Origin of the sequence: Paenibacillus sp. P46E (assembly GCF_001909095.1) — a bacterium.
Lineage (GTDB): Bacteria > Bacillota > Bacilli > Paenibacillales > Paenibacillaceae > Paenibacillus_AQ > Paenibacillus_AQ helianthi.
In genome coordinates this window covers 57,672-115,342 of the sequence record NZ_LVYZ01000003.1, presented here as the reverse complement: position 1 = coordinate 115,342, position 57,671 = coordinate 57,672, and the positions used below count along the sequence as shown (strand labels likewise).

Below are 57,671 nucleotides of genomic sequence, written 5' to 3'. Positions count from 1 at the left end.
CCTGTACGCCGTAATGGCACGTTCACAGGGACTTCAGGTGCGTGTAGTCACGGGACAGGGTTACGATGGCCAAGGCGGATATGGCGCCCATGCCTGGAATGAAGTATACCTGCCGGACAGGCAGGCCTGGATACCGCTCGATTCCACGTGGGCGCGCAGCGGGGACTGGTTCAACAGCAAGGATTTTGATAAAACCCATATTAAAGAAAGTGTGCTCTGAGAAGGAAGCGGCAGCCTTGAGATGTATGGTACAATAACAGGGCATATCGAGTAGCCTTTCAGACTCTGGTATGATCAGGTTCTGTATCTGCAACCTATAAGGAGAGGACACACTGTGAAATGGTTTGGCCGCCCGGGGATACGTCCGGATGAAGCTCATGGCCGAAGTGCACCCAGTCTCCGCATAAATCTGTTTTTCTTCGGCACGTTTTTTGTTTTTTGTGTCATTATTATTCGTCTTGCATCCCTGCAGTTCGTCGAAGCTGCGGCTTTGACCGAAGTAGAAGAGAGTCAAGAGACTAAGGCTGTTCCTCTTTCCGCGATCCGGGGGATTATTCATGCTGCCGGTGGGGAAGAGATTGCGTACAATACATCCGTCCAATCCTTGTACATCACTTTAACCAAAGACTATACAGAGACCTATAAGAACAAGGAAACCAAAGAATATGAGTTTACGGAGAGTGCCCAAGCGAATACAGCTTCGCTGGCAGTGAGACTGGAATCCGTCTTCAGTCAATATGGTGACCCATCCGGCAAAAAGCTCACGCAAGCAGATATTACAGCTCTGCTCGATCTCCATTTCAAAAAAGCGCTGGGCTACTATCCGCGTAAAATCAAGACAGGTCTTACACCCAGGGAAGTGGCCCATTTTCTGGAGCACAAGGAGCAATATCCCGGCCTGTCCATTGTGGAAGAAGCTGCCCGCCATTATGACAAAGACACCGTAGCTGTACAGGCGGTGGGTTATATTAAGCCTTTTAAATCCTCCGATAAAGAGGATAGCTATAAGAATATCCGCAGTGCGATGAAAAAAAATAATGCCGATCCGGGCTTAGCGTATAAAGAGGATGAATTTGTCGGATTTTACGGCCTTGAGCTGCAATATCAGCGGGAGCTGCGCGGAAAAAATGGCTACCAGACAATTTCCGTCAATCCGCAGAATATGGCGGAGGAAGTCACCCAATCAGTCCCGCCCGTCAAAGGGAACGATCTCTGGATGACGATCAATAAGAACATCCAGCTTAAAACCGAACAGGCGATTATGGATCAGATCCGCTGGCTGCATACCCATCCGGTACTGGGGAAACTCCATCCGGATGCCCTGACCGGGTATGCCGTGGCTATGGAAGTGGATAGCGGCAATGTGGTTGCGATGGCCAGCATGCCGGATTATGATACAAATGTCTGGACATCGGAAAAGGTTGCGCCTGAGGAATACGATAAGATTAGGGATAACAACCTGAACGGTACGATTACAGATACTACCTCCGGTATATCCGGGAATGGCCTGAAGTCCATTCTATATCTGGGGTCCACCATCAAACCGTTAAGTGTGTTAATCGGATTGAATGAAGGCTTATTCTCTGCCAGCGATACTTATAACGACAAAGGGATCGCCTATTTCGGCAAGGATGACAATGCTTCCGTAAGTAATTCCTCCGGTCATGTACTCGGACTGTTGCACCCTGCTGAGGCTATTCAGGAATCCTCCAATGCTTTTATGGTCGATAAGGTCGGAAATCCGCTGTACAAGAAATATCAGGACAAGGCGACAGGGGTTTGGGATAAATATTTAAAGGCTTTTGGCCTGGGTGTATCCACTGGGAGCGGGCTGCCGCATGAAAGTGCCGGAGCTAATGATTATATGGATATCAAGGCGGCCGGAAGTACCCAGGCAGCCATGGTCTACGCATCCTTCGGCCAGAAAGGTAAATATACAGCACTGCAGCTTGCCCAGTACACAGCAACCCTCGCCAATGAGGGCGAACGGATCAAGCCCCAGTTGGTCAGCAAGATCACGGATGCGGACGGCAACACCGTTAAGGAGTATCACCGTGAAGTGCTGGATAAAATCACATTCGATCCTTCCTACTGGAAGGAGATCAAAAAAGGAATGAACACTGCCGTCAAGGCCTTTGACGGGTTTCCTTATGATTTTGCCCGCAAAACAGGCACCTCTGAGATGGATGCGTACGGAGTAGTCCGGGACAACGGCGTATTTATCGCATATGCCCCGCGTGAGAACCCCAAGCTGGCGGTAGCGGTAGTGATTCCTGAAGGCGGATTTGGTTCCAACAGTGCTGCACCGGTTGCGCGTGCAATTTTTGACGCGTATGACTGGGAATACGGGCTGACTGGAGTACCTAAGAAGAACGTACCACCTGTAGCGGTGTCAACGCCGGAATGAAGGTTTATTTTAAGATGTAGAGGAGTGAAAAACTGTGAGTGTTTTCCGTAAGCAGGCCTCTCCCCAAGACGAGAAGGACAGCAAGAGCTCGCTTGGCCTGCGGCTCAACGTGTTTTTCTTCAGCACGTTTATTATTTTCTGTGTCATTATCATCCGTCTTGCCGTTGTTCAATTCGTGGAAGGCCCTACCTTAACGGAGGTAGAAACCAGCCGTGATACCAAAAATGTGCCGCTCGCAGCCATAAGGGGATCGATCCGTGCCTCCGGTGGAGAGGAAATCGCTTATTCTACGTCTGTCCAGTCGCTCTATATTACGCTAACGAAAGAGTATACAGCTAAATTTACGGACAAGGAAACAGGAGTTACTTCGTTCACCCCGGAGGCCCGGGCGAATGCTTATGCGCTGGCTAACAAGCTGGTAGAGTCTTTTAATAAGTATGGCGACCCTAAAGGGGAAAAACTGACGGTTAACGATGTCATCAATTCCCTCGATCTCAATTTCAAGAAATATTCCGGCTTCATGGCACGGCGGATTAAGGCGGGCCTTACCTCCGAGGAGGTAGCTTATTTCATGGAGCATAAGGCAGAGTATCCGGGCCTGGAAGTAGTCGAAGAGAGCAACCGCCACTATGATAAGGATACGGTCGCGGTACAGACTATCGGCTACATCAAGCCTTTCAAGTCCTCAAGCAGCCTGGATATTTACAAAAATATTCAAAATGCGATGAAACAGTTGGATGCCGATCCGGGTCTGACCTACAAGGATGATGAATTTGTCGGATTCGATGGGCTGGAGCTGCAGTATCAAAGAGAGCTGCGCGGGAAGAACGGTTATCAGGTCATCTCAGTCAATCCGCAGAATATGGCCGAAAAGGTCGAAAAGGTCGTTCCGCCAGTGAAAGGGAATGACCTGTGGACGACCATCAACAAGAATATTCAGTTGAAGACCCAAGAAGCCATTACCGAGCAGATTAGCTGGCTGCATTCCCATGCCGTGCAGGGCAAAACACATCCTAATGCGATCACCGGTTATGCGGTAGCCATGGAAGTGGATACTGGTAATATTGTCGCTATGGCTAGCATGCCCGACTATGATACCAATGTATGGACTTCGGGATCATTGCCTACCGATGTCTGGAACCGCATCATCGATAATTATCAGAACGGAACCATCAATCCGATTTCTTCGGGCGTTTCAGGTAACGGACTCCGTTCGGTACTGCTGATGGGTTCAACCATCAAGCCGCTAAGCGTACTCATAGGCCTGAATGAAGGGTTTTTCAGTACCAGCTCTACCTACATCGATACAGGCAGTACCTCTTTCGGTAAGGAAGGGCATGAAACCAAGGTTAGAAACGCTTCCGGCCACGTATACGGTCCCATGGACCCGGCCAAAGCGATCACGAAATCCTCTAACGTATTCATGGTCGATATGGTCGGCAAGAAGCTGTGGGATAAGTATGGTGGAACCAAGGGCATTGAGGTTTGGGACAAGTATATGAAGGAATTCGGCCTCGGCGTATCCACACAAAGCGGCCTTCCCAGAGAGTTTCTGGGACAAATCAACTATACGAATACCGAGGCGGCGGGAAGTGCCCAGGCGGCTCTGGTCTATGCCTCCTTCGGACAGCAGGGAAGCTACACTACGCTGCAGCTTGCGCAGTACGCTTCCACCCTTGCCAATGAAGGCATCCGGATCAAACCGCAGCTGGTCAGCAAAATCACGGATTCCAACGGCAAGGTGATCAAGACCTTTGGCCGGGAGGAGCTGGATAAAGTCACCACGTTTGACGATTCCTTTTGGAGAGAAATCAAAAAAGGGATGAGCAGTGAAGTGACTGCCTTTAATGATTTCCCGTATGACTTTGCCCGCAAGACAGGGACATCCCAGCAGCAGGCCAAGGGAGAATTGCGCGATAACGGTGTCTTCATTGCCTTTGCTCCGCGGGATAAGCCCAAGCTGGCTGTAGCAGTGGTCATTCCTGAAGGCGGATTTGGCTCCAACAGCGCCGCACCGGTCGCCCGTAAAATTTTCGATGCTTATGATTGGGAATATGGCCTTGATGGCGTGCCTAAGAAAAGCTTAAAAACTGAAAATGCTGCGGCTAGTGGCGTTCCGAATACGTCAGGCGAAAATACTCCGGCAACAAACAACTGATACTATAAACTGAACAACAGAATGCAACGACGGAATGGCTAGATCCAAAAATATACAGCTCTCTGACACCAGAGAGCATACAAGAATGGAGGGGTGGCAAATGATTGCCAAATACCGCCTGCTGGCATTGGATATGGATGGAACCCTGCTGAATGATGAACAACAGATTACCCCGAAAACGGTGGAATGGATTAAAAAAGCAATGGATGCAGGTGTTCATGTCTGCTTGTCCACCGGACGCTCGTCACGGAGCGCAATGCCTTACGCAGAGCAGCTTGGACTTGATACTCCGATGATTATGGTGAACGGCAGTGAAGTGTGGCGTGCACCTCATGAGCTGTACCGCCGTTCCCTGATGGACATGATGCTGGTCAAAAAAATGCATGAAATCGCCGAAGAATACGGAATCTGGTTCTGGGCATATTCGGTGGACGAGGTCTACAACCGCGACAATTGGGATGGAGATATTGAAGGCCGGGAATGGCTCAAGTTCGGTTATTCTACGGAAGACGACGAGATCCGCCATAAGCTGCTGATGCAGCTTCAGGATTTGGGCGGCCTCGAAATTACGAATTCCACCCCGCACAATCTGGAGATTAATCCGCTTGGCGTGAACAAGGCTTCCGGCATTCGGGAGGTCTGCAAGCTGCTGGGCATAGAGATGTCCCAGGTGGTCGCAGTAGGAGACAGTCTGAACGATCTGGCAGCCATCCAGCAGTCCGGCTTTGGTGTAGCGATGGGCAACGCGCAAGAAGTAGTGAAACAGGAGGCGGACGCCGTGGTCGCCACGAATAACAACGACGGGATTGCAGAAGTGATTGAGAAGTATATTTTGATTTGAATCAAACATTTTAGGAGTTGAAGGAATTGGCGATTCTGGGATGGGTTTTGATTATTGCTTTATTCGCCGTAGGCCTGGCCGGAGCGGTGTATCCGATACTGCCTGGCGCGCTGGCGATTTATCTGGCCTTTTTCGTATACGGCTGGTTCTTTTCCTTCGATCCGTTTGGTGCGGGGTCCTGGATTATTCAGACGCTGATCGTGGTAGTGTTGTTTGTAGCGGATTATGTGGTCGGGGCCTGGGGAGTCAAAAAATTCGGCGGCTCCCGCGCCTCGGTCATCGGCAGCACGATCGGCCTCATCCTGGGTCCGTTCCTTATTCCGGCGTTTGGCCTGCTGATCGGTCCGTTTGTCGGCGCATTTGCCGGTGAACTGATTGCCGGTTCAAATCCGGGCAAGGCCGTGAAGGTCAGCTTCGGTTCATTGCTTGGCCTGTTCAGCAGCACAGTAGTCAAAATCATACTGCAAATTGCCATGGTCGTCCTCTTCTTTATCTGGATTGGCCGGTATTAATTTTAACAGCGAAGAAGGCGAAACAGTTTGTCCACCAAGAAAGAGTCATTTGTCAAAGGCACGCTTATTCTGGCCGCGGCTGCGCTCGTGGCCCGCGTGCTGGGTCTGGCCCAGCGGGTGCCGCTGGAGCATTTATTCAATGATATCGGGAATGCATCATTTACTCAGGCGAACAATGTGTACCTGATGCTTCTGCCGCTGGCAACAGCCGGCATTCCAAGTACGCTCAGCAAAATGGTGTCTGAGCGTTATGCGCTAAACAGGCCGCATGAGGCGCAGCAGGTATACCGTGCGGCGCTTATTTTTGCCGCAGTTGTCGGTGTGCTGATGAGTACAGTCCTGTACATAGCGGCTCCGTATTATGCGGAGTATACCAAGGTTCCCGAGAGTACGCTTGCGATCCGGGCGATAGCACCGGCGCTGCTGCTCTTTCCGATGATTGCGATGATGCGCGGTTATTTCCAGGGGCGCAATAATATGATGGCCGGGGGCATCTCGCAGATTATTGAGCAGGTTGCCCGGGTATCGACGGCAATTCTGCTTGCGTTTATTCTGCTGCGTCAGGGCTACAGCAATACATGGATGGCCGCGGGCGCTTCATTCGGCAGTGTGCTTGGCAGCATCGGGGCGTTTGGCGTGATGCTGTATTATGCAAGGAAGCTCCGCCATAGCGAGGAGCAAAAGGCTTTGTATGATTCAAGCGAAGCCCGGATTCCGCTGCTGAAGATTTACAAGGACATTTTCAAGCTGTCTATACCGATTGTGCTCTCTTCCGTTACAGTTCCGGTTGTGAACTTTATGGATACCTCGCTCATCGTTCCGCTGCTTAGCGGTCAAATCGGGTTGAAGGAGGCTACTCAGGCCTTGGGGATCTATGGAAGCCGTGCACAGAGTGTAGCCGGAATTCCGCCAGTATTGTCGATTGCGCTCAGCACTTCGCTGATTCCAATCATTTCCGCCGCCTATGCAAGGCGCGACGAAGTGCATTTGAAGCGGCAAGTGACGCTGGCGCTGCGGATTTCAATTCTGACAGGAACACCGATTGTCCTCTCGCTCGTGGTAGCTGCATATTCTGTGAATGGATTGCTGTTCAGCAGCCTGGACGGCAGTGGCATTGTGGCGATGCTGACACTGGGGACGATTTTCCAGATTACCATGATGACGACCAACTCCATTCTGCTCGGAATGGGAAAAGCGCGGATCTCCATGTACTATGTGCTGGCCGGCCTGCTCGTCAAGTTTGGCTCAAACTTTATTCTCAGCCGCTTTTTTGGCATTTACGGCATTATTGCAGCAACGGCTCTGTGCTTCATTGTGATTACGCTGCTTAACCTGAGAATGCTCAAGTCCATCATACCTTTTGAGATCCTTGGCAAACGCTGGGGCGGGTTCGCGGTTGCTGTGTTGGCCTCAGGCGGGATCGGTTACGGACTGAATGAAGCAGGTCTAATTCTTACCCATATGATGCCTGCCCGGGTGGCTTTCTTGATTACCTGTCTTGTTGTAGGTGTAGCTGTAGTTGTCATCTATCTGGTACTGCTTATTGTTCTGGGGGTGCTGAGCCGTCAGGAAATCGCCGGTTATCCGCGGCCGCTGCAGAAGGTGCTGGGTCCGCTCATGAAGCTGCAGCCCGAACGTATCCGTTCTGAACAATAATTCTATGATAATTGTCTTATTCTGTCTTTTTTATTTGACTTATTCCGTACAATTTGCTTCACTTAAAGAACATATAACAGACGCTTACTCTTAACTTAAGAAGGGACTGTTCAGTTCATGGATAAAATTACTTCCCCTGCGGAATTTCAGGTGTCGATTCAATCGCCCCGTCTGACCGTAGCTGTCTTCAAAGCCGATTGGTGCTCGGACTGCAAGTTCATTGACCCGTTCATGCCCGAAGTGGAACAGAAATACACGGATCGTCTCACGCTGGTTGAAGTGGATGTTGACGCTGTAGGCGATGTCAGCCAAGAACAAAATATTCTCGGGATCCCCAGCTTTGTTGCATATACGGATGGACGCGAGCTAGTGAGGTTTGTCAACAAGCTGCGTAAGTCCCGTGAAGAGATTGAGAGCTTTCTGGACAGGGCGCTTGAAGTTTATCTGACTATACACAAGTAATAACGATGCACCGCTTTCGCCCTACCCGAGCAGAAGCGGTGTTTTTTCTAAAAATATAAGGATTTATAGGTTTCACGCTATAAATCATCCTTCTATTTCTCGCTGAAACGGATTCCGTCCCTTAAAAGGACGGCGAAGCCTTTTCCACTTGATTAAATCGCTACATAGCTGTTCAACAGGCACTTATCCCAATCATTCCTATAAAATTGCGGGTGATCTCATTGACGATGAATCAACTGAAATGGCTCAGCTACATCACTTGTCTAATCATGTTTTTGGCGCTTCTTGGTGGTGCGGTAGTTACCAAAACCGGTTCTGGACTGGAATGCGGCAATGAATGGCCGCTTTGTCACGGAAAGCTGATTCCTGCCTATACGCTAGGTTCTCTGATCGAATACACCCATCGTTTATTCAGCGGGCTGGCTGGCCTGATGTCCCTTGTCTCAATGCTGGCCTTTTGGCGTTATGCGCGTAAACGGAGAGATCTCCTGGTATACGCGCTGCTGACGCTTGTATTTGTGGTGGTGCAGGGAGGAATGGGAGCGCTTGCGGTGATTAAATCGCAGTCGGCTGCGGTGATGGCACTGCATATGGGCTTCTCCCTGATCGCTTTTGCCAGCTCGCTGATGCTTGCGCTCGGGTCGAAAAGGCGGCATGCGCTGGGGGATAATCCGCCTCCTCCGGGACCGCGTGTCAGCAAAGGCTTCCGCAACTTAACATGGGCGGCTGCGTTATATTCTTATATAGTGGTTTATATTGGGGCCTATGTCAGCCATACGGATTCCCAGGGAGGCTGCTCCGGGTGGCCGCTCTGTAACGGGGAATGGATACCGGAGCTGTCTGGTGGTGTGGGCATTGTGTTCACGCATAGGGTTGCTGCAGCATTGCTGTTTCTCCTGATCGCTTGCCTGGGACATTTAGCCTTCTGGAAACATAAAACACTGCCTGAGCTGAGGGCACTTGGTAGTGCTGCTGTTGTGCTGTGTCTGCTTCAGGTATTCAGCGGTGCTGCTGTTGTCCATACCCTATATAATGAACGGCTGTACATTTTTGCCGCACTGGCGCATATTCTCCTCATTGCCGGACTCTTCGGTGTTCTGTGCTACATGAGTGTGCGTGTATGGCAGCTGGAAAGAGCGAATAAATAGTCTACGCTCATCAAACTTTTACGGGATAGCGCCTTGTTTGAGGAGGAACGATATAGTGGGATACGGGAATTTGCGTCAATGGATTGAACAGCTCCGCCGGGACAAGGATATTGCCGTGATTGATGCTCCGGTGGATCCTTATTTGGAGCTTGCAGAGATACATCGGCGTGTCGTACAAGAGGAAGGGCCGGCTTTGCTCTTTACGAATGTAACCGGAACACCGTTTCCGGTGGCAACCAATCTCTTCGGAACGGTCCGCCGGGCCAATCAGGCATTCGGAACGCGTCCGGAGCAGCTGATGAAGACGATGGTGAGAGCCGCCGAAACACTGCTGCCGCCAACAGCGTCCGGGATATGGAAGGAAAAAAAGCTGCTCATGGACCTGCTTAAGGTAGGAACCCGGAATGTACCGCAGGGAGAAGCCCCGGTGCTTGGCGTTTGCCGTAGTACGGATCCCCTTAAGGAGCTGCCCCGTATCACAAGCTGGCAGAAGGAAGGAGGTCCATCAATCCTTCTGCCCATTGTTTATACGGAGAGCATCACTCAGCCGAATGACCATAACCTTGGGATATACCGGATTCAAATGTATGATGACAGCAAGGCGGGAGTGCATTGGCAAAAGCATAAAGGGGGCAGCTTCCATCACCGGGAGGCGGAACTGCTCGGAGAGACCCTTCCGGTTTCCGTTTTTTTAGGCGGGCCTCCGGCATTGATTGCCGCAGCAGCGGCTCCAGTACAGGAACGGATACCCGAACTGATGCTAGCCTCTCTGGTACTGGGCGGAAAGCTGCAGATGGTCAAAGACCCGATGGGCGGACACCGGATTCCCGCTGAAGCGGAATTTGCCATTCGCGGACTGGTTACGCCGCAGGAGCGTCATATGGACGGGCCATTCGGTGATCGTTATGGTTATTACTCCAACCCCCGCGATTTCCCGGTCATGCACGTTCAGCGGATTTGGCACCGGAAGGATGCCATCTACCCGGCAACTATCGTAGGCAAGCCGCGCCAGGAAGATTACTACCTCAGGGAGTATATTCAGCGGCTGCTGGCTCCGGTGTATCCTCTGCTCATGCCTTCTGTCAAAGCACTGTGGGAGTACTCGGAATGCGGTCCGCATTCCCTGGTGTCTGCTGTCGTGAGAGAGAGCTACCCTAACGAAGCGATGGCATCAGCCTACCGAATTCTGGGAGAAGGCCAGCTGTCCCTGACCAAATTTCTGCTGCTGACTGATGAACCGGTCGAGCTGACCGATTTCCAGGGACTGCTGGAGAACGTACTGGAGCGCTTCAATCCAGCCTCGGACCTCATGGTATACGGCAATGTCTCCCAGGATGAGCAAGGGCCTCCGGTGAATCCATTGAACAATAGCAGCAAGGCTATAATGGTAGGAGTGGGAAGTCCGGTGCGTGAGCTTCCTTATGCATACACAGAAGGACTAATTCCAGGTGTCACACAGGCAATTCCTTACTGCCGGGGATGTTTAGCCGTTTCCGGTGCATCCTATGAAGAAGATCCTGAACTTGCGTCCCGGCTAGCCGGTGTCCTGCGAGCCCGGGAAACGGACTGGCCGCTCGTGATAGTGGTGGATAGCGCCGAAGATACAGTACGGACTCAAACCTCTTTTCTGTGGACAGTGTTCACAAGGTTCGATCCGGCCAGTGATATATACGCCGAATGTGAGATCAAACGCCATCATATCGGCTATAAGCTTCCCCTTGTGATCGATGCCAGAATGAAACGGGAGTATCCGGAGGAGCTAATTCCACGCGAGGATATTGTTCAGCGGGTTGACCGCAACTGGAAAAGCTATTTCCCACACTGAGGAGGGTACAGGATGCTGCGGATATTACTCGGAGAGCCGCCCCGCGAGAACAGCGGTATGCTGGCTGAAGCCATGGACAATATGGCCAGGCTCGCATCCATGCTGCGCAAGGACATGAATCTGCATGAAGACCGTAACCACGAATACCGCAAGCTTGAAATCTGGACGCGCGGCCTAATCTCTTCGCTGGATGAGCTGGAGCAAAGCTGGTTCGCGGCTGCCTTTTTCCGCAAATCCGTTGTAGCGGGTTACATGGATGATATGTCCCCTATGGAGCAAGGCGAATATGCGAGATATGTTTATTTTTACAAAGATGGCTTCATTCGTGTATTTTCACTGCTCGACAAGCTGGGTACGGTGCTCAACAGTCTGTATGATCTGAACACCAGCAAGGTCAAAGCCCATTTCTCCTATTTTACGGTGCTCCGCCAGTTTCAGTTACTTAAGCAACACACAGAACTTTCTAATGAACTGGAGGAAATTAAGCATTCCTACCGGGAGCCGCTGGAGAATCTGCGCAAGCGCCGTAACGCAGAGATCCATTACATGAATGCTGAAATGCAGGATGACCTATGGCAACGGCATCAGGGACTTCATGACAAAATTCATCTGGAGGATCTGGACAGCCATTTGGAGGATTTGAAGCAGGGCCTTGAAATGGTATGTAAGACTTTGGCAGCAGCATTCAGGTACAGCAATGAGCAGTGGCATAAGAGCAAAATCGCCGCCAATATAAAGCCCTGGCCTTCTTCCTCAGTAAAAAGTTCCCTTTGACAAAGAAACTTAAACTTACTATACTTGAGCTTACATTAGCAGCTTACATGTTGCGGGAACTAATTTCATAATAAACTCTTATCGAGAGCGGCGGAGGGATAGGCCCGATGAAGCCCGGCAACCGATTTGTAGGTGAAGCGATACTTGTCGCTCTCTTCAAATGTCATGGTGCTAATTCCTACAATGCCGCGTGGTTTGCGGTCGTTGGCAGATGAGAAGGCATGGTTAATACAATCACAGGGCCTCTTGCGATCTGCAATCGATCGTAAGAGGTCTTTTTGGTTTTCATATGGGTTACTTGGGGAGGACAACGGGTTTGATAGAGCTAAAAGGTTTGACCAAGGTATACGGAAAAGGCAGCAAAGCTGCGACGGCGCTCTCCGGACTGAACCTGTCGATTCAAAAAGGGGAGATTTTTGGTGTCATCGGCCACTCGGGTGCCGGTAAAAGTACACTGATCCGCTGCATCAACCTGCTGGAGCGCCCGACGGAAGGCGAAGTATGGGTGGACGGAGTGGAACTGACCTCACTCAGTCAAGGACAGCTCCAGGAACGCCGGCGCAAGATCGGCATGATCTTTCAGCATTTTAATCTGCTGTCTTCCGCGACGGTGTACGATAACATTGCATTTCCGCTGCGGCTGTCGGGGACACCCAAGGCACAGATTGAACAGAAAGTTAAGGAACTGCTTGTGCTTGTAGGTCTTGAAGAGCACAGCCGTAAATACCCGGCCCAGCTCTCCGGGGGGCAAAAGCAGCGGGTTGGCGTCGCGAGGGCTCTGGCCAGCGACCCTGATGTACTGCTCTGCGATGAAGCTACCTCGGCACTGGACCCGCAGACAACCGATTCGATCCTGCGGCTGCTGCTGGACATTAACCGGAAGTTTCATCTGACCATCGTGCTGATTACCCATGAAATGCATGTCATTCAGAGTATTTGCGACCGGGTTGCAGTGATACATGGCGGGGGAATAGTCGAGCAAGGCGAGGTAGCCAGGGTATTCCTGAAGCCGCAGCATGAAGTGACGAAGGACTTTATCCGAAGTGAACATCAGCATGAGGGTCCGCTTCGTGTAGCGCTGGACGCAGTACATGGACAGTACAGTACATCCGTCAAAATCACATTCCTTGGACAAAAAACATATGAATCTACGCTCTCCCATGTGGTTCGGAGAACCGGTGTGGACTTTGCCATTCTTCAGGGAACGATATCAACGATCAAGGATGTACCTTACGGCCAGCTTCTGGTGCGCTTTGAAGGCAGCATGGAAGCGGTTGAGGCAACTCTTGCTGAACTGACAGCGCAAGGTCTTGATGTGGAGGTGTTCGGCTAATGGGGAATTTGAACTTTAACGAGATTAACTGGGAAGAAATGCTGGATGCGGGCATAGCTACACTACGAATGTTGGCTTATTCCGGAATTTTTACAATTATTCTTGGTTTACCACTCGGAATTGTGTTATATTTATGGGGAAGATCGAATAACTACTTTATCAGGTTGGTTTACTCGGTATTATCCTTTGTGGTGAATATCCTGCGTTCCGTGCCTTTCATTATCTTGATGGTCGCCTTGATTCCTTTGAGCAAAAGCATCATGGGAACTTCGATAGGCGTACTCGGAACGATTCCGGCGCTGGTGATCGGTGCAGCTCCGTTTTTTGCCCGGCTGGTCGAAACGGCTCTACGCGAGGTAGACCGGGGCGTGATCGAAGCGGCGCAAGGGATGGGAGCCACTACCGGCCAAATCGTCTGGCGCGTGCTTTTGCCGGAAGCCCGTCCAGGTCTGCTGGCCGGAGTGACCATTACCATCGTTACATTAGTTTCATACACAGCGATGTCGGGGATGATCGGCGGCGGAGGTCTGGGTGACCTGGCTATCCGTTACGGCTATTACCGCTATGAGAAGGAAGTCATGATAATCTCGGTAGCGCTAATGGTGATTCTCGTGCAGCTGCTGCAAATGGCCGGTGACCGGCTGGTTCAACATTTTACCCGGAAATAAGGTACTTCCATATACAAGCCTTATTCATACACACATACACAATAGAGGGGGATTTACAGATGAAAAAAGTACTGCTCACATTCTTCAGCTTGACCTTGGTTGTGGTGCTGGCAGCCTGCGGCAACAACAATAATACCAATAATGCAGCGAACTCTGCGGCTACGAACGCCCCGGCTGCGAATGCATCCACAGAGCCGTCAACTGAGCCGTCTGCTGAACCGGTAACACTGGTGATTGGCGCATCCCCGAAACCGCATGCGGAAATTCTTAAGGCAATTGCCCCGCTTCTTGAAAAGCAAGGCATCAAGCTGGAAATCAAAGAATTCACGGACTATATCCTGCCTAATACACAGCTGGCCGAGAAAGAACTGGACGCCAACTTTTTCCAGCACAAGCCTTACCTGGATGACCAGAACCAAAAGAACGGCACGGATCTGGTATCCGTTACGGCAGTTCACGTTGAACCCTTTGGTGCCTACTCCAAAAAAATCAAATCGATCGATGAGCTGGCTGACGGCGCAAAAGTAGCGATTCCGAACGATGCCACCAACGGTGGACGCGCCTTGATCCTGATGGCCAAAAATGGCCTGATCACCTTGAAGGACGATACCAATATCGCTTCCACTACAGCTGATATCACCGAGAACAAAAAGAACCTGAAAATCGTGGAATTGGAAGCCGCTATGCTGCCCCGCCAGCTGGATGAAGTAGATCTGGCCCTAATCAACACCAACTATGCGCTGGAGGCAGGCCTTGTTCCAACCAAAGACGCATTGTTTATCGAAGGAGCAGATTCTCCTTATGCCAACCTGCTGGTCGCCCGTCCTGACAACAAGGACTCTGATGCTATTCAGAAGCTGGCTGCAGCACTGACTTCACCGGAAGCCAAAGCCTTTATTGAAAAGGAATACCAAGGTTCGATCATCCCTGCATTCTAAGAGGGACCCACAACTGGAGAGCTGAAATTAGACCAGAGATTGCAGGGGAGCCATAAGTGGCTGTCCGGCAGCCTCTGGTCTTTACTAATAGCGTCCTGCTAAGATACCAATACCCGTCCAGCTCCCTGAAAGTTGATACGACATGTGAAATCCACTATAATAAAAAAAATCCCGGCCTTCTTCATCGGAAGGCCGGGATCGTTATGATACGGGATTAGAATACTTGAATAACTTCTTCCACGCCTTCTACTTCTTCAAGGAGGGCGCGTTCGATCCCGGCTTTAAGCGTGATCGTGGAGCTTGGGCAACTGCCGCAGGCACCCATAAGTTTCAACTTCACAATGCCGTCTTCGACATCAATCAGTTCGACGTCACCGCCATCGCGCTGCAGGAACGGACGAAGTTTATCGAGCACTTCCAGTACTTCATCATACATGGTGGCGCTTTGTACATTCTCACTCATTTCTCAATCACTCCTTTCGTATGCTTATTATAGTACAAAAAGTTAAAAAATAAAATGGTTCACACAGAATAAGGAGAACATCATGCGACCACTTATTGAATTTTGTGCCAGCAATATCGGTCATGGCACAGAACCGCTGAAGCGCAAGCTAGAACTAAATCCCGAATATGATGTCATCGAATACGGCTGTCTGAACAATTGCGGGCAATGCTATCTGCAGCCCTTTGCCATGCTTGACGGTGAAATTATTGAAGCCGAAACTCCTGAAGCGCTTGAAGAAGCTATTGAGGCAGCCATTAAGGAACAGGAAGCCTGGGACAATCTTGAAATTGACTAATCCCGGTTTATTTAGCCGAAATGCCGCTTGGACATCCAGAGCACACCGCTTTTCAGCAGGCGGGGAACCCGTCCCATCACAGAGCGGCGGCCCATCAGGCCAAAGCCGGCATTCTTGCCCAGAGAGCCAAGGGTGCCCTTCAGCTTGATTTTGTGCAGCTTCGGTGTTTCATCGCGCCATAGCGCTTGAATAATCTGTGCCACCTGTTCGCCTTGTGCTCCTGCCGCCTGTGCACTGGGCGCAAAGGGAAGACTTGCACAGTCCCCAATCACATAAACCTCCGGATAATCAGCCACATTATAATACTGACCCACAACAATCCGTCCGCCCCGGTCCTTCGGCAGCTCTAACTCCTGCACGACCTGTACCGGCTGAATGCCTGCGGTCCATACGGTCACATCTCCGGGAATAGCCTGGGTGCCATTGAAGATGGCATCCTTTTCAACATGGGATACAGAAATTTGGCCCAGGGTCTCCACGTGATGCTCACTGAACCATTCCTCTACATACTGCGACAGCTTGGCGGGAAAGGAGGACAGCACACGTTCTCCCCGGTCCAGAATGGCGATGTTCAGATCCGGACGACTCTCCCTAAGCTCAGCAGCAATCTCCACTCCGCTAAGTCCGCCACCTACAATGTTAACGGTTCCGTATGGCTTCACATCATTCAGACGGCGGTAGGTCTCACGTGTCCCGGAGAAGCTCTGGATGCTGCAGGTATGCTGTTCTGCTCCTGGAATATGATGATAATTATCCGTACAGCCGAGTGCAATGGCCAAAATGTCGTAAGAAAACGGTTCCCCTGTCTTCAGAAATATCACGCGGCTCTCCAGATCAATGGAGCCCACTTCTCCGTAACGAACCGTAAGACGGGGGTGAACCGGGAACTGGATGCGCAGATGGTAATCCGTGACGGTGCCCGCAGCCAGTGCATAGTATTCCGTCTTGATTCCCTGGTAAGGCATCCGGTCAATCAAAACAATTTCCACATCATGGGGGAGATGGTTGTCGAGTAATTCTTGAATGAGGGCAAGGCCGCCGTAGCCGCCGCCCAAGACGAGTACTGTTCTCATGACATCTTCCTTTCGAATATGGCTCAAGTAATGGCCATCCCAGCTGTTATCGGATGAATTCCGGCTTGCAGTTATTCGTATACCTTAATCTCGTTGTAGAAGGTATCCCGTTCTACCGGAATCTTACCGGCGCCCTTCACCAGCCAGATCAGCTCTTCGCGGGTCAGTCCCTCTGGAGTCAAGGCACCAGCCGCGTGGCTGATCCGTTCCTTCAGAATCGTGCCATGCACGTCAGAGGCGCCAAAGCTCAGGGCAACCTGGGTAAGCTGTGCCCCGATATTGATGAAATAAGCTTTAATATGGTCGAAATTATCCAGCATTAGACGGCTGATCGCAATCGTTTTGAGGTCCTCGTAGGCCGAGTTACGGCGCATGATTCCGGCGTTCTTGTTCTTGGGCTGCATCGACAGGGGAATGAATACCATGAAGCCGTTCGTTTCATCCTGAAGATCGCGGATTTGCAGCATATGCCGCACGCGGTCCTCATGAGACTCGATCGATCCGTACAGCATCGTGGTATGGGTCTTCATGCCGAGCTTGTGTGCCGTCCGGTGAACCTCCAGGTATTCCTCTACATTGGCTTTGTTGACTCGCATTTTTTTGCGGTATTGGTCAGAGAGAATTTCTGCTCCACCGCCTGTAAGCGACTGAAGTCCGGCTGCACGCAGTTCCTCCAGCACCTCACGGATACTGAGTCCGCTGATTCGGGTGAAGAAATCGATCTCCGCCGCTGTGTAGGCCTTCAGAGTCACCTGCGGGAACGCTTCATTCAAGGCCTTAAGCGAATCCACATAATATTGAAAAGGTACCTTATCATTATGGCCGCCGACAATATGGAACTCACGTACCCCGGGGTGGATATGCTGTTCGACATATTGCACCATTTCCTGACCGGAAAGGGTATAAGCGCCTTCTTCACCGTCATCTTTGCGGAAATTGCAGAATGCGCAGTGTGCTTCGCAGACATTGGTGAAATACAGGCTCATGTTTTCGATAAAATATACCTTGTTGCCGTTCTTGCGCTGATTGACTTCATTTGCCAACTGGCCGATGGTGAGTAAATCATTGCTTTCATATAAATAAACGCCATCTTCCAAATTTAATCTTTCTCCGCCGCGAACCTTCTCGATGATGTTCGCCATTCTGGCGTCTGTGTGGGGTGTTATAAGAGTAGACATATGATTCCTCCTGAAGGTTATGGCGAGGCAAATGCATCGCAGAATAATTCCCAAAACAAACTTAGGGAGTGGCCGTCCATTACAAAAAGCTGCGATGTCAGCTGCCTGCGTGACAATTTTCCGAATTTTACGCATACCGCTGTACCTATTATAAACCTCTCACAGGGGAGCGGGCAACCGCTGAGAAGAGATGGGATAGTCAGGCTACAGATATAAACGGCAGGTTCAGTTTGGACTTGAGGGCAGGGGGATAGTGGAGTATACTTAATTTTATATAAAAAATGACTTTTGGCCGGATCGGCCATTGAATACAGAATATTTATTCGGGAGGTTAGAGACCATGATTACAATCAGTGAATCAGCTGCAGGACAACTCAAGACTATGCTGGCTGAACAAGAAATTCCGAATATGTTCCTTCGGCTTGGTGTTACTGAGGGCGGCTGCAGCGGCTTCTCCTACGCCATGGGCTTCGACGATAACGAGAGTGATCAAGACGTATACCTGGATGTTCAGGGTATGAAGGTTGTCGTGAGCAAAGACGATATCCGTTACCTGAATGGCCTCGAGATCGACTTTGAGGAATCCGGCATGACCGGCGGCTTCACCATCAATAACCCTAACGCCACCGCCACCTGCGGTTGCGGTTCGTCGTTCCGGACGAAGGACGATGCGGGCAAGCCTGCGGCTGAGCCGTGCTAAACTGTGGTGGAGCAACGCTACCTGCGGCTAAGCCGTGTTGTGCTGCGGATGAACTGTGTTAGCTGAGGCTGAACTGCGCTGAACTACGACTGAGTCGTCCTAACTGCTGTTGAGCTGGCTTCCATGCAGCATCGGCTGAAGATGATGTTTGATTTTTTGATCGACACGTTCGTAAGTGATGTTTAGTGCTGCGGAGTGAGGCGCCCAACATGAACGTTTGGATGAAGTGGAATTACTCCCACTAATCCGAGACTTTAGGCAGCTGGATCATCATTAGGTGGAATAAGTCCATCTAAAATAGCTCAATTAGACCATATCTGCTGATTTCCTCTGAATGAAGTGGAGAAATCCCACTAATTGCTGCTTCACAACAGTTTTCGGCTAATCAAATGGAGAAATTCCACCTAAAGATTAGTGTGTTACTACTTTTATCGCTTCATATACAATTGCGAAGCCTTCAGGTGCATGTACCTGGAGGCTTTTTTGTACCGTCCAATGCAAGCCGGCGGAGGTTCCAGTATTTAGTTATGCTTGTATACTGAGTGAAAGAGGAGCGTTCTTGAACAGGTATGAATAATCCAATCCTGGTAAGACTGGCAACCCCGGAGGATGCCGAAAGTCTGGCAAAGCTTAACTATGAGTTTAACGGAGTTCTAATGGACATGCATACAATTCAGGAAACACTGGTTTCGTCAAATGAACTGGTCGCGCTGGGCATACGCGGAGATACACCGGTAGGTTTTGCATGCGGCCAGTATTTCAAATCCGTATGTTATCGGGAGCTGTACGGAGAAATTACTGAAATGTATGTGAGTGAGAATGCGCGAAGAAGCGGGTGTGCGACATCATTACTTTCTTTTCTGGAAGCGGAACTTCGTGCCCGGGGAGTTAAAGATGTTAAAATAATAACCGGCGCAAACAATGAGGCAGCCATTGCAACCTATACGAAAAATGACTACACAAGACAAGAACATGTCGTGCTATCCAAAAAATTATGAATACATTAAACAGCTACACATTAGGACAACGAAGGGAGAACCAACATGATCACCATAGCTTTGACGAAGAAGCTTTTTGAGCTTAGCGCTTTGGTAGAGGAACAGGACAATGAAGAAGAGGATGAATTCTATAAGTGGCATGCTAATGTTTTCCGGATGGCTAAGAAGAACAACGTGATTTTTATGAACAATCAGACGCGGTATAACTTTATTTTATTTGGAATGAAGAAGGAACATTTTAAAAACATTAACCAGTTATTCGTCCAGTCTCTGATAGAGAACTTGCGAGCCGATGAGATCCGTGATTCAAAAATTACGGAGTATGTAAGTAAAGCCGATGCAATCAAGTTCACAAAAACCTATAGTCGAAGTGTGCTGGGTTCTATGACAGACATGGTGAGTGTTTTGTCTACAGCCCGTAATTCCAAACTGCATATAATTTTCCAATAAGAGGTAATGCATGCTCGTTGTCGAATAAGTGATAGATATGCAAATGGAATCACTTTGTATCCGCAGCTGGAATGTTGTAAACGCTCACAATAGAGATGCAGGAGGCGAACGGAAGATGGACGGAAGTAAGTCGTTGATCTATCAAATTCTCAAGACAATTGAAGAGGGCAAAGAACCGGTGCTGGAGAACCTGGAAGGGATAACAATAGGGGGGTATCATAGCGCACTGGAACAGATTAAGGAGAACAATCTGGCCAGTAATATCAGCTTCTCCCTTAGTGGAAAAGGTAAAAAAGCGGTCCGTGTGGCGAACACAAGCGGGTCCAAATTGACCCCTCAGGGTATCAACTATATCCATATCCAGGACAGCCGCAGCTTCTAGCGTTCCATAACAGGAGTGTTCCCCACGGAGATAAGCAAAAGCTTAATATCTATCCACTCCGTGGGAAGACGGTGGTTGAAATAACTAGGCGGCAAAGAGGATCTCAGCCACCACCGGACCAAGGAAGAGGCTGAGCGCGCTGGCAAAGTAGAGGCGAAGAAGGCTCAAGTCAATATTCATTACTTCAAATGCATCTGTCTATATTCTGTGGGTGTCATGCCATAATATTTCTTGAAATTGCGCAGGAAGCTTGAAAAGTTGGTGTAGCCGACCTCCTGAGCAATATCGTTCAGTTTCATGGGGGTTTCCAGCAACAGCTGTCGGGCGGATTTCATGCGGACTTCAATCAGATAATCTACAAAATTACTGAACGTATACTCCTTAAAAAGCTTGCTGAAATAATTGGGGCTGATGTTGAATCTGTCCGCCAGATAATTAACAGAAATATCGCTTTCATTATAATGCTCCGTGATATAAGAGAGAACACTCTCAATCAACTCGCTACTCTTTTTCTTATTATTTCTCTTTTCGTTCATGGACTGAATTAGTTCATCCATCAGGGAGCCAAGGACTGCCCGCAGTTCGTACAGCGTCTCACACCGCTGAAGACGGATAAGAACTGTCTCATATTCTGCTTGGAATTGTTCGTTCAGAGCAGGATCGGCTGCAGTCCTCAGCGCTTTCAGGATAACCTGCAGGCAGAGCTGGACCATCATCTCCTTGGACAGATTGCAACGTGCCGCACGTTTGAACAACTCCTCCAGCACAGCTCCGGTTTTCTCCGCATTGACCTGCTTGACCGTTTCTATAAGATCATCTATAGATTCGAATACCTCAAGCAATCTGCCGCTGTTCCAGGATCCTACATCGCTTGAGGTAATTAGTGCATTTGGCCCCATCAGAATTTTGCAGGAGACCAATGCCGCCGACTCGAGATAAGACTTACGGATATCAGAAAAATGATCATAATGCCCTCCCATGCCAATAGAGAGGGTCCGCTTGAACTGTCCCTCAATATAGGCCATGAAATGCTCTCCCAGGGCTTTGGCCGCAGCGGTATTCTCCGTACTTCCGTTATTTCTGAAGCTCAGAATCATTACCGCCTGAAAGTCATTCATCTGAACGGCCGCCCCCTTAATCCCTCCCTGACGGGAGCGGATCATTTCTTCGGCAACATTGCACAGTGCATAGAGGTAAAGATTCATATCCCCTACTTTTTCTAGCATAGCCTTATTGTCATATTCCATGGTCAGAACGATATAATGCTCAGGGTACAGCTCAATGCCTACATGATTCAGCATCGGCTCCGCCAATTCGAATTTCGTCCGGTTGCCTGTCAGAATATCGAACAAAATCTGCAGTTTCAAGGCGGGAATACTCTCGTGAAGCTTTTTCTCGGCATTGGAGTATCCGGTGAATACCTGCTCTATTTTGCTATGAAGCTCATTATAGGAAAGGGATGGGGAAGTTCTCCCGTTTTCTAAGCCAAGGGGGGTGCGCTTCGTGATTTCCTCAAGCCTGGCGATAAAATATTCCATGGGGGTAAACCAGCGGTGGTTGACGAATCGGGTCGTCATAGTAGTGACAACCAGCATCAGACAGGACATGCCGATGAGAATATAACGGACAGTAAGCGAGAGAGTGCTGAGCTGGTGTTGGGACACGACATAGATTAACTTCCAGCCGGTATAGGCGGAATTGTCGTAAAATACGAGATTTTTGCCATGGGCCGTTTTCTCGGTCACATATCCGTGGCCCTCTTTGGAAAGGACCTGGGTGCTGTAGCTCTGATCAAGAATACTCTGATGAATCAGCTTGGAATCCTTATGGGATAGTATATTCCCGTTCTGATCGACCAGAAATACGTTGTAGCTGTCGCTAAATTGCAGGTCGCTGAACATCTTCGAGATACTCTTTTCGTTAATCTGTGTGACCATAACACCGCTTCTGTCCTTCGGCCCTGCCGTAAACGGGTAATTGCGGACAAGCAGAAAGTCGCTGCTATGGGCATCCGGTGGAGAAGCTGTCCATTTGTTGACCTTGGCGCTGCCGGCAAAAGACTTGATCCAGCCCATCCCGGCCGCTGAATTCAGATCGTAATAATCCGAAGCCGAGATCAGCTTGCCGCTGATTGTGGAATACAGAAACACAGCCTTCATATTGAAATTGGCTCCCAGGATATTACCGAGCTGATCCTGCAGCATGGACAGACCCAGCAGATGCTGAGGGGCATCTGAAGCAGAGCTCTCAAAAAAGGAGCGGCTCTCATTGTTCCGCAAAAGATTGATGGTTGTCAAATCGATCTCCTGCAGGGCGCTGTCCACCCGCTTGCTGATCTGTCGCAGCACATTCTGATTGGAGCCTATCACCTGGTTCTCCAGCTGGCGGATCGAGCTTACATAGCTGATGGCTACGGTTGTGAGGATAATCAGGACGAATAGAGTGATGTAAATGAGCTGTACCTTGGCTGCTATTGTTCTCTTCAACTTGCTATCGCTCCCTTAACCGGCAGATGGTACCTACATTATATGACAGAATGGCGAATCAGTCGGGTTCCACTTTCCATTACGACATAGCGTTTTCTACAAAAAGTCTCTGCACAGCGGTAAATGAGAGTTCATTGTAGGTTCTGCAACTGTTCAGCTTCCGTGACAGGGAACTATAGTTGAGTTGCAAGACCGGCACCTGGTTGTCTCCTTATCAAGACATCACAAGTTTGCTATCACAAATCCACTGGAGGTCGAAGGAATGTACAGACAAATCAAAATCACACCCGTACTTGTATCCCTGCTGCTGCTCGGGACGGTATCCTTATCCGCATGCAGCAACAACAGTAATAACGGAAGCACAGGCAATGCGGCACAGCCAACCTCAGCCGCAGCCTCACAGCCGGCAGACGAGGACAAATATGCCTCGCTGCCCAAAGAAATCTCAGCTTCTATTTATGACAGGGGGCAGGTTGCGACCGGCGAAGGCTCTTATGAGGACAACCGGTGGACGAAGTATATCAATGAGAATTCCGGGGTCAAGGTGAATTGGGTACCCATCCCGCGCAATCAGGAAGCGGATAAATTCAATGTGCTGATTGCATCGGATCAGGCACCGGATATGATGACGACCTTTAATCGTGACTTTATCGTCCGCTGGGCGGGTGAAGGGGCTATTCAGCCTTTGGATGAGTACATCGAGAAGTATAGCACCACCTATAAGAAATACCTGGAGGAGCATCCCGAGCTGAAGCCGTATCTGACGCTGGAGGACGGCAAAACGTATGCTATCGCCAGCTTGAGGCCTACCCGTGCCAATACAGCCCTCTTCATCCGGCAGGACTGGCTCGACAAACTGGGGCTGGCCATGCCGAAATCGGTAGATGAGCTGATTGAGGTAGCCAAAGCTTTCCGGGACAACGATCCCGACGGCAATGGACAGAAGGATACGATTCCTATGGCGATGTCAACGGCGTATACGGCGATCACGGACGACTGGTTTATGGCGCGCAGCGCAGCATGGTTTGTGGAGGACGGGAAGCTCGTCCAGAGCTTTTTCACAGAACGCTACAAAGACGCGCTTGCTTTCCGCCAGCTTGCATACAAAGAAAACCTGGTCGATAAGGAGTTTGCTACGGACAAGGAGTTTTCGCGGCAGAAGCAGCTGTGGACCACGGGACGTTCCGGTATTTATTTCAGTAATCTGAATATGGACAATACCATTAATGATCTGCGGAAGAATAATCCGGATGCCAAGCTGGCCGCAGTTCCGCCTCTGGCCACGAAGTATGGAACGAATGGCTATGAGGTTGAGGTTCCAAATCATCTATTGACCGCCTTCAACAAGAACATGAAAAATCCCAAGGCGGCGATGGAATTCATCGACTGGATGCTGGATACAGGCTGGGAGCCGCTGACCTATGGAACCGAAGGAGTTCATTATCAGATGGAGAATGGCATTCCGGTTACAACGGACTATGACAAGTGGAAAACTGAAGTCGGCTATGCCTCAGAGTACAGAGTGGTCCAGCAGGAGCAGTATACACCCGATTATTTGCTCACCCGGGCAGGGGATAATCAGGATGATCTGGATATGGCTAAGCTCAAGAATGCAATCATCAAATTCTCCGAGACGTATACCTTCCGTAAGGATATTCCATATATCCCGCCTGTTGCAGAATACTCATCTATTGCCGGCCAGTTTGAGACCAAATGGAAGGAAATCAATACCCGTATGGCGATGGGAAACCAGACACCGGATGAAGCGGTCGAGGAGTTGCGCAAGGCCTGGAACAGTCTTGACGGAGACAGTGTTACCGCTAAGGTTCAGGCTTGGTACGACGCAAACAAAGATAAGCTGAAATAAAAGCAAGGAGTGAGAAAGATCCCTATGCAAAAAACATTGCAGCATCCTTCCGGTCCGGCAACCATACGCCCTAAAGGCATCCAAAAGCCGGGACGGGGCCTGTTATATTATCTGCACCGAGACCGGTATCTGTACCTGTTCCTGATTCCCGCGATGTCGTATTTCTTCCTGTTCAAATTCGTCACGCTGTACGGCGAGTTAATTGCCTTTAAGGATTTTCGCCTGCTGGACGGAGTTTGGGGCAGCCCCTGGGTAGGACTGAAGCATTTCCGTGCATTGTTCCAGAGTGCCGACTTCTGGCAAGTCCTGCGCAATACGCTGCTGCTTAATCTGTACAATCTTGTTTTTGCTTTTCCTGCACCGATCCTGCTCGCCTTACTGCTGAATGAGCTGCGGGTGAACTGGTTCAAGCGGACGGTGCAGAACCTGTTGTACCTGCCCTTCTTCATCTCATGGGTAGTGCTTGCCGGAATTATTGTCTCCTTGCTGTCGCCCTCTACCGGTGTAGTGAATGCAGCATTGCAGGCAATGGGCTTGGACCCTGTATATTTCATGACAAGTACCTTTTGGTGGCCCGTTGTGTTCATTGTGTCGACGATCTGGCAGAGCGCAGGTTGGGGCACGATTATTTATATGGCCGCCATCTCCTCCATTGATCCCGGATTATATGAAGCGGCCAAAATCGACGGAGCCACCAAGCTGCGCCAGATCTGGCATATCACCCTGCCGGGCATCCGCGGCACAATCGGCGTGCTCCTGGTCCTGCAGATGGGTAAGATGATGGATGTGGGCTTCGAGCATATTTTCAATCTGCAGAACGCCGCCGTGTTCAGTGTGTCGGATGTCATCAGTACCTTTGTGTACCGGACAGGGCTGCAGAATGCCCAGTATAGTCTGGCGACGGCGGTTGGATTGTTTCAGGCCCTTATCGGGCTGATTCTGGTGCTGACTGTCAACAAAATTGTGAAAAAGCTGGGTGAAGGCGGATTATGGTAAATCGATTGAAGAGTACGCCACTGTATGTGTTCCTGGCACTATGCGCCTTTGTAACCGTGTTTCCGCTTCTGAACATTCTGTCCATGTCTCTGAGCAGCAGCCGGGCGATTATTTCGGGTGAGGTGGTACTCTGGCCAGTGGAATTAAATGTCCAGGCCTATAAACAACTGTTCATCGACGGGCAACTTCTGGTCGCCATCAAAAATACCGTAATCATTACAGGGGTTGGCACCGTACTCCAGATGATCGCAACCACTTTGGCGGCATACACGCTGTCGAAGCGGCGTTTAAAGGGACGGCAGATCTTTACGTTCATGGTGATGTTCAGCATGCTGTTCGGTACCGGTCTGATTCCGTTGTTCCTGCTGGTCAAGCAGCTGCATTTGATCAATACGTTTTGGGCGATCTGGCTGCCGGGTCTGGTGAGCGCCTACAATCTGTTTGTAATGAAATCATTTTTTGAAGGCCTGCCGATGGAATTGGAGGAATCCGCGACGATTGACGGGGCGACGGACCTGACGATTTTTTTCAGACTGACGCTGCCCTTGTCCAAGCCGATCCTGGCGGCCATTTCACTCTTTTATGCGGTTTCGCTGTGGAATACGTACTCCAATGCTTTGTATTTTATCAGCAAATCCCAACTCTTGCCCGTGACGGTCAAGCTGTACCAGATGCTTCAGACACCGATTGATTCTCTGCTAGCAGGCGGGGACTCTGCCCACTATATTCAGCCGGAGGGTCTGAAGGCGGCTGCGATTATGATTACAGTACTGCCAATTCTCTGCGTGTATCCGTTTTTACAAAAGCATTTCATTAAAGGCGTTTTGCTTGGATCGGTGAAGGGCTGAATGGAGCTTTAAAGTGACACAGAATTTCAGGTGACAGAGGTGAAGTATGAAACCATCAATCAACTATACACTGGACCAATTTGCTTTTGATTTACGTAAAAGTCTTGCCCCCGCCGGGCATACCTGGGTGTGCAGCGGCTACAGCACGGCTGCTCCGCTAGAGCGTACTGTCAGCGGGGTGCGCGGGTGCTATTCGCCGCCTTTTGCAGCCAAGGATATGGAAGTTAAACTTCTCGTAACAGCGGATGGTCATCCTATTGCAGATGACGGAAATCTGGGCAAAGGGGATTGCGGCGTGCTGTATGCCCAGGGGGTATGGCGGCCCGATCAGATTGGGCGGCAGGGCACATATCATCATTTGATCGGCGGACAGCTGATTTCCCTTGCCGTGAGCAGTGAATTGACGCCGCTTGCGGATGCACATGGATTTATTCTCACCGAGCGTGTACGGAACCGCAGCCAAAGACCCATTCCTGTGGCCTTTCAGCCGGTACTTCAGCCGGGGAGTCCGGCGTATGTTCCCTTCGATGAATGGGATTACGGGGCTCCGCTGACCGGGACTGGTGCTGCTGTGAACATCGGCGAGGGAATTTGGGAGAATGAACAAGTGCGTGTCACCCTGATCTGTGAGGGAAGCCGGGAACAGGTGTTAGAGGAAGGGGAAGAGGCCGTATTCTGTCTGGCAGCAGTGCTTACTTCTGCCGGACAGAAGTTCGAAGGGAATGAAGGGCGGAGCTTGGGGGAGATGGCGCATCGGACAACGGCCGCCTGGGAGCAGCGGCTTGCGGAAGCCTGCCGGGAGCTGCCGGTTCTGCAATCGGATATTCCGGGCCTGGAAGAGTATTACCGCCGCTCCCTGATCAGCGGTCTGGTCTGCCTGTGGGATAATCCGGATTTTGCGATCCGTCCCTTCCCGGTGGTCTCGGGGCTTGAGGGTGCCGGAATCTGCTGCTATCCATGGGATATCGGGGGTTATGGGGCGCGCACGATGGCCATGATGCTGGGCAGGGACAAGGCGGCGGAACTGGCGGGACTGATGGTGAAGAGCGGCATCGACCGGCACTCGCGCTTTGCTCCAAGCGGCAGGGGGGCCAATGTACCTTACTCCTACAGCCTGTGGTCCTTTCTGAACTTCGCCTGGTCGATCATTGTACTGCATGGCGCGGGAACGGAGCTGTTTCCTGCAATGCGCGAGCTGGCTTTATATGACGACAACCGCCTGCCGCAGTGGAATGAGTTGCTGGATTACGGCCTCCAGCCTAACCTACTGGAGATGCGCGGTGCGGGCTATGAGCATATCGTCGCTAGTCCGAATGCCGAGCGGGCCTGGAGCTATGACCGCTTGGCGGATCTTGCCCAGCATTTGGGACTTTGCGATGAGCCTGTGGAGTATTGGCGGGACAAGGCTGAGCGCATCCGGCAGTCCATCCGCAGCCATCTGTGGGATAAGGATAAGGCCTGGTTCAAGGCTTTGTACCCTGGAGGCCATGAAGAGCTGATCTATTCAATTCAATATTTCGATGCCCTGCGATTCGGCGCCTGCAGCGGCGAGATGAAGCGTGGCATGTTCGCACAGGTCAGAGATGGCGCTTTCCTGGGCAATTACGGCGTAAGCAGCATTTCTTCCGAAGATGAACTGCACTATGAACAGAATGATCCAGACTGGTCGGGGAGCGGTGCTTACACAGGGGACGGGCCGATGCTGGCTCTGACGCTATGGGAATCCGGGCAAGGCGAGCTGGCCTGGGATGTACTGCAGCGCCACTTCTGGATGGGGCAGCATTTGCCCTATTATCCGCAGGAGCATTACTGTGACCGGCCTGCTGTTCCGGTGCACAAACGGGCCAATGTGGTTGCCGGTCTGGCGGGTGCGGAGGCACTGCTGTTCGGCATGGCCGGTCTGGACCCGCAGCTGGATGGCAGTCTATGGATTCATCCACAGCCGCCGGCAGAGGGGAATGTCCGGTTCTCCGGCTTCTTTTTCCGGGGTTATGTCATTGACTTGCAGCTGAGTCCGGGCTGGTGTGAAATCATCCGTGATGAAGAAGTCATCTACAGCGGAGTTCCGAGCCGCGTGGAGATTGTTCCTGCAGGCAAAGGGTAACAACATTGAAATGACGTTTATTTCTGTAAATAGGGTACCTCATTGAATGAATGGAGTTGAATAAATGACCTGCTTGCGGCAGAATTTCGATATTATCGTGGTGGGTGCCGGCATCGGAGGCATTACGGCTGCACTGGCCGCTGCCAGGATGTCCCCAAGCGTTCTGCTGATTGAAGAGGCAGATGAGGTGGGCGGAACCGGAGTTTTTTCCAGTGTCTCGCTGATCTGCAATTTCCGGGATTCCAATGGACGTCCAATCACCAGCGGCATTCATAGGGAACTATTCCCGGCCGCCTATACCCACTATAGCGAGCAGCGCGTTCCCACTTATGATGAATTGGTGCTCAAAGCAACTTACAGGAAGCTGCTGGCGGCCGAGCCTGCTCTGACGGTGTGGACCGGATGCAAGGTTACACAGGCGGCTGTGCAGGACAGAGTGATTCAGCACCTCCATCTGCAGGGCAGCCAGGCTACGGAGGTGGCCGCCCGGATATTTCTGGATGCCACGGCGGACGGCAACCTGTCCGCGATGGCGGGGATGGAATACGAACTGGGCCGGACGGGCGACGGAAAAATGCAGTCTGCTACAGCCACCTTCCGGGTCAGTGGTTTGGATACCTCTAAGCTTGAGAACCCGAATATCCTTGAATGGTCGGCCATTCATTCCTTGCGCCGCGAGCTGCTTCCCTATTATGAAGAACTGCAAGCCCGCGGCGGGACCCGCAATCCGAGGCAGAGCATTACCTGCTTCCCTTATCCGGACGGGGAGGCGGTGCTGTTCAATTCCACCTCCGTGCTGGGAGTGGACCCTACCCGGCCTGAATCCTTGGCACGCGGTATGGAGGAGGGGGCCAGGCAGGCGAATGAGCTGTTCGAGGCGATTACCGGCCATCCGGCGTTCAGAAAGGCGAAGCTGGACTATATCGCGCCGAAGCTTGGAGTGAGGGAAGGCAGACGTATTTCCGGAGAATATATGCTGACGGAGGAGGATTGTCTGGGTGAAAGGCATTTTCCGGACATGATTGCCGCATGTGCTTATTCTCTTGATATTCACAGCCCGGATGGCAGAACGACGAGGCTGGAGCGTATTCCCGGGAACGGTTATTATCATATCCCTTACCGGTCATTAATCCCGCGAGGCTGCTCCAACCTGTTGCTCAGCTCCCGCTGCATCAGTGGTACGCATGAGGCGCATAGTTCCTATCGGATTATGGCTTCGGTCAGTGCAATCGGTGAAGCAGCGGGTGTAGCAGCCGCACTTGGTGTCCTGCAGCACAGAAATGATGTAAGAGAGATCGAATCTTCGCATATTCGTTATGTGCTCCAATTGAGAGGTCAATTTACGGAAGGCGTCGTGGAGCGGATTCCGCTTCCCGCCGGACCTGCTCAGAGAAACAATTCATTATAATATTGAAAGGAGAAATAAGATGAGAAATGATAAACTGGTGCTTCTGGCCGTATGTTTCTTGCTTATCCTCTCCATAGCAGCAGGGGGCCTTCCCCCTGCTGCTTACGGAGAACAATTGAAAGCGATTTCAAAGAATCGACCTACGCCTTCTACAGGCGTACTGCCTGCCACTGCGTCGTTGTCGGTATATGGGGAGCCCGCTCCAGTGATTACAGACTGGGAAGCGCTCAGAAACAGCTTTGGCAGCCATAGCCATGCTCCGGTGCTGGAAGTGGAGAATGGCATTACAATAGATGGCATTATTGACGAATGGGCTGGTTATACTGAGGTCCGCTTGCCCGAAGCTGACGCGCAGATCCTGGTCAGCGGCTGGGGAGGACCGGCAGATGTATCCGCCAGTGTCTATCTGGCATATGACGCGGACAATTTCTATTGGGCGGCGAAGGTGACGGACAATGTGCATACGCCTGTTTCCGACAGCACGATGTGGAGAGGGGACAGCATCCAGTTTGCCTTCAGCCCCGGAGGTACCTACGGGCCGGAATACGCCATCAATTATATGGACGGTCAAGCCCATGTCTGGCAATTCAGCGAAGGCGGGGCGGCTCAGGGAGCGGAGGGCATTACAGCCGCCGCAACCCAGTCCGGGCAGGACATCTTCTACGAGGTGCGAATGCCGTGGACAACAATCTCTGCCGCCATACCCGGGAATGGTGAGCTTCCGTTCACTTTGCTCTTCAATGACAATGACGGGGCGGGTCGGAGAGGGTGGATCGAATGGACACCCGGCATTGGCAAGGCCAAAAGTCCGGCTGATCACGCGGTACTGTACCTGGTGCCTTCCGCCGATCCCTGGAGCTTCTGGGTGGAAGGACCTAAAGAGATCAATGTGAATTCCACCGTGTCCTTTTCGGTATACGCGGTGAACTGGACCTCGGAGGTCCGCAGCCTTCATCTGTCCTCCGGACTGTCCGGTGTGGAAGAAGATTTCACGCTTCCTGGAGGTTCCGTTGCCGAATGGACTCTACCGTTCAGCACGGCGGAGCCTGGGGAGCATCAGCTTGAATTCACACTGACCGAGCAAGGAGCTCCTACCGGCAAGCGTCAGGAGCTGAAGGTTACAGCCGTCATCGCTCCTGTTCAGATCGAAGCCATGCTGGACGCTGTGAATGCAGAGCTCCCCGGTCTGGAGCAGCTATTGCTACAATGTGAGGCGCAAGGGCTGTCGACTGATTATGAACGGATCAACTACACCGTCATCAAAGACTTCGTCGGATATGGGAAGGAAGACATCCGGCAGGGCAGACTGGGCAGAGCGCAATATGTGGCCGCAGGATTGGAGACGCTTTTCAATGAAGCGCAAACGCAACTAGAGGGATACCTGGACGGCAGTCTTACACCACAATCCGCTCCGCGATATGTATCCGGGCGTCCGGAAATATCAGGCTATTCCTTCCTCGGCGGTACAGAGGTGCGAAGCACAGGCTTCACGGAAGAACGGCCGATCTTCTTCACGGGTTACGGCCACTTTAATCAGGTGAAGAGAGATATCCCGAAGCTTCAGGATCTCGGAGCCAACGTGATTCAGATGGAGATGGGGCCAAGAGATGTAATTCTGGATAACAAGGATTTCGTGAACCGCTATACAGTTAACCGTTCCGGCGGGGTCTCCGCCACAGCTACCATTGTGGAAGGGATCGGGCACTTGGGGAACAACTCACTGAAGATATCCAATGCTTCGCCGCGCCAGTCCAATGTCTTCATCAATGTCAGCCAGACATTACAGGTAGAGCCGGAGACGACTTATGAATTTAAAGTATGGGTAAAAGGCGACAATGCCAAAAATGTCTGGTTTCCCGGCGGAACCGGCTGGAAACAACGGCTATCATTTCCTAGCGGGACCTATGACTGGCGTGAGGTGAGCTTCGAATATACCACGGCGGCAGGCGAGGTATCCTACCCCTTGGTTATTCTATCCGAGAACACGGGCACTGTTTGGCTTGACGACCTCAGTGTCGTCAAGTCAGGGAGTACAGTCAATCTGGTGCAGAATCCTGGCTTTGAGGATCTGGGCGGTTATTCCGCAGAGAAGGAGTATGTAGTCTCGACACAGAAAATTGAATCTGACTTGAAGCCCGTGCTCCAGCGGGCGGAGGATTACGATGTGGCGGTCAATCTTCTGATCTCCCCGCATTATTTCCCGGACTGGGCACTCGCGAAATGGCCGGAGCTGAAGGTGGCGAACAATGGTTTTATCAAGTTCTCACTGTTCCGTCCTATGGCCAAAGATATCATCGAGGATTATTTGCGGGCTTTGATTCCCGCCATCAAAGATTATGATTCCCTGCAGAGTCTTACACTCAGCAACGAATCCGTTTATCAGGCCAATAAAGACCCTTATGCCTTGCCGGCATGGAGAGAATATCTGGAGGAAGTATATGGCGGCAGTATTGCGCAGCTCAACGGTGTTTACGGCACGACCTACGCCTCCTTCGCGAAGGTGGCGATGCCTGACAATGTAACCGCTTCTCCACTTTCTTATGATTATGTGCTGTTCAACCAGGACTATTTCGCCAAATGGCATGAGTGGATGGCAGGCATTATTCATGAACTCGCTCCGGAATTGCCTGTACAGGCCAAAATTATGGGCGACCCCAGAGGTAGCCTGTCCTGGGGTGTAGATATCGAGCGGTTCTCGCAATTCAGCCAGATCAACGGCAATGACAATTGGAACTATATTAATGAAGGCCCGAAGGGCTTTATGGAAGAGCTCAGTTTCTATGATCTCCAGTCCTCCTTTAAGCAGGCACCGATCTTCAATTCGGAGCATCACCTAATTGCCGACGGTGACAAAATGTACACCCCGGAACAGGCGAAGCATGTCCGCTCCGTATTGTGGCAGAGCGCCATCCACGGTAGGGGCGGCTCCGCAATTTGGATCTGGGAGCGTACCTACAATGAAGCTGCCAGCGCTGAAGGCAGCATCCTGCACCGCCCGGACGCGGTGGTGCAGGCCGGGCGGACCAACCTGGACCTGAACCGTCTGGCCGGACAGGTGACCGCCTTTCAGAATGAGCAGCCGCAGGCGGCCATTCTCTATTCAACCGCCTCGGGAGTTTTCTCCGGGGATTACTCGGCGGTGTCGCTTCGTTCTTACGAGGCTCTGTCCTACAGCGGATATAAGGCAGGGTATGTCTCGGAGAAGCAGGTGGAAGCAGGAGGACTAGACAGCTACAAGCTGCTGATCGTACCTAATGCGTCACGGGTTAATCCGGCAACGCTGAGCGGGATCAGGCTGTTCATGGAGCAGGGCGGTCGGGTGCTGCTGATCGGCTCACATGCTCTGGAGCTTACGCCTCATGGCACACCGCTCTCTGCCGCGGACAGAAGTTATGTATTCGCACATGCCGACAAGATAGCGGCAGCGGACTGGACTGCAAGTCAGATCAGGGACTTTTTATTGCCGATCCTGCAGAACATCAACCCGCAGCAGCTTATGCTCCTGGACCCGGCGGATGGTGAGCCTGTATATAGTGTGGAGTGGAGAAGTGTGGAATATGAAGGACGGACGCTGGTGAATGTGGTCAATTATGGTCCGAATGCGGTGACGGTGTCCATCGAAAGGAATGGTGCCAGAGCCGTGGGCTTCCCGGATCTGATCACCGGAAAGAGCACGGCTGGACAGACGATTGAGCTGCAGCCGCTGACCCCTTATTTGTTCAGCCTCGACTTTCCCGGTTCCGGGGATTGAGGCAAGCTGCCGCCACTCTAGCTGTTGAACAAGCGGTACTCGCGTGGGGATACTCCGCTCAGCTGCTTGAACACTTTACCGAAATGGGAGAAGTTTCCGAAGCCGCACTGCTCGGAAACGGAGGTGACCGATATTCTGGTTTCCTTCAATAAGCGCTGTGCTTGCCTGACTCTTGTGAGATTGACGTATTCGCTGAATCCGAAGCCGGTAACTTCCTTGAACATGCGGCTAAGATGGCTCTTGCTAATATAGAAGCGGGAAGCTAAGTCTTCCAGCTCCAGAGATTCAGCATAACTGGCATGAATATGGCGGACTATAGCGGTGATCTTCTGCTGCACCGGTGTAGGCTCGTAGTGAACAGACGGCTCCTGTCTGAGCAATTCTCTGGCCGTGAACAGTAGCAGCTCGGTCGCCGCATTGACCGCATGGATTTCATAGCCTGGAGGTTCTTCAGTTAGCTCCCCGAGCAGTTTCAGCAGCAGCGCCTCCAGCGGGAGGCGCTGCTGCAGCTTCAGCCTCAGAATAGGATACTCATGGGAGAATACAGACAGTAGCAGCTGCTTATGTTCTGCGGAGAATCCGTCGAAGAAGGCAGGATCATAATACAGTAGCATTCTTTCGTAGCCGGGTATGCCGGCGTCGGAGGTTCTATGCACTATATCCGAGCCGATTAGCACGATATCTCCGGGTTGCACGGTGAAACTGCGGTCATGGATGAAGTAATTCCGCTCACCTGAAAAAAGATAATACAGTTCATATTCACGGTGAAAATGGGTTTCCGTCATGGTGTGAAAATCATTCCTGTCGAACTCTATCTGAAGTCCATTCCGGGAAGCTGTAAGGTCAAATCTAATTTGATCCGGCACCTGCCCAATGTCCATACCCAACTCTCCTCATATAGAAAATAGCATATGCAGCTATTATAGCAAAATAAGCGGGGTATTGGGTAAAAAGAGCGATAATTGCAGAGAACCCATATAAATATTGTGTTACTCTATGACTGAAAGCCAACAAATAGGATGAACTATAGGAGGCGAAAGAAAATTGGATAAGAAACGTTATGTACAGGTAGGCATTGGGGGCAGGGCACAATTCTTCTATGAAGCCATTGCGAAGGAATACAGGGATTCCGCAGAGCTTACGGCTTTTTGCGATGTGAACCAGACGCGTATGGATTATGCCAATAAGGTTCTCTCGGGAACCTATGAATATCCGCAGGTTCGTACTTACCTGACTGAACAATTTGATGAGATGATTGAAAACGAGAAGCCGGACATCGTCATTGTTACCAGTGTGGACCGGACGCATCACAGATATATTATCCGGGCGCTTGAGCTGGGCTGTGATGTCATTACGGAGAAACCGATGACCGTCGATGTGGAGAAATGCAAAGAGATATACGATGCTGTGGAGCGAACAGGACATAAGGTGCGGGTTACCTTCAATTACCGTTATGCTCCGCATCACACGAAGGCCCGCGAGCTGATCTCTTCCGGGGTGATCGGGGATGTGCATTCGATCCATTTTGAATGGCTGTTGAATACACAGCATGGTGCGGATTATTTCCGCCGCTGGCACCGGGATAAGCGTAACAGCGGAGGCCTGCTTGTCCACAAATCGACTCATCATTTCGATCTGGTCAACTTCTGGATCGGTGCGGAGCCGGAGACGGTATTTGCCTTTGGTGATCTGAGATTCTACGGCCGGGAGAACGCCGAACGGCGCGGCGTAACTTCATTCTACCAGCGTGGCACCGGCAATCCGGCAGCCTCGGAAGATCCTTTCGCCCTGCATCTGGATCAGAATCCCGTGCTGAAAGAGATGTATCTGGATGCGGAGGCGGATGACGGCTACCAGCGGGATCAAAGCGTATTCGGCGACGGCATCAGCATCGAGGACACCATGGGAGTAATGGTCCGGTACAGTAACAAAGCCATTCTCACCTATTCGCTAAATGCCTATATGCCTTGGGAAGGTTACCGGATCGCTTTTAACGGCTCCAAAGGAAGAATCGAAATGAGTATAGTAGAGAAATCCTATGTTAATGCCGGAGGTGACCGGTCATTGGAAGGTGCCGTGGAGGGCAAGCATATTGTGGTCCATCCCATGTTTGATGCGCCTTATGAGGTCCAAGTGGACGAAGGAGCAGGAGGTCACGGCGGGGGAGATCCGGTGCTGCTGAATGATCTGTTCGGAACCCCGGACGAGGACATCTACCACCGGGCAGCTGACCACCGGGATGGAGCCCGCTCCATCATGACCGGCATTGCTGCCAACCAAGCCATCCGCACCGGGCTTCCGGTCCGGATCAAGGACCTGATCTCAATTTAATTTAATTTAATAGAAGAAATAGATATAGTAGAGCCTTCAGGTGCACAGATCTGGAGGCTTTTTTTAAATGTAATCCGTAATTTATATGTGTACGCAATAAGTTGCCTATCCTTATATTTCTCTCTGAACGGCTACCGTCCTTAAAAGGGCGGCGAAGCCGTTTCTGCTTGTCTGGTCTCATCCGGTTTCCAGTTTTTAGCGGGACTGATATACTGAATTGTAGTGTGGATAACGTTCTGAAGGCAGGATAATAACGGAGGAGCTCATATGAAAACCTTATACCGGCCCGTCGGCCTCACGGAAATGAAGCGAATACTCGATCTGCACCTCGGAGGCTTTCCTCCCAGATTACCGGAACAACCGATTTTTTATCCTGTTCTTAATAAGCCGTATGCTGATCAAATCGCGAGAGAATGGAACACCAAGGACCTATTTTCCGGCTATGCCGGATTTGTAACTGAATTTGACGTACCCAGTCCTTATATTGATCAGTATGAAGAACATGTTGTAGGAGCCAGACATCATCTAGAACTCTGGATACCTGCTGAGGAAATGGACGACTTCAATCACCATATTTTTGGCCCAATCCGAGTGGTTGATGCCTACTACGGTACCGAATTTGTGGGTCTGATTCCGGGGGAGCCTGTTTTTGAGAACCAAAGTGCAGCCCAGCAGTTGATTATATGGAAAAATATACTGGAGCGCAATGCTATGGACTTTTGCAGTGAGATCAGGAAGCATTGGCAGCATATATTCACGAGTTATCCCTATTGGAGTCAGAGGGATTTTACGGGGTACGGATTATCCGAGACTGCCCAAACTGAAGTGCTTAGAACAATGAAAGAATATTGGAATGGGCATTTTCCGGATATGGTTTTACTTAGCCTAGGCAAGGAGGCGTTATGATTCTGATGTTGCGCCTATGGTCGGAATAAAATGGAGGGTACTATGAGCACTTGGAGAAGAAAGGCTCTGGAATTGTTTTATGATGCTAGATTTTACTTTGCGCAAAAGGATGACACGATATATTCGCTGTTAATAGAACTACGTATTAAGGTAGTCAAAGCTCACGAGATGAATAATATAGAAGAGCTTGACAAGATTTATGCTTATGCGGAATGGTGTTTTAAGCAGGAGAAGAGAAGCTTCTACCTGTTCAATGCAATTGCTGTAGGCTTCTATGAGCATTTAGTGGAAAAAGAAATCACACGCAATGCCATCCCATACTGGATTAAACCTGATATTTTCGAAGCGGTCCAGCCTCTATTTGAGTGGATGCTAGAGAAAAAAGCAGATCAATATAGTGAATTAGTGATGGAATATAACAAAATCAACAATACGCAATTCATAAGTTGACTGGAGGAACGATGATGAGTAACCCGAAAACGAATATCAATACATGGTTTCCTAAAGAATCTTCAACCCTCTCATCGGAAGAAATCGTTGATTCGGTATGCAGCAACATCTATGAGCCTGAGAATGCGGCTGCCCGGGAGGATGTGCTGAAATCACCTGGATTCCTGAGGGAGATTATGCTGCTGATCGATCTGGATACAGAACTCACGATGAATGGCATCCTGGGCTTTCTGGAGAATTCATCCGGCCGGTATTTGCTGGAGACTATTCAAGCACTTCAGCATATTGGCGCATCCGAAGATGCGGAGATTTTAGAGCAGATCTACCAGCAGCTTGAAACCACTCCGGCTCAGCGAATAAAATCTCCTGGTCTGCATGATATCAGCAGCTTTCAAGACCGGTACATCCTGAATGCAGAAGTATTAGATGGAATACTCAGGCTGTCCGAGGCCCTGTATTTGAATACACCTGACCGCAATATTTTTGATAATCTGGTTGGCTATCTTTCTGCGAACAGAGATCTGCTTGATGAAGAACTGAAGAAGTATAGCTGGTGATACGGTCTAGCTGAGGGGAAGGAAATAATCTAATCTAGGAGATGCACAAAATGCCCGAAACGATCAAAACTAATGTAGATGTACTCAACATGCTGGACTCGCTAATGAGAGAGCCCGCCCAGTTTTGGAACAAATTCTATAGTGACAGAACGAAGGGGATTCCCTTTTTTGTAGATAAGCCGGATGAAAATTTGGTCTCTTATGTAGAATCGGGGATACTGCATGGCGGGCGGATGCTGGAGCTGGGCTGTGGGCCTGGACGGAATGCGATTTATGGGGCGCTTCATGATTTTGATGTGGATGCAATCGACCTTTCGGAAGAAGCCATTGCGTGGGCGAAGGAACGTGCAGCTGAAAAGAATATTGGGGTGAACTTTACCTGCGGATCGGTTTTTGAGCTATCTCCCGAGTCTGAATATGATCTGGTCTATGATGCAGGCTGTCTTCATCATCTGTGGCCCCATCGGCGAATTGGATATATTGAGATGATCCATCATGCGCTGAAGAACGGGGGGTATTTTGGATTAACTTGTTATGCTCCCGGGTTTACGGAAATGGGAGGAGCCATGGAATTAAGCGACTGGGATGTGTACCGGGACCGAAGCATGCATGGCGGACAAGCGTACAGCCAGGAGAAATTAAGCGAAATCTTAAGCGGATATTTTGAGCTGGTGGAGATCCGTTTGATGAAAGAATGTACGGAGAATGACGCAGTGTTCGGCGTTCCTTTTCTGTGGGCAAGCCTATGGAGAAAACACCCGAAGGGATAACTTCGCTGCTATGCAGTATAAGGAGGTAAAGGCGCTCTTTTATCCTTCCATGAAGGTAGAATTAGACGGACCCAAGCTGACTCTGTAAAAAGCTCAAATCTGACCACTAATGAACTTCAGTTTGTTTGAGGTGTCTTCTCACGGTAATATCAGCGAATTAAGCTGTCCATCTGCACAAGCCATCCGTTCTGCTTTTCATAGAGTATAGTAAAAACCCTGTACAGAAGAATCTCTGTGACAGGGCAGTACAGGAAAGGCAATGAACGGAAAGAATCCTTCAATCATGCAGGGATAATGAATTTGAAATTAATCATAAAGACGACCAGCGCGGCGGAAGCCAGAGAAAAGGTAATACAGCCTGCACCCAGGGCGCTGCGGCGGTCTTTGATGAATTTGAAGCCCAGTGCCCCAATAAGAACCGTAGTTCCCGCCAGAACGACTGTCATACCCACCATTGCCAGCCAGTATAGCACTTCAAAAAGCTCTGCCATGAAGAGTCCTCCCCTCCAGGCCATAATACAATGAATTTTAAGGATTTTCCAGCAAAAATGTCTGGATTCGTAATGCTAATAATTGAAATTAGACCCGTATTTATTGTTGCCTTCGCTTGGGAGACAAGCAAAAACAGTTAAGATAACGAATCCCACCATGGGAATCAAACAGGACAGAACCCACCAACCGCTCTTTCCGGAATCGTGTAGTCTTCGTAACAGAACTGCCAAAGCCGGCAAAAACATGGCGAGCGAATAGAGCGGCGTCAGGAGGTGAATCATTCCAAGCATCTCCTGCAGGAATGCCAAAGCGATGAAGAAGATAATATTGAACAGAAAGAACATCCAATATTCTGTCCGGGTGGCCCTCCCTGTGAATCCTCTATAGTTTTTTAATGCTTTTATGTACCACTGCATTGACCCAACTCCCTAATCTGTATGATTATGTATTGATTTTTTATCGGCACAGCTTTAACGAAATATGATAGCAGCGCTCTCCAGATCATCTGACATTCTATGCGTCCTTGCTTATTTAAGGCGATTGCTGTCGATTACCGTAAGGCAGTCTTTGTCGGAATCTGCGGCTTGAGCGGTGCATCCCATAAATGGATATACCAGGACATAGAGCCCCGCGGCTATATGCCCTTTTTTGCCATGTCTGCCTGCTTACACGGACAATCATACAGGAGGGTGGGAGCTTTTCTGAGTAAAGTATAGGGTAGGCTGGGGAATGTGAAAGGAGTGGGAGAACAATGGCGGGAAGACAACTGGCCAGCAAGTGGCTGAAAACCGAGGCGCTGCTGAGCGATCCGCGGGTTGCCGGTTACATTCCGAGAACGATGGAATATAGCGCTGCTGGGTTGTTAAGGATGCTGGGTAAATACGGTTCGGTCGTAATAAAACCTGTTGTCGGCGGTGGCGGTTACGGGGTAATCAAAGTGTTCCGTAGCAGCCGGGCATATGGATTCACACATATGCACAGTACAAGAATGTATCGGGATTTCTCATCCATGAGACGCGCGCTGGACATGTTTAAGGTCAAACGCAGATATCTAATGCAGCAGTGTATCTCACTCGCCCGGATTGATGGACGTCCTATTGATTATCGGGTCAAGGTGGTGAAGAACGGGGATCATTGGGAGTTTCGTGCTATGGTCGGAAGAGTGGCCCGGCCAGGGCTATTCGTGACGAATCTCTGTAAGGGGGGCACGATGTTAAGCTGCCGGGAGGGGTTAAGAAGATCCTTGCCCCGGGTTAGGACTTCTGCCAAAAAAGCAGAGATGCGTCGTCTGACCCTGATCTGCATAGAACTGCTGGAGCGGCATTTTCCGGGGATCGGTGAACTTGGGTTTGATTATGCAGTAGATCAACGGGGGAAAATCTGGATTCTGGAAGTAAATACCCGTCCGAAATGATTAAGCAATTTTTAAGAATTGACGATAAATATAATAATACGATAGAATTGCGATTAGTTGTGTGGTTCACGAGGTAATAAATGATAAAAAATTCCACGAAATTATGAACAATGTAAAAATATTTCAGACCCGTTTCCCGCGGATGAGACCTGTGTATAACTCTTATCCCCATCGTCCACTGTACAGTGAATGACTTCCAGGGCCTTACTAACATCTTATACACAGGATTTCCACAGTCGCTTGTGGATAGTAGGAACGCTTGTTCGAAAAATGATAGTTTGCTATGATAGATTCAGATCCAAATAAAGGAAAGGTAGGTGAACGTTATGGTTGAATTGTCGGATGAGATGCTCTTGGACTCTTACCATAGAGCAATAGAACTGCAATTAGAGCATGATTTCATCGCTCTTCTGCTCGCTGAAATTCGCAAACGGAACTTACACTCTCCAGTTCATGCGGTTCTTCATTAGACGCAGAGACACCTTTGCAGCAGATCCTACATTCAAACCGCAAGCATCACAAAATAGGGTATCTTTTCAGATTGAAGTCAATCAACCTGAACGGATACCCTTTTATTTGGTCAATAGGAAGCGGATGTTCCGTTAGAGCTTGAGATTGCTGCTGTGCCCCGGAGAGAGCTTGGCTTCCGGGTCAAGGTAGACCTTGGCATTGTTCACTGCTGTAGGCGCTTCTCCAAATCCTACAGCAATCAGCTTCAGCTTGCCTGGATATGTAGTAATATCGCCGGCAGCGAAGATCCCTGGAATGCTCGTCTCCATACGGGAGTCAACCACGATGGAATTGCTCTCAATGTCGATGCCCCACTCGGCAATCGGTCCCAGTGAGGAGACGAAGCCGAAATTGACGATTACGCTGTCTACTTCAAGTTCTTGTGTCTCTTTGGTTTTGATATGGGACAAAGTAACCTTGGTAATGAATTCTTCGCCGTGCAGCTCTGTAATCTCTGAAGGCGTAATTACATTGACCTTGGATGCCATGAGGTTCTCTACACTGTGCTCATGAGCGCGGAATTTATCCCGGCGGTGAATGAGGGTTACCTCTTCAGCAATGGGTTCCAGCATCAGTGCCCAATCCACCGCAGAGTCGCCGCCACCGCTGATCAGCACCTTTTTCCCCTTGAATGCATTCAAATCACTTATAAAATAATGCAGATTGGCTCTCTCAAAACGCGCAGCCTCCGGAAGTTCCAGACGTCGCGGTTCAAAGGCACCAACCCCTGCGGTAATGATCACTGCCTTACTATGATATTCTGCTTTATCGGTAGTGATAACGAAATGGCGTTCGTCCTGCTTGATAAGCGAAACGACTTTCTCCTCCAGCCGGATATCGGACTGGAACAGCTCCATTTGGCGGGAAAGGTTATCTACCAGCTCCTGACCGGTGACTTTTGGAAAGCCGGCCACGTCATAAATATATTTTTCAGGATAAAGAGCAGCAAGCTGCCCCCCCAGTTGGGGCATACTTTCAATAAGGGTTACCGATGCCTGGCGCATCCCGCCATAAAAGGCGGCAAACATCCCGGCCGGACCGCCTCCTATGATTAAAAGATCGCTCATAGGAACGGATTGCTCTTGTGTCACGAATATTACACCTCCGAGTTGATAGTTTCAAATTGCCATACTGGCTTATCTAACATTATAAACATTGTGGCACCGACCTGCAAAGGCTTGATTTCCGAAGAAAAATGTGACATTTTGCTGTATGATTATATTTGATTAAAACGATACTAAGGTTTACAATGGATATGGTTATTTTAGAAATCCTTTAAGTTTAATTGGAAATTCTTCTGAATTTAAGTGTATAAATTCACAAAATAAACCGAAATTTTTTACAAAAAATAACACATAGACAGATTCACCTGTTGGAAGGAGCCGGAACATGAGCAGTATTCCCAAAATCGTTATCCTAGGCGCGGGGTATGGAGGTATTCTGACCGCGCAGCGGCTGCAGAAAGCTTTGAACTATAATGAAGCAGATGTGACACTGGTTAACCGCCATGAGTATCACTATTTCACTACCCATCTGCATATGCCTGCTGCAGGTACAGACAGCATCGAGCATACCCGGGTATCCATTTCCAAATTAATTGATGAATTCAAAATTGATCTCGTTAAATCTTCCGTACAGGAAATCCGCACCCAGCAAAAAAAGGTAATTCTGGAAGATGGTACGCTGTCGTATGACTATCTCGTAATCGCCCTTGGAGGGGAACCTGAAACCTTCGGAATTCCGGGACTGGATAAATATGCGCTGACCATCCGCAGTATTAATTCCGTGCGTTTGATCCGTGAGCATATTGAATATCAATTTGCCAAATACAAGAATGAGAACAATGCACAGGAGCATATTAATTTCGTTGTGGGCGGCGCAGGCTTTAGCGGCATTGAATTTGTGGCCGAGCTGGCTGACCGTATTCCGGCGCTGTGCAAGGAATATGATGTGGATCCAAGCATGGTCAATATCTACAATGTGGAGGCTGCTCCTACGGCACTGCCGGGCTTTGCACCTGAACTGGTAGAGCATGCGATGACAGTACTGACGAAGAAAGGCGTAACCTTCAAGATCGGTGTAGCCATCAAAGAGTGCTTGCCTGGCGGCGTTATCCTTGCCACTGGTGAAGAGATCAAAGCCTCGACTATCGTCTGGACCGGCGGCATCCGCGGTAACCGGCTGATCGAAGCGGCAGGGTTTGAAGCCATGCGCGGACGGGTAAAGATTGACGAGTATTTGCGGGCTCCTGGACATGAGAATATCTTTATTATCGGCGATGGTTCTTTGATGATTAATCCGGAAGGACGCCCTTACCCGCCAACGGCACAGATTGCCATGCAGCAGGGTGAATGCTGCGCACATAACCTAGTGGCCGCGATTCGCAGCCAGCAGCCGAGAAAGTTTGCTTTCAGCAACAAAGGCACAGTTGCTTCACTGGGTAAAGGTCAAGGTATTGCCGTAGTTGGCGATAAGACATATAAGGGCTGGACTGCAGCACAGCTGAAGAAGGTTGTGGATATGCGTTACCTGTTCATCATCGGCGGTATTCCGCTAGTCCTCAAAAAAGGAAGATTCCTCTAGGATGCGCCACTGCAGCGTGCAAGTCCGCGGACTGCTGACGCGTGAGGAGCTGGACCGGTATAATGGCCTGATTGAGGTCGGATCTTATCTGGAGGACCAGAGCCGTTATGATCTCGCCTACAGTATCCAGAAGGAAATCGACATTCTCATTCTCCCGGCGATTGAGCGGCTGAAGGATAAAGGGCGGGCCCGCGACCGGGCGACGGCTGAATACCTGGAGAGTCTGCGTGAAGAAGAGGAAGACAGCGAAGAGGATGACGAAAACGGTTCATCAACGGTTTAATTCAAATATTATGTATGACTTCATGAACATGACAAAGGGTGTGTCTCCATTATGGGAGACACACCCTTTGTGCATAGGAACAGGAGGTTACCGTTGTTACAGCTTCAGCAGTTCTTCGAAACTGTCCAGTGTCAGCAGATTGCCGACATAGAACGGGCCGAATTCACCGTAGCGGGCGCTGACCTCATCAAAGCGCATCTCGTAGACCAGCTTCTTGAACTGCAGCGCATCATCGGCAAATAGGGTGACTCCCCATTCCCAGTCGTCGAAGCCGACGGAGCCGGTAATGATCTGCTTCACTTTGCCGGCATACCCGCGGCCGATTAATCCGTGCGAATACATCAGTTCGCGGCGCTTCTCCATATCGAGCATATACCAGTTGTCGGCAAGCTCACGTTTTTTGTTCATCGGATAGAAGCAGATATGCTTCATTTGCGGCAGAACAGGCTTCAAACGGGCGGCTACATGCGGATTCTGCATAGGATCACTGCCGTCTCCAGCGCTTCCGCCAGCGGCATAGTTGCTGAGCTCAACGATACTGACATAGGAATAGGACTTGGTAGTATACTGGGCAAAGGCGATTTTGTTAAAGGCGGTCTCAAGCTGGTTCAGCGCTTCCAGACTTTCCCGCAGAAACATCATCACGAAATCAGCCTTCTGGCCGACAATGGAGTACACTGTGGTGCTTCCTTCCTTGGCTTCCTCGACTGTATCCCATTCCTGCATGAAGGCATGCAGTTCTTCCAGGGCAACAGCACGTTCTTCGTCATCGGCAGCCGTCCAGGCTGTCCAGTTCAACGAGCGGAAGTCATGCAGGGCATACCAGCCTTCCAGTGTCAACGCGGCTTCGTTCATGTATTCTCACTCCTTAGCATAAGTTTATATGTACATCCGCTTAATCTATTTGCATTGTATCGCATGCAGGCAGGCAGAGCAAACGCCCAGCTCCAGGATTTGCCGTGTGAAGATCCGGAATGAAGATAATGTTCATTGCTTCGCTACATTTTTTCTAGTAAACTTACTATTAATTAAGGTTTGCTGTGCGGTTCTTTATAGAGAGAGGGGATGGCGGTACGATGGGGTTTATTCCTGTGTTTGTTCTGGCCGTTTTGTTCTTTGTTATGATGTTTGGCATTGGCTTTATCCTTAACATGTTAATGAAGACTACCTGGTTCCCTGCCTATCTGTTTGTCCTTGTAATTCTGCCTGTGGTCGTCTATTCGATCTGGGATCGGAGCGCCATGAGCCTGTGGGAGCATCTGTCCACCTTCCATGTCGTGGATTACCTCACGGGTATTGCGGGTCTGGCTGGAGCAGTGCTCAGCGGTTGGACGATTCAGAAGCTCAGGCTTGGCGGCTACAAAATGTTCTAATGAAGGGTTTCGTGCGCATACAGAGCGGCTGCTGTCCTTACCTAAGGATGGAGGGCCGTTTTTTCTTGGAATATAAGCATTTATCTGTTCACGCCAGCAATGGATAACAAGCTGTCGATATCAGGGGGATAAGCACTGAATTTGGACTTTTTTTTACATTTCCGGGCGGAAGTTTTGTGATAGAATAGAAATCTAAATGGATTCGTGTAGAAAAAGAGGGAGGTAATCCGCAGATGCGCATGAGTAACCTGCATCATTTCACCGAACATCATCGGTACTGCGTTTCCCGCGAATTCGGTCTAAGCAGTGTAGATGCACGTATGCTGGGCTCGGTCTATCAGCCGATGGTAGGCGCTTTTGCCATCAGTCTGTACCGTTTGCTGTTTGAGCATATTCCGGCTGAAGCAATCGGCTATTCTCCGGTGGAGCAGCAGCGCCGTCTGTTCATGACGCTGGGTGTGGAACCCAATGAGAAGGGCCGCAAATATATAGTGGATCAGGCTTCCCGGCTGGAAGCGGTGGGATTGCTGCAGACCTGCCGCATTTTTGTAGCGGAAACTGATGATTATATGTACGAATACGAACTGCTGCCGCCGCTGTCGCCGGCTGATTTTTTTGCAACCCAGCATTTAACACTGCTGCTGCGTGACAAAATCGGCAAATTTGCCGTGCTGTCCCTGCGTGAGCAGTTCTGGAACCGGGAACCGGAGGAATGGAGCCGCCGGTCGATCGGTAAAGAAAATATTTCCCTGCCCTTTTATGATATTTTTCAACTCAATACCCATGTGATCGATTACGAACTGGAGCAGGCTTTGGCTGAGGTGGCAACGGTCAAGCAGCCCGGCATGCGGGAAACCGGGGAACCTGCTATCGGGTATAGTGATATTATCCTGCGGTTTCCGCGTGAATCAGTCAACCGGGTTCATGTCGAGAAGCTGCGTTTTGACCATACCCAGATGGGGATGATCAATTATGTAGCTCATAAGTATGAGCTTAGCCCGCAAGACCTGTCCCGTCTGCTGGATGAGGACGGGGTATTCACGCCGGATGGCGAAGTGATTCTGGATGCACTACAGTACAAGGCAAGCCAGCATTTCCGCCAGGATATGAAACGCCAGGAGAAGCGGGAGGTTGCCGCAGCGAAGGTGGTAGCGCTGCGCTCTGCTGCCACCGTGGAAGGCGATGATTCGATCGCTCCTCTGGAGCAGTCCGTTGAAATGGAATATTATGTGGAGGTGCCTCCGCAATTTCTGTCCAAATGCGACATTCACCAATATAATATGATGCTTCGCAACGAGCCTTATACACGTCTGCTGCAGACCTTTTTCCCGGGTGCCGTGCCCACACAGCTGATGGATACTTTTGAGAAGATTGATCTGAATTATAAGCTGAGCGGCGAAGTCATTAATGTACTCATTCATTATCTGATGACCATGGTAGCCTCCGGGGGCGATCAGCGGATGAACCGTAACTTTGTGGAGGCGATTGCCTCAAATATGCTGGTCAAGCAGGTGAACACCTACGAGAAGGCCGTCCGCTACATCCGTGACCAGACCAAGGTTAAGGGGAAAGGTTCGGCAACGGGGTCAACGGCATCAGGCGGAACGCGCCAGCGCAGCTACAGCAAAGCCGGCGGCCGTTCCGGCAAAGCAGAGATTCCGATTGTGCTGGATGACGGCAGTGCCGGTACGGTATCCGAAGAAGAATTCGCGGCGATGATGAAGAAGGCGGCTGAAATCAAGGCCAGCAAGAAGAAAGGCGTATCCAAGACGCCATAAAGAAAGCGAGGTGCGGCTATGGAGTCTATGGGCGAAGTGCTGCGTTCGATGAACAATTCCGCGCTCCGCCAGCGCTCCCGTGATCTTGAGCAGAACCTGCTGAGCCATCCTTTGGTGAAGCAGCTTCAAGCCGAGCATCCCGAGCTGGACGAGTCGCGGCTGCGGCTTCACTTAAGCCGCCTGTATCAATATGTAGAAGAAAGCCGCCATTGTGCGAATTGTCCCGGTCTGGAGAAGTGTCCGAATGATTTCCAGGGTCATTACAGCAAACTTACCGTAGAGACGGTTAACGGTACGACAGATCTGTATGAACGGAAGACAGCCTGTAACCTGAAGATTGCACAGGATAATCAGGACAGCATCCGCAAGCGCATCCGCAGCTTTTATGTGGACGAACGCGTGCTCAACGGCGGATACGATGAGATTGACATTATGGGCAAGGACCCACGCCGGGTCTCGGCTGTGAACCGGATATTTGATTATATTGCCAGTGCCAAAGAGAATGGCCTGACCTCACGGGGGATTTATCTGCAGGGCTCCTTTGGAACAGGCAAAACATTTCTGATGTGCTATATGCTGCATGAGCTGGCGATTGCCGGGTACAGCGGCGTGATCGTATACATGCCTGATTTCATCGAGGAGCTCAAGCTGATTATGATGGATAATCAGAAGCTCAAAGAAATGGTGGACACGATGAAGAATTGTGACCTGCTGATCTTTGACGATATCGGTGCGGAGAACCTGAACCCCTGGGCCCGTGACCATGTGCTGGGTGCAATCCTGAACCACCGGATGAACCGCAAGCCGACCTTTTACACTTCAAACTATCCTTTGGACGGGCTGGAGAAGCATCTGAGTATTACTAGCAAGGACGGTGAGGAGATCTATAAAGGCCAGCGCCTGATGGACCGGATTGCTCCGTTTGTGGATGTGATTCCGCTTCACGGGGAGAATCAGCGGGGAACGAACAGATAATAATGAATTGTACTAGCGGCAGCTATGAACATACAGCGGTGCCCCTGGGCCTTAAGGTCCAGGGGCACCGCTGTTTATCTTAATATAAAAGGACACATCAGATAAGTGGATCGGCCACTGTGCCTCTTCTGCTGCTAACTGTCTCTGTCTGCTGCTCCCGCAGCCGCTGGCCCCGACTAAAAAATGGATAAGCGGCAAAGGTAAGCAGCATGAGAATACTGAAGATGAGCGGGCCTTGATCAAATCCTAAATGCTGCAGCAGAATCCCGCCTAGCCAGGTACAGATGCTTTGACCGATAAAAGCAAACCCGCTCGCTCCGTAGTATGCTCCTCTTAAGTGTGCAGGGGCGATTTCCCCGATCAGAACATCCCCAATGACAAAAGAGAGGATCTCGCCGATCGTAAATACGATCATCGATAAAGCCAGCGGGATCGTATCATGGAATGCCCCGAGTCCAAGCAACCCGAGCCCGAAAAATACGCATCCGGCTTTTAACGCCAGCATCGAAGAGAACCGTTTCATCAGCTTCGCCAGCGGATACTGCAGCACTACCACAGAGAGAGTGTTGATGACGAACAGAAACGAATAGGTTCTGATGCGGTCATGACCGATATATTGGGATAGGGTGGTGTCTAGATGAGAATAAGCTCCGAAGACAAAGATGTTGCCGATCAGAAAATAGAGGAACACTTTGTCCGTGAATACAATATTCAACATTTGCTTCACGGGAACGGAATTGGATTTTTGTCTGGCCTCGAGTTTGTAACGGGTACTGAAGTAAATTAAAAGAAGGGTATAAAGACCGTAGATGGCTGCGCTCAGTGCAAAGGGCAGCAGTGAAGAGGAACCGCCTATGCCAAGCTTTAAACCGAGTAGCGGACCGATGGCCCCGCCGACATTGATGGCAAAATATCTGGCATTGAATACATCGGTACGGCGTTCCTCAGGCGTAACATCGGCGAGTAAAGCTCTGGCTGTCGGCTCAAACAGGCTGCGGAACAGTCCGTTCAGACCGCTCAGCAAGAAAAAAAGCCAGGTTGCGTCAGCGAAGGCAAAGCCGATAAAGACAAAACTCCATAGAGCCATCGAGGCAATCATCACCGGATACCGGCCAATACGGTCCGACAGTGCTCCTCCCACGAATCCACCCCATGTCCCTATAAACAGACTTACTGCCAATATTGCGCCGATGGTGGCTGGATCGATTCCCTTGATGTTGCCCAGGTAGATACCGAGGAAGGGAATAGTCATAAAAAAACCTGTCCGGGAAAGAAAGGTTCCGAATATTACACCCCAAGCTACTGGATGGAAAGAGAGCTTTTTACTGTGCTGTTCTCTGCTTGTTTTCATGTCTATCCTCCTGTTGTTTTTGTTTGATTTAAGTATATCTGCCCAAAAGGTGATGAAAAGGGTACAATGTATAAAAGTGAGATCACCTTTTAGCAGTGGAGGAGAAAAATATGTTAACGGCCCCCTTGTTTTTCTTGGAGCTTCGCGGCGCCGCTGAAGAACGGTCGATAGGAGAAGCTTTCCCGATTACTGTCGAAAAGCTTACCGGGATTTGGCACTGCACACCCCGCTATGCCAAACAGGTCATCCGCAAGCTGTGCGGAGAGGGCTGGATTAGCTGGCAATCCGGTCTTGGGCGTGGTCATACCTCTATACTGACACTGCTTGCAGATGCGGACTCTATTCTGCTTCGTGAAGTGAAGCGGCGGATGGAGCAGGGGGATGTACGGGAAGCACTGGCGCTGATGAACCGGTTTGGGGGACAGGCAGCCAAGGAACAGTTCAGAGACTGGCTGTCCGAACGGATCGGGTTTTCAACGCAGGCTGTGGAGGATAGCTTGCTGGATACGCTGCAGTTTCCGGTGTACCGGCAGATTTTTACTCTGGACCCGGGACTGGTATATTATGCATTTGATTGTCACATGGCGGGACAGCTGTTCAATACGTTGGTGGAATACGAACAGGCTAGCCGCAAAGTAGTGCCATGTATAGCCCATTCCTGGGAATGCAGCGCTGATGCCAGGGAATGGACCTTTTATCTTAGAAAAGGTGTGCTGTTCCATCATGGAAGGGAATTGAACGCGGGGGATGCCGTGTTTTCACTGAACCGGCTCCGTTTACATCCCGATACCTATGAGGCAGCCTGGATGTTTCAGGATATCGAAGAACTGGAGGCGGTGAATACTACAACCGTTCGAATCAGACTGCGGGAAACTAATTATTTATTCCTGCGCTTTCTGTGCACGATTGCGGCCAGTATCGTTCCGGCGGAAATTGCCGGGAATCCCGAAGCGGATTTTACCGTTCATCCGGTGGGGACAGGACCATTTCGAATCGGTTTGCATAATGAAGGGATTTGCATCCTGGAGGCTTTTGGTCAGCATTTTCAAGGGAGGCCGCAGCTGGAGCGTGTGGAGGTTCTAAACTTCTCCGGGCTGGAAGCGGGCTACTTCTCCGAACCGGATTGGACTTCGGTTATGTCTTCGCATGGGGATGCTTCTAGGAAGCACCTGAAGGTGCTTGAGGATGGCGAAGGGGAATGGCTGGATGTGGAAACCCGGTTCTCGTGCTGCAATCTGCTTGTGTTCAATCAGGACAAATCAGGTCCGCAGAACCATCCGAAATTCCGGGAGGCGCTGGATGCGCTTATTGACCGTGAGCAGATGATCAGTGAGCTGGGGGAAGACCGGATTTATCCCGCGCACGGGTTTCGCTATGAGCCCGGGGAGCAGGAATGGAGAGTGGGAAGCGGTTCGGCCCTAGATCGCGCGGGAATTAAGGTATTACTGGAATCCAGCGGATACCGCGGCGAAATGTTCCGGCTGGCTGTGGGCTCCTTTCACCGTCAGGATGCGGTATGGATTCAGGAGCGGGCGCGCAGCTTCGGGATTCAAATGGAGATTGATGTGATTGACCGGCTGGAAGAAGGGGATAATGTGTATGCCTCTACAGAGCATGATGTCCGCTTGTTCGGCAGTGTGCTCGGTGATGATGAAATCAGCGAAATCCAAATGTATATGCAAAAAAATTATTTGCAGGCCGCATTCGATCCTGTGACAGCAAAGATTGTGCATCAAACCGTTAATGCTGTCTTTAGAGAACGGGACGAGAAACTCCGCGAGCAGCAGTTGGCGGAACTGGAAGCATATATCCGCACAACCCGCTCGATTTTGTTCCTGGTCCATAAAAAAAATAATACTTCGCATCATAAAGCAGTCCGCGGGGTGTCCATCAATGCCTACGGGTGGCCTGAATTTCATAAGCTCTGGTTTCATCCGCACAGCACCAAGAAAGGGATCGCCAAGCAATAACCCCAGAATGCGCAATCAAAAATCCGGCACCTCTCTTGGACTTGAGAGAATATGCCGGATTTTGTGCCTGTTCACTCAGACAAAAACTTGATAATCACCATACCGAAGAAAACGACTGTCATAAATCCCGTCATTCCGAAGAAGCCTGCCATCAAATCGCCCAGGTCATTACGGGGCTCCTCATTGATATGCTCCCGCGGATCGCGTGCTTGCGCGTTGACATCCATCTTTTTTCCTCCTTGCAGTTGCATGACTGCAATTAGTGGGTTACAGTTAGACGTGTGAGAGAAGTCATTGACAATTAATGCGCTTTCCTCAAGTATACGAAGTCCCTGGAACGTTGTAAAGCAGAGACTGCGGCGGAATATTTGATTTTATACAATTTAATTTCATAAAACATTACACAAACTCACTGTAAATATGTTATACTGTGGATGTGTCGGTAAATGGTAATCTGGTTATCATATTACATGAAACATTTTATCCGTTATAATTTCGGAGTGAATTCGCCACACTAGGCTTATGAGTTATAGAAGCGGATGAAAGCTTCGTACAACTTAAAGGAGGAACAATATCATGGCTATCGTGAACGTGTCTGACCAATCCTTTGTGGGTGAAGTTGAAGGTCAAGGTACTGTAGTAGTAGATTTCTGGGCACCTTGGTGCGGCCCTTGCAAAATGCTCGCCCCAATTCTGGAGGAACTGTCCACCGAGCTGGGTGACGATGTGAAAATTGCCAAGCTGAACGTGGATGAAAATCCGGAAACGGCTTCCCGTTTTGGAGTCATGAGCATTCCTACCCTGATTTTCTTCAAAGACGGCCAGCCTGTGGATAAAGTTGTAGGACTGAACTCCAAGGATTCCCTTAAGAATATTGTAGCCAAACATCAGTAAGATGATGCTGTCTTTCCCGGGGCATCTGCCCCGCCGCCAAAGCGCCTTCGGTTTATCCGAAGGCGCTTTGTGCGTCGAATGGAAACGGCTGCTCTTTTTGAAATATACGAATGTTTGTGGTATCACCAATAAGTTGTATTCCGGGGTTTGGGGTTGAATCCATAGCGACTTATATCTTAAACTTAAGTTATCACGGTGTTGTACAGGTGGGGGAGAGATCATGGATTATATGGATAATATCCGCAACAAACTGGCATTATTGCCCGACCTGCCCGGGTGCTATCTGATGAAGAATGAAGAGGGCACGATTATTTATGTGGGCAAGGCCAAGGTGCTGAAGAACCGGGTCCGCTCATATTTCACAGGCAGTCATAACGGGAAGACCCAGAGGCTTGTCGCCAATATTGTCGACTTTGAATATATCGTTACGTCCAGCAACATGGAAGCGCTCATTCTGGAGTGCAACCTGATCAAGAAGCATATGCCGCGTTATAATGTGCTTTTGAAGGATGACAAGACATTCCCGTATCTGAAAATCACGAATGAAGCTCATCCGCGCCTGGAGGTTACGCGCCGGGTGATTAAGGATAAAGCAAAATATTTCGGACCGTATCCGAATGCCTACGCGGCCCATCAGACGAAGAAGCTGCTCGACCGGATGTATCCGCTGCGCAAATGCGGTGTGATGCCTAAGGAAGTCTGTCTGTACTATCACATGGGCCAGTGTCTGGCACCCTGCGAAAAGGAAGTGCCTAAGTCTGCTTACGAGGAGATTACCCAGAGCATTTCCAGTTTCTTGGGAGGCGGCCATGAGGCAGTCAAAAAGGATCTGCAGAAAAAAATGCAGGAAGCTGCGGAAGAACTGTATTTTGAACGGGCCAAGGAGCTTCGTGACCAGATTATCAACATTGATGCCTTGATGGAGAAGCAGAAAATCAACACCGCTGATACCAAAGACCGCGATGTGTTCGGCTATGCCGTGGACAAGGGCTGGATGTGTGTTCAAATCCTGTATATGCGGCAAGGGAAAATGATCCAGCGGCACTCTTCCGTGTTCCCTTTCTACGGGGAGGCGTACAGCGATTTCATCTCCTATGTAACGCAGTATTATAGCGAGAACCCGGCGCTGCCGCAGGAAATTCTGCTGCCGGAAACCGTGCTTGAAGGCACGGATACATCAGGCAAGCCGCAAATGGCTGTTAGCAGTGAAGCTGAGGGGACAGATACCGAAGATACGCCGGATGATGTGGCGGAGCCGGCGGCCGGGGATGCAGGTGAAGCTGAGGCGGCTGAGGCGGCCACCGAAGGAACCGTGGATGCAGCAGGCGGTGCAGCTGCGCTTCAGGAATGGCTGGGTGTCAAGGTACTGGTACCCCAACGCGGCTTGAAGAAGCAAATGGTCGGAATGGCATGCCAGAACGGCCGGGTGGCACTGGATGAGAAGTTCCGCCTGATCGAGCGGGATGAGGAACGCACTTCCGGCGCAGCCAGCAGCCTGGGGCAGAGCCTGGGCCTGGAGTCGCTTAGCCGGATTGAGGCTTTTGACAACTCGAATATCCAGGGAACCAACCCGGTATCCGCGATGGTTGTGTTTATAGACGGCAAGCCGGCGCGCAAGGAATACCGCAAATACAAGGTCCGCTCGGTACAGGGACCGGATGATTACGAAACGATGCGCGAGGTAATCCGCCGCCGCTATGAACGAGTGCTGAAGGAGAACCTGCCGCAGCCGGATCTGATTGTGGTCGATGGAGGGAAAGGGCAGATCTCCTCCGCCATTGACATTCTGCAGAATGAGCTGGGGCTGTACATCCCGGTCTGCGGTCTGGTGAAGGATGACAAGCACAGAACGGCGCAGCTGCTGGTCGGGGATTCCGCCGAACCGGTAAACCTGGCACGGGACAGCCAGGAGTTCTATCTGCTGCAGCGTATTCAGGATGAAGTTCACCGGTTTGCGATTACATTCCACCGCGAACAGCGCGCCAAATCGATGGTGACCTCCAAGCTGGATTCGATTCCGGGCATCGGCGAGAAGCGGCGCAAGCTGCTGTTGAAGCATTTCGGCTCCCTCAAAAAAATCAAGGAAGCCGCTATCGAGGACTTCCGCCCGTTGTCGATTGGCGACAAGCTGGCTGCACAGATTCTGGATGCCCTCAAGGATGAAGAACCGTCATTATAAAGTACTATAGTTTATGGCTTGATGCAGAAACGGCTGAGCTTTCCTTATCATAAGGAGGCTCAGCCGTTTTTTGTGTACTTTTTGAGTTAGACTAGTGGATTAACCGGTTCGGCCTGTTCCACTTTGCGCGGCGGATTGAACCGGTACACGATATAGCCCACGATGAACGGCAGCACGATGGTGACAATACCCGCGCTGATGTTCACGGATTCCTTCATGAAGATCAAGGTGGCGCCCATCAGGATGCTGTCAAACACCACATGGCTGAACATAACGGCGATAAAGCCGTAGCGCAGGAAAATGTAGCTGAACAGCAGGCCGATCACGGTCAGCTCAATCGGACGCGAGCTGATGGGATAGATCGGATACAGGGTATGTCCGAACGCCCAGACCAGTGTGGTGATCAGGGAGGCCAGGAAGGTGCTGCGAACGATTTTCTTGACCATACGGATACCGAACAGACGGTAGATGGCTTCCTCGGACAACCCGGCAAGCCAGGCCACAATAGGCAGCAGCCAGGCATATCTCATGTTGTATGGAGACTGGCTGGCGTCGGTGGTGGACCAGTTGTGCAGGGTGAATGACAGGATAATGAACATGATGGTCTGTACGCCAAGCAGGATAAAGGCCCAGACATAGCCGGCACGCATACTGTCCAGCACATACCGGCCATAACCCGGTTCTTTGGCGCGCGGCCAGGGATTCAGACCTTCTTCTTTACGCCACAGGCCGTTACCTCCCACCAGTGAGAAGTAGAGCATTAGAGACATTAGCAAACTGTAGAAAATATAGAAGATGAGCGTGATGAGGCCCGTTAGACGGCTCTGCAGGCTGTCTCCGCTGGCCTCCGGCAGCATGTTATAGGTGCTGACCAGCATGATTGTAAAATGGGCGGCGCTGAGGAAAATCCCCCGCTTGAACGAAGTATGCCCTCTGCGCAGAATGCTGTAGATCAAAGCCAGAATGCCCAGTGCCAGTGTGGGTATGCCATAGCCGAGCCCGGTCACCCAAGTGGCCATGGACGTTTGATCTTTGACATAGCTGATATGCCAGGCGGGAGCTGAGAATCCAGCCCGGAAATAAGATACCTGCTCCTGCTGGAATTTGAACCGGTATTGCAGCTGCGATTCTCCAACCTTGACGGAGCTGTCGGTATAGACCAGTCCATAATTGTCACTATCCGCCTGGATTTGCAGCTTGGAGGGATTGGCTCCCCAAGACTGAAGCCAGGGACGGGCGAGGTTCTCCTTCTGCTCAAGTGAAAGCTCCGGCTCACTGGCCGCGCTTTTGCTGGAAAGAGCGGTAGCAGAAGTTGTCTCTGTTCCCGTGCTGAAGCCGGAATGTTCGCCGCGCCCAAAGCCTACGACCTTGCCGGTATACATATTAAGATCCACTGACAAAATCGGGACGGCTTGGCCGGGAGCGTGCAGGACGGCATGAAAAACATCGAACGGATAACGCTGATCGAGCTTCTTCTTGGAATATTGATCCAAAAGTTTTTCCCGGGACATATAGCCGTAGAAAGAAGAGTCGGTCCGGTAGCTCACAGCCCACTCTTCTCCTGTGGACTCCGGATGGCCAAGCTGCTTGGCTGCGAATACGGCGGCTTGCTCACGGGCCTCCTTCTTGCTGATAGGGGTGGTGTCAGACTCACCTGTGCTCCCGTGGAGCTGGGGAGCGATCTGGAACAGAATGAACACGATGAGACCGATAATACCCGCAAGAATGAGTCTGGTAGTAAGGGGCCGCTGCTGTAGGGGCTGGCCGACGGAATTCATGTAACGCCTCCTTGTGATGATAATGATGCTGTTATTTTTCATTATAGTATTACTGGCAGGCCTTTTACAAAAAAATACTGTATTATCCTTTTACGTGAAGATAGCTGTACTTATGCTTGTTTTGTCCGTACGCCTTCATTCTTCTGCATTAACACAAGGTGGTAATACTTAGAGCCTGCAAGAATACAGCATACCGCAAAAGGCAGCCCCAATAGAGCAGTCCAGCCGAGTAACGCCCAGTCGGGATGCCAGCCGCTGCCATAAGATGCCGGGAACATATATGTATTGATCAGATTGCTCTGTAAAGGAACCGCAAAGGCAACGGGCAAAAACAGCAGGGAGAGTGCTCGTGACCTCATCAGATAATAGCTGATTTGCAGCAGGCCAAGTGCCAGTGTCAGGGCTAGTGTATAGACCAGAAATGAGAAGAACAGCCAGAACATATATTGGGTCATCTCGTGAAAACTGGACTTGCCTGCGGCGAGACCGGCCAGGAGGCCAACAACAGCTGAGACCCCCAACACCACATTCACACGCATCACTGTAACCCATACAGCGGCAATCCCTGACAGCAGCAGCCGCAGCCGGCGCTGAGGAAATCCCAGCCACCAGGGTAATTGCTTGCGTTCAAAGCTATTGCGCAGCAGCATCCAGAATGAACCGAACAATACCGGAAATATGAAAGGTAAACGGATTGCGGACTGCATCGCATTCAGATTGCCGGAGGTGAAATAAAACATCGCAACGGCAATAACGGGAGCGGCAAGCTTCAAGATGCGTACAGCCTGATGCTTCTCCATCTGTTGCAGACGGCTGGAGTCAAGCTTGTACAGGGTGACGAATGGTGATTGGCTCCTTGCCGAAAGGTGTCTATCCTTTTTCGGTTTACGGACGGTCTCTGCCTTTGAGGAGGCTGCCGCAGGGATGCTGCGTCCCCCCATTTGTCCAAGCCCATTCACCGCAATCCTGGGCATCAGAAAATAACAGGCCGGCCACCCGACAACGAGGAGTGCAGCTGTATAGAGGATGATATACGATGGTGCTGTATATTGCATGTCATAAATGCCCAGAGCCTGTGAGTTGAGAAGCCCTATAAGAATAAACGGAAGCATCCAGAGAATTGAATACGGGAGGAGGAGCACCCGCGCAACTCTCCCGGGACGCATGATGAGGCTCGCCAGCAGGCCGAACACAACGGCTATTGGCAGAAGAACAAAGATGAACATTAGGTATGCTGTAAGGGTATAGACTAGCTCTCCGGCGGGAAGCGGCGTATAACGTCCTGTAAAGGTTGAAAGGCAGTACAGGACAATC

The 57,671-nt window shown here is 50.5% G+C and carries 52 protein-coding genes and 1 riboswitch (2 of these 53 cut by a window edge); of the genes, 39 read left to right on the top strand and 13 right to left on the bottom strand.

Annotated features, from left to right (window positions below):
- The 13 genes from A3849_RS03180 to A3849_RS03120 all read left to right on the top strand — a co-directional run.
- Positions 1-220, top strand: the end of a protein-coding gene (locus A3849_RS03180; RefSeq protein ID WP_074110147.1) for a transglutaminase-like domain-containing protein. It extends 926 nt beyond the left edge of the window; the window shows 220 of its 1,146 coding nt (coding positions 927-1,146); the start codon falls outside the window, past its left edge; its stop codon occupies positions 218-220.
- 114 nt (positions 221-334) lie between these two features.
- A complete protein-coding gene (locus tag A3849_RS03175; RefSeq protein WP_074110146.1) occupies positions 335-2,407 on the top strand; it encodes a peptidoglycan D,D-transpeptidase FtsI family protein in 2,073 nt (690 codons plus the stop codon).
- 34 nt (positions 2,408-2,441) lie between these two features.
- A complete protein-coding gene (locus tag A3849_RS03170; protein ID WP_074110145.1) occupies positions 2,442-4,565 on the top strand; it encodes a peptidoglycan D,D-transpeptidase FtsI family protein in 2,124 nt (707 codons plus the stop codon).
- A 100-nt stretch (positions 4,566-4,665) separates the two neighbouring features.
- Positions 4,666-5,406 (top strand): Cof-type HAD-IIB family hydrolase, encoded by a 741-nt coding sequence (locus tag A3849_RS03165; RefSeq protein ID WP_074110144.1) that lies wholly within the window; start codon positions 4,666-4,668, stop codon positions 5,404-5,406.
- Between the two features lie 26 nt (positions 5,407-5,432).
- Entirely contained in the window at positions 5,433-5,918 is a 486-nt protein-coding gene (locus A3849_RS03160; RefSeq protein ID WP_074110143.1) for a DUF456 domain-containing protein, read from the top strand.
- A 27-nt stretch (positions 5,919-5,945) separates the two neighbouring features.
- Complete coding sequence (locus A3849_RS03155) at positions 5,946-7,574, top strand: putative polysaccharide biosynthesis protein (RefSeq protein ID WP_074110142.1); 1,629 nt, start codon at positions 5,946-5,948, stop codon at positions 7,572-7,574.
- Positions 7,575-7,691: 117 nt separating this feature from the next.
- Entirely contained in the window at positions 7,692-8,036 is a 345-nt protein-coding gene (locus A3849_RS03150) for a thioredoxin family protein (RefSeq protein ID WP_074110141.1), read from the top strand.
- 221 nt (positions 8,037-8,257) lie between these two features.
- Entirely contained in the window at positions 8,258-9,184 is a 927-nt protein-coding gene (locus A3849_RS03145; protein ID WP_143191718.1) for a COX15/CtaA family protein, read from the top strand.
- 55 nt (positions 9,185-9,239) lie between these two features.
- Positions 9,240-11,009, top strand: coding sequence for a UbiD family decarboxylase (locus tag A3849_RS03140; RefSeq protein WP_074110139.1), 1,770 nt, complete (start codon positions 9,240-9,242; stop codon positions 11,007-11,009).
- Between the two features lie 12 nt (positions 11,010-11,021).
- Positions 11,022-11,783 carry a Cthe_2314 family HEPN domain-containing protein gene (locus tag A3849_RS03135; RefSeq protein ID WP_074110138.1) on the top strand — a complete coding sequence of 254 codons (762 nt, stop codon included), beginning with the start codon at positions 11,022-11,024 and terminating at the stop codon, positions 11,781-11,783.
- A gap of 75 nt (positions 11,784-11,858) precedes the next feature.
- Positions 11,859-12,001, top strand: a riboswitch (SAM riboswitch).
- A 98-nt stretch (positions 12,002-12,099) separates the two neighbouring features.
- On the top strand, positions 12,100-13,116 hold the full coding sequence (locus A3849_RS03130; RefSeq protein ID WP_074110137.1) for a methionine ABC transporter ATP-binding protein: 1,017 nt from the start codon (positions 12,100-12,102) through the stop codon (positions 13,114-13,116).
- Positions 13,116-13,784, top strand: coding sequence for a methionine ABC transporter permease (locus tag A3849_RS03125; protein ID WP_074110136.1), 669 nt, complete (start codon positions 13,116-13,118; stop codon positions 13,782-13,784). The genes A3849_RS03130 and A3849_RS03125 overlap by 1 nt, the downstream gene beginning before the upstream one ends.
- A 59-nt stretch (positions 13,785-13,843) precedes the next feature.
- Positions 13,844-14,722, top strand: a complete 879-nt coding sequence (locus A3849_RS03120) for a MetQ/NlpA family ABC transporter substrate-binding protein (RefSeq protein WP_074110135.1) — start codon at positions 13,844-13,846, stop codon at positions 14,720-14,722.
- A gap of 214 nt (positions 14,723-14,936) precedes the next feature.
- On the opposite strand, the gene A3849_RS03115 is transcribed toward A3849_RS03120, so the two are convergent.
- On the bottom strand, positions 14,937-15,185 hold the full coding sequence (locus A3849_RS03115) for a NifU family protein (RefSeq protein WP_042217301.1): 249 nt from the start codon (positions 15,183-15,185) through the stop codon (positions 14,937-14,939).
- A gap of 82 nt (positions 15,186-15,267) precedes the next feature.
- Here A3849_RS03115 and A3849_RS03110 point away from each other — a divergent pair, with 82 nt between their 5' ends.
- Positions 15,268-15,522 (top strand): YuzB family protein, encoded by a 255-nt coding sequence (locus A3849_RS03110; protein ID WP_074083836.1) that lies wholly within the window; start codon positions 15,268-15,270, stop codon positions 15,520-15,522.
- Positions 15,523-15,533: 11 nt separating this feature from the next.
- Here the strand turns inward: A3849_RS03110 and A3849_RS03105 are convergent, their stop codons facing one another.
- Both A3849_RS03105 and mqnE read right to left on the bottom strand, forming a co-directional pair.
- The gene (locus tag A3849_RS03105) at positions 15,534-16,595 is read right to left on the bottom strand and encodes an NAD(P)/FAD-dependent oxidoreductase (protein WP_074110134.1); all 1,062 of its coding nucleotides are present in this window, start codon (positions 16,593-16,595) and stop codon (positions 15,534-15,536) included.
- Between the two features lie 71 nt (positions 16,596-16,666).
- Positions 16,667-17,773 (bottom strand): aminofutalosine synthase MqnE, encoded by a 1,107-nt coding sequence (gene mqnE, locus A3849_RS03100; protein WP_074110133.1) that lies wholly within the window; start codon positions 17,771-17,773, stop codon positions 16,667-16,669.
- A 340-nt stretch (positions 17,774-18,113) separates the two neighbouring features.
- On the opposite strand from mqnE, the gene A3849_RS03095 reads away from it, so the two are divergent.
- From A3849_RS03095 to A3849_RS03080, 4 genes are all read left to right on the top strand, one after another.
- Positions 18,114-18,473, top strand: coding sequence for a HesB/IscA family protein (locus A3849_RS03095; protein ID WP_074110132.1), 360 nt, complete (start codon positions 18,114-18,116; stop codon positions 18,471-18,473).
- Between the two features lie 569 nt (positions 18,474-19,042).
- Positions 19,043-19,471, top strand: a complete 429-nt coding sequence (locus A3849_RS03090; RefSeq protein ID WP_074110131.1) for a GNAT family N-acetyltransferase — start codon at positions 19,043-19,045, stop codon at positions 19,469-19,471.
- 45 nt (positions 19,472-19,516) lie between these two features.
- Positions 19,517-19,921, top strand: a complete 405-nt coding sequence (locus A3849_RS03085; protein ID WP_074110130.1) for a DUF6933 domain-containing protein — start codon at positions 19,517-19,519, stop codon at positions 19,919-19,921.
- A gap of 115 nt (positions 19,922-20,036) precedes the next feature.
- A complete protein-coding gene (locus A3849_RS03080) occupies positions 20,037-20,303 on the top strand; it encodes a hypothetical protein (RefSeq protein WP_074083843.1) in 267 nt (88 codons plus the stop codon).
- Positions 20,304-20,482: 179 nt separating this feature from the next.
- Here A3849_RS03080 and A3849_RS03075 read toward each other — a convergent pair whose 3' ends face one another.
- The gene (locus A3849_RS03075; protein WP_074110129.1) at positions 20,483-22,789 is read right to left on the bottom strand and encodes a helix-turn-helix domain-containing protein; all 2,307 of its coding nucleotides are present in this window, start codon (positions 22,787-22,789) and stop codon (positions 20,483-20,485) included.
- Between the two features lie 262 nt (positions 22,790-23,051).
- Between A3849_RS03075 and A3849_RS03070 the strand changes: the two genes are divergently transcribed.
- The 6 genes from A3849_RS03070 to A3849_RS03045 all read left to right on the top strand — a co-directional run bounded on the left by A3849_RS03070 (position 23,052) and on the right by A3849_RS03045 (position 33,763).
- Positions 23,052-24,656, top strand: coding sequence for an extracellular solute-binding protein (locus tag A3849_RS03070; RefSeq protein ID WP_074110128.1), 1,605 nt, complete (start codon positions 23,052-23,054; stop codon positions 24,654-24,656).
- 24 nt (positions 24,657-24,680) lie between these two features.
- Positions 24,681-25,652, top strand: a complete 972-nt coding sequence (locus A3849_RS03065) for an ABC transporter permease (protein ID WP_074110127.1) — start codon at positions 24,681-24,683, stop codon at positions 25,650-25,652.
- A complete protein-coding gene (locus A3849_RS03060) occupies positions 25,646-26,500 on the top strand; it encodes a carbohydrate ABC transporter permease (protein WP_074110126.1) in 855 nt (284 codons plus the stop codon). Before A3849_RS03065 ends, A3849_RS03060 begins: the two co-directional genes overlap by 7 nt.
- 46 nt (positions 26,501-26,546) lie before the next feature.
- Complete coding sequence (locus tag A3849_RS03055; protein WP_074110125.1) at positions 26,547-28,604, top strand: glucosidase family protein; 2,058 nt, start codon at positions 26,547-26,549, stop codon at positions 28,602-28,604.
- 64 nt (positions 28,605-28,668) lie between these two features.
- A complete protein-coding gene (locus A3849_RS03050; protein ID WP_074110124.1) occupies positions 28,669-30,012 on the top strand; it encodes an FAD-dependent oxidoreductase in 1,344 nt (447 codons plus the stop codon).
- Between the two features lie 19 nt (positions 30,013-30,031).
- The gene (locus A3849_RS03045; RefSeq protein ID WP_074110123.1) at positions 30,032-33,763 is read left to right on the top strand and encodes a sugar-binding protein; all 3,732 of its coding nucleotides are present in this window, start codon (positions 30,032-30,034) and stop codon (positions 33,761-33,763) included.
- Between the two features lie 17 nt (positions 33,764-33,780).
- Here A3849_RS03045 and A3849_RS03040 read toward each other — a convergent pair whose 3' ends face one another.
- On the bottom strand, positions 33,781-34,644 hold the full coding sequence (locus tag A3849_RS03040; protein WP_074110122.1) for a helix-turn-helix transcriptional regulator: 864 nt from the start codon (positions 34,642-34,644) through the stop codon (positions 33,781-33,783).
- A 163-nt stretch (positions 34,645-34,807) separates the two neighbouring features.
- Between A3849_RS03040 and A3849_RS03035 the strand changes: the two genes are divergently transcribed.
- The 5 genes from A3849_RS03035 (at position 34,808) to A3849_RS03015 (ending at position 38,777) form a co-directional block, all read left to right on the top strand.
- Positions 34,808-36,094, top strand: coding sequence for a Gfo/Idh/MocA family oxidoreductase (locus A3849_RS03035; RefSeq protein WP_074110121.1), 1,287 nt, complete (start codon positions 34,808-34,810; stop codon positions 36,092-36,094).
- Between the two features lie 267 nt (positions 36,095-36,361).
- Positions 36,362-37,000, top strand: a complete 639-nt coding sequence (locus tag A3849_RS32685) for a hypothetical protein (protein ID WP_074110120.1) — start codon at positions 36,362-36,364, stop codon at positions 36,998-37,000.
- Positions 37,001-37,042: 42 nt separating this feature from the next.
- Positions 37,043-37,450 (top strand): DUF7674 family protein, encoded by a 408-nt coding sequence (locus tag A3849_RS03025; protein WP_074110119.1) that lies wholly within the window; start codon positions 37,043-37,045, stop codon positions 37,448-37,450.
- A 14-nt stretch (positions 37,451-37,464) separates the two neighbouring features.
- Positions 37,465-38,007, top strand: a complete 543-nt coding sequence (locus A3849_RS03020) for a DMP19 family protein (RefSeq protein WP_074110118.1) — start codon at positions 37,465-37,467, stop codon at positions 38,005-38,007.
- Between the two features lie 41 nt (positions 38,008-38,048).
- Positions 38,049-38,777, top strand: a complete 729-nt coding sequence (locus A3849_RS03015; RefSeq protein ID WP_074110117.1) for a class I SAM-dependent methyltransferase — start codon at positions 38,049-38,051, stop codon at positions 38,775-38,777.
- 281 nt (positions 38,778-39,058) lie between these two features.
- Here the strand turns inward: A3849_RS03015 and A3849_RS03010 are convergent, their stop codons facing one another.
- Complete coding sequence (locus A3849_RS03010) at positions 39,059-39,268, bottom strand: hypothetical protein (RefSeq protein ID WP_074110116.1); 210 nt, start codon at positions 39,266-39,268, stop codon at positions 39,059-39,061.
- A gap of 75 nt (positions 39,269-39,343) precedes the next feature.
- Complete coding sequence (locus A3849_RS03005) at positions 39,344-39,685, bottom strand: DUF805 domain-containing protein (protein ID WP_074110115.1); 342 nt, start codon at positions 39,683-39,685, stop codon at positions 39,344-39,346.
- Positions 39,686-40,020: 335 nt separating this feature from the next.
- On the opposite strand from A3849_RS03005, the gene A3849_RS03000 reads away from it, so the two are divergent.
- Positions 40,021-40,683 (top strand): YheC/YheD family protein, encoded by a 663-nt coding sequence (locus A3849_RS03000; protein WP_074083853.1) that lies wholly within the window; start codon positions 40,021-40,023, stop codon positions 40,681-40,683.
- A 326-nt stretch (positions 40,684-41,009) separates the two neighbouring features.
- Entirely contained in the window at positions 41,010-41,153 is a 144-nt protein-coding gene (gene sda, locus A3849_RS02995; RefSeq protein ID WP_042217282.1) for a sporulation histidine kinase inhibitor Sda, read from the top strand.
- A gap of 132 nt (positions 41,154-41,285) precedes the next feature.
- Here sda and A3849_RS02990 read toward each other — a convergent pair whose 3' ends face one another.
- Positions 41,286-42,260, bottom strand: a complete 975-nt coding sequence (locus tag A3849_RS02990; protein ID WP_074083873.1) for an NAD(P)/FAD-dependent oxidoreductase — start codon at positions 42,258-42,260, stop codon at positions 41,286-41,288.
- 322 nt (positions 42,261-42,582) lie between these two features.
- Between A3849_RS02990 and A3849_RS02985 the strand changes: the two genes are divergently transcribed.
- Entirely contained in the window at positions 42,583-43,776 is a 1,194-nt protein-coding gene (locus tag A3849_RS02985; RefSeq protein ID WP_074110114.1) for an NAD(P)/FAD-dependent oxidoreductase, read from the top strand.
- Position 43,777: 1 nt separating this feature from the next.
- Positions 43,778-44,059: a hypothetical protein gene (locus A3849_RS02980; RefSeq protein ID WP_074110113.1), complete on the top strand. Its 282-nt coding sequence runs from the start codon at positions 43,778-43,780 to the stop codon at positions 44,057-44,059.
- A 96-nt stretch (positions 44,060-44,155) separates the two neighbouring features.
- On the opposite strand, the gene hemQ is transcribed toward A3849_RS02980, so the two are convergent.
- Positions 44,156-44,914 (bottom strand): hydrogen peroxide-dependent heme synthase, encoded by a 759-nt coding sequence (gene hemQ / locus A3849_RS02975; RefSeq protein WP_074110112.1) that lies wholly within the window; start codon positions 44,912-44,914, stop codon positions 44,156-44,158.
- Positions 44,915-45,135: 221 nt separating this feature from the next.
- Here hemQ and A3849_RS02970 point away from each other — a divergent pair, with 221 nt between their 5' ends.
- From A3849_RS02970 to dnaI, 3 genes are all read left to right on the top strand, one after another.
- Positions 45,136-45,432, top strand: a complete 297-nt coding sequence (locus A3849_RS02970; RefSeq protein ID WP_074108079.1) for a YuiB family protein — start codon at positions 45,136-45,138, stop codon at positions 45,430-45,432.
- Positions 45,433-45,665: 233 nt separating this feature from the next.
- Positions 45,666-47,210 (top strand): replication initiation and membrane attachment family protein, encoded by a 1,545-nt coding sequence (locus A3849_RS02965; RefSeq protein WP_074110111.1) that lies wholly within the window; start codon positions 45,666-45,668, stop codon positions 47,208-47,210.
- A gap of 18 nt (positions 47,211-47,228) precedes the next feature.
- The gene (dnaI, locus tag A3849_RS02960) at positions 47,229-48,185 is read left to right on the top strand and encodes a primosomal protein DnaI (RefSeq protein WP_074110110.1); all 957 of its coding nucleotides are present in this window, start codon (positions 47,229-47,231) and stop codon (positions 48,183-48,185) included.
- 97 nt (positions 48,186-48,282) lie between these two features.
- On the opposite strand, the gene A3849_RS02955 is transcribed toward dnaI, so the two are convergent.
- Positions 48,283-49,536, bottom strand: a complete 1,254-nt coding sequence (locus tag A3849_RS02955; RefSeq protein ID WP_074110109.1) for an MDR family MFS transporter — start codon at positions 49,534-49,536, stop codon at positions 48,283-48,285.
- 110 nt (positions 49,537-49,646) lie between these two features.
- Here A3849_RS02955 and A3849_RS02950 point away from each other — a divergent pair, with 110 nt between their 5' ends.
- Complete coding sequence (locus tag A3849_RS02950) at positions 49,647-51,506, top strand: ABC transporter substrate-binding protein (protein ID WP_074110108.1); 1,860 nt, start codon at positions 49,647-49,649, stop codon at positions 51,504-51,506.
- A gap of 71 nt (positions 51,507-51,577) precedes the next feature.
- Here the strand turns inward: A3849_RS02950 and A3849_RS32275 are convergent, their stop codons facing one another.
- Positions 51,578-51,733, bottom strand: a complete 156-nt coding sequence (locus tag A3849_RS32275; RefSeq protein WP_143191715.1) for a YqzM family protein — start codon at positions 51,731-51,733, stop codon at positions 51,578-51,580.
- Between the two features lie 349 nt (positions 51,734-52,082).
- Between A3849_RS32275 and trxA the strand changes: the two genes are divergently transcribed.
- Both trxA and uvrC read left to right on the top strand, forming a co-directional pair.
- Positions 52,083-52,400, top strand: a complete 318-nt coding sequence (gene trxA / locus A3849_RS02945; RefSeq protein WP_020430371.1) for a thioredoxin — start codon at positions 52,083-52,085, stop codon at positions 52,398-52,400.
- Between the two features lie 220 nt (positions 52,401-52,620).
- A complete protein-coding gene (uvrC, locus tag A3849_RS02940) occupies positions 52,621-54,579 on the top strand; it encodes an excinuclease ABC subunit UvrC (RefSeq protein WP_074110107.1) in 1,959 nt (652 codons plus the stop codon).
- An 86-nt stretch (positions 54,580-54,665) separates the two neighbouring features.
- On the opposite strand, the gene A3849_RS02935 is transcribed toward uvrC, so the two are convergent.
- Positions 54,666-56,357 (bottom strand): CPBP family intramembrane glutamic endopeptidase, encoded by a 1,692-nt coding sequence (locus tag A3849_RS02935; protein ID WP_074110106.1) that lies wholly within the window; start codon positions 56,355-56,357, stop codon positions 54,666-54,668.
- Positions 56,358-56,467: 110 nt separating this feature from the next.
- A protein-coding gene (locus tag A3849_RS02930; RefSeq protein WP_074110105.1) for a hypothetical protein crosses the window boundary here: on the bottom strand, positions 56,468-57,671 show its 3' portion. The gene runs 353 nt beyond the window's last position; only the last 1,204 of its 1,557 coding nucleotides appear in the window; its start codon lies beyond the right edge, outside the window; the stop codon is at positions 56,468-56,470.

What these genes read in the sequence shown, in the direction of transcription:
- A3849_RS03055 (WP_074110125.1), top strand. Translation starts at nt 26,547, where the DNA reads ATGAAACCATCAATCAACTATACACTGGACCAATTTGCTTTTGATTTA.
- A3849_RS03000 (WP_074083853.1), top strand. Translation starts at nt 40,021, where the DNA reads ATGGCGGGAAGACAACTGGCCAGCAAGTGGCTGAAAACCGAGGCGCTG.
- A3849_RS03090 (WP_074110131.1), top strand. Translation starts at nt 19,043, where the DNA reads ATGAATAATCCAATCCTGGTAAGACTGGCAACCCCGGAGGATGCCGAA.
- A3849_RS03025 (WP_074110119.1), top strand. Translation starts at nt 37,043, where the DNA reads ATGAGCACTTGGAGAAGAAAGGCTCTGGAATTGTTTTATGATGCTAGA.
- A3849_RS03115 (WP_042217301.1), bottom strand. Translation starts at nt 15,185, where the DNA reads ATGAGTGAGAATGTACAAAGCGCCACCATGTATGATGAAGTACTGGAA.
- A3849_RS03105 (WP_074110134.1), bottom strand. Translation starts at nt 16,595, where the DNA reads ATGAGAACAGTACTCGTCTTGGGCGGCGGCTACGGCGGCCTTGCCCTC.
- hemQ (WP_074110112.1), bottom strand. Translation starts at nt 44,914, where the DNA reads ATGAACGAAGCCGCGTTGACACTGGAAGGCTGGTATGCCCTGCATGAC.
- sda (WP_042217282.1), top strand. Translation starts at nt 41,010, where the DNA reads ATGGTTGAATTGTCGGATGAGATGCTCTTGGACTCTTACCATAGAGCA.
- A3849_RS03020 (WP_074110118.1), top strand. Translation starts at nt 37,465, where the DNA reads ATGAGTAACCCGAAAACGAATATCAATACATGGTTTCCTAAAGAATCT.
- A3849_RS02985 (WP_074110114.1), top strand. Translation starts at nt 42,583, where the DNA reads ATGAGCAGTATTCCCAAAATCGTTATCCTAGGCGCGGGGTATGGAGGT.
- A3849_RS32275 (WP_143191715.1), bottom strand. Translation starts at nt 51,733, where the DNA reads ATGGATGTCAACGCGCAAGCACGCGATCCGCGGGAGCATATCAATGAG.
- A3849_RS02950 (WP_074110108.1), top strand. Translation starts at nt 49,647, where the DNA reads ATGTTAACGGCCCCCTTGTTTTTCTTGGAGCTTCGCGGCGCCGCTGAA.
- mqnE (WP_074110133.1), bottom strand. Translation starts at nt 17,773, where the DNA reads ATGTCTACTCTTATAACACCCCACACAGACGCCAGAATGGCGAACATC.
- A3849_RS03085 (WP_074110130.1), top strand. Translation starts at nt 19,517, where the DNA reads ATGATCACCATAGCTTTGACGAAGAAGCTTTTTGAGCTTAGCGCTTTG.
- trxA (WP_020430371.1), top strand. Translation starts at nt 52,083, where the DNA reads ATGGCTATCGTGAACGTGTCTGACCAATCCTTTGTGGGTGAAGTTGAA.
- A3849_RS03165 (WP_074110144.1), top strand. Translation starts at nt 4,666, where the DNA reads ATGATTGCCAAATACCGCCTGCTGGCATTGGATATGGATGGAACCCTG.
- A3849_RS03015 (WP_074110117.1), top strand. Translation starts at nt 38,049, where the DNA reads ATGCACAAAATGCCCGAAACGATCAAAACTAATGTAGATGTACTCAAC.
- A3849_RS03135 (WP_074110138.1), top strand. Translation starts at nt 11,022, where the DNA reads ATGCTGCGGATATTACTCGGAGAGCCGCCCCGCGAGAACAGCGGTATG.
- A3849_RS03040 (WP_074110122.1), bottom strand. Translation starts at nt 34,644, where the DNA reads ATGGACATTGGGCAGGTGCCGGATCAAATTAGATTTGACCTTACAGCT.
- A3849_RS02965 (WP_074110111.1), top strand. Translation starts at nt 45,666, where the DNA reads ATGCGCATGAGTAACCTGCATCATTTCACCGAACATCATCGGTACTGC.
- A3849_RS03080 (WP_074083843.1), top strand. Translation starts at nt 20,037, where the DNA reads ATGGACGGAAGTAAGTCGTTGATCTATCAAATTCTCAAGACAATTGAA.
- A3849_RS03095 (WP_074110132.1), top strand. Translation starts at nt 18,114, where the DNA reads ATGATTACAATCAGTGAATCAGCTGCAGGACAACTCAAGACTATGCTG.
- A3849_RS03120 (WP_074110135.1), top strand. Translation starts at nt 13,844, where the DNA reads ATGAAAAAAGTACTGCTCACATTCTTCAGCTTGACCTTGGTTGTGGTG.
- A3849_RS03150 (WP_074110141.1), top strand. Translation starts at nt 7,692, where the DNA reads ATGGATAAAATTACTTCCCCTGCGGAATTTCAGGTGTCGATTCAATCG.
- dnaI (WP_074110110.1), top strand. Translation starts at nt 47,229, where the DNA reads ATGGAGTCTATGGGCGAAGTGCTGCGTTCGATGAACAATTCCGCGCTC.
- A3849_RS03110 (WP_074083836.1), top strand. Translation starts at nt 15,268, where the DNA reads ATGCGACCACTTATTGAATTTTGTGCCAGCAATATCGGTCATGGCACA.
- A3849_RS03125 (WP_074110136.1), top strand. Translation starts at nt 13,116, where the DNA reads ATGGGGAATTTGAACTTTAACGAGATTAACTGGGAAGAAATGCTGGAT.
- A3849_RS02970 (WP_074108079.1), top strand. Translation starts at nt 45,136, where the DNA reads ATGGGGTTTATTCCTGTGTTTGTTCTGGCCGTTTTGTTCTTTGTTATG.
- A3849_RS02990 (WP_074083873.1), bottom strand. Translation starts at nt 42,260, where the DNA reads ATGAGCGATCTTTTAATCATAGGAGGCGGTCCGGCCGGGATGTTTGCC.
- A3849_RS03005 (WP_074110115.1), bottom strand. Translation starts at nt 39,685, where the DNA reads ATGCAGTGGTACATAAAAGCATTAAAAAACTATAGAGGATTCACAGGG.
- A3849_RS03010 (WP_074110116.1), bottom strand. Translation starts at nt 39,268, where the DNA reads ATGGCAGAGCTTTTTGAAGTGCTATACTGGCTGGCAATGGTGGGTATG.
- uvrC (WP_074110107.1), top strand. Translation starts at nt 52,621, where the DNA reads ATGGATTATATGGATAATATCCGCAACAAACTGGCATTATTGCCCGAC.
- A3849_RS32685 (WP_074110120.1), top strand. Translation starts at nt 36,362, where the DNA reads ATGAAAACCTTATACCGGCCCGTCGGCCTCACGGAAATGAAGCGAATA.
- A3849_RS03060 (WP_074110126.1), top strand. Translation starts at nt 25,646, where the DNA reads ATGGTAAATCGATTGAAGAGTACGCCACTGTATGTGTTCCTGGCACTA.
- A3849_RS02935 (WP_074110106.1), bottom strand. Translation starts at nt 56,357, where the DNA reads ATGAATTCCGTCGGCCAGCCCCTACAGCAGCGGCCCCTTACTACCAGA.
- A3849_RS03045 (WP_074110123.1), top strand. Translation starts at nt 30,032, where the DNA reads ATGAGAAATGATAAACTGGTGCTTCTGGCCGTATGTTTCTTGCTTATC.
- A3849_RS03070 (WP_074110128.1), top strand. Translation starts at nt 23,052, where the DNA reads ATGTACAGACAAATCAAAATCACACCCGTACTTGTATCCCTGCTGCTG.
- A3849_RS02980 (WP_074110113.1), top strand. Translation starts at nt 43,778, where the DNA reads ATGCGCCACTGCAGCGTGCAAGTCCGCGGACTGCTGACGCGTGAGGAG.
- A3849_RS03065 (WP_074110127.1), top strand. Translation starts at nt 24,681, where the DNA reads ATGCAAAAAACATTGCAGCATCCTTCCGGTCCGGCAACCATACGCCCT.
- A3849_RS03050 (WP_074110124.1), top strand. Translation starts at nt 28,669, where the DNA reads ATGACCTGCTTGCGGCAGAATTTCGATATTATCGTGGTGGGTGCCGGC.
- A3849_RS02955 (WP_074110109.1), bottom strand. Translation starts at nt 49,536, where the DNA reads ATGAAAACAAGCAGAGAACAGCACAGTAAAAAGCTCTCTTTCCATCCA.